Source organism: Gracilimonas sp. BCB1 (assembly GCF_040117685.2).
In the GTDB taxonomy this organism is placed as follows: domain Bacteria; phylum Bacteroidota; class Rhodothermia; order Balneolales; family Balneolaceae; genus Gracilimonas.
Window position 1 is genome coordinate 1 of record NZ_JBEDYP020000008.1, and the last position, 57,671, is coordinate 57,671.

General features: G+C 44.2%; 50 protein-coding genes and 2 tRNA genes (1 of these 52 running past the window's edge). 25 read left to right on the forward strand and 27 right to left on the reverse strand.

The genetic code is table 11. The features are described 5' to 3' along the window. The first annotated feature begins 77 nt into the window (after nucleotides 1-77). From ABFW99_RS03050 to ABFW99_RS03105, 12 genes are all read left to right on the forward strand, one after another. A tRNA-Trp gene (locus ABFW99_RS03050) sits at nucleotides 78-150 on the forward strand. Nucleotides 151-167: 17 nt separating this feature from the next. Further along, nucleotides 168-353, forward strand: a complete 186-nt coding sequence (secE, locus tag ABFW99_RS03055; protein WP_255134580.1) for a preprotein translocase subunit SecE — start codon at nucleotides 168-170, stop codon at nucleotides 351-353. Beyond that, the gene (gene nusG / locus ABFW99_RS03060) at nucleotides 353-910 is read left to right on the forward strand and encodes a transcription termination/antitermination protein NusG (RefSeq protein ID WP_349354472.1); all 558 of its coding nucleotides are present in this window, start codon (nucleotides 353-355) and stop codon (nucleotides 908-910) included. Before secE ends, nusG begins: the two co-directional genes overlap by 1 nt. A gap of 73 nt (nucleotides 911-983) precedes the next feature. Continuing rightward, nucleotides 984-1,415, forward strand: a complete 432-nt coding sequence (gene rplK / locus ABFW99_RS03065) for a 50S ribosomal protein L11 (protein WP_349354473.1) — start codon at nucleotides 984-986, stop codon at nucleotides 1,413-1,415. A 13-nt stretch (nucleotides 1,416-1,428) separates the two neighbouring features. Then, nucleotides 1,429-2,127 (forward strand): 50S ribosomal protein L1, encoded by a 699-nt coding sequence (gene rplA / locus ABFW99_RS03070; protein ID WP_349354474.1) that lies wholly within the window; start codon nucleotides 1,429-1,431, stop codon nucleotides 2,125-2,127. A gap of 17 nt (nucleotides 2,128-2,144) precedes the next feature. Beyond that, a complete protein-coding gene (gene rplJ, locus ABFW99_RS03075) occupies nucleotides 2,145-2,666 on the forward strand; it encodes a 50S ribosomal protein L10 (RefSeq protein WP_349354475.1) in 522 nt (173 codons plus the stop codon). 53 nt (nucleotides 2,667-2,719) lie between these two features. Beyond that, nucleotides 2,720-3,097: a 50S ribosomal protein L7/L12 gene (gene rplL / locus ABFW99_RS03080; RefSeq protein ID WP_255134585.1), complete on the forward strand. Its 378-nt coding sequence runs from the start codon at nucleotides 2,720-2,722 to the stop codon at nucleotides 3,095-3,097. A gap of 145 nt (nucleotides 3,098-3,242) precedes the next feature. Continuing rightward, nucleotides 3,243-7,058, forward strand: coding sequence for a DNA-directed RNA polymerase subunit beta (gene rpoB / locus ABFW99_RS03085; protein WP_349354678.1), 3,816 nt, complete (start codon nucleotides 3,243-3,245; stop codon nucleotides 7,056-7,058). Between the two features lie 30 nt (nucleotides 7,059-7,088). Beyond that, nucleotides 7,089-11,405, forward strand: a complete 4,317-nt coding sequence (gene rpoC / locus ABFW99_RS03090) for a DNA-directed RNA polymerase subunit beta' (RefSeq protein ID WP_349354476.1) — start codon at nucleotides 7,089-7,091, stop codon at nucleotides 11,403-11,405. Nucleotides 11,406-11,717: 312 nt separating this feature from the next. After that, the gene (locus ABFW99_RS03095) at nucleotides 11,718-12,275 is read left to right on the forward strand and encodes a hypothetical protein (RefSeq protein ID WP_349354477.1); all 558 of its coding nucleotides are present in this window, start codon (nucleotides 11,718-11,720) and stop codon (nucleotides 12,273-12,275) included. A gap of 224 nt (nucleotides 12,276-12,499) precedes the next feature. Next, entirely contained in the window at nucleotides 12,500-12,889 is a 390-nt protein-coding gene (locus tag ABFW99_RS03100; protein WP_349354478.1) for a DUF1801 domain-containing protein, read from the forward strand. Between the two features lie 6 nt (nucleotides 12,890-12,895). Beyond that, entirely contained in the window at nucleotides 12,896-13,321 is a 426-nt protein-coding gene (locus ABFW99_RS03105) for a GNAT family N-acetyltransferase (RefSeq protein WP_349354479.1), read from the forward strand. A 92-nt stretch (nucleotides 13,322-13,413) separates the two neighbouring features. Here the strand turns inward: ABFW99_RS03105 and ABFW99_RS03110 are convergent, their stop codons facing one another. Beyond that, the gene (locus tag ABFW99_RS03110; RefSeq protein WP_349354480.1) at nucleotides 13,414-13,803 is read right to left on the reverse strand and encodes a DoxX family protein; all 390 of its coding nucleotides are present in this window, start codon (nucleotides 13,801-13,803) and stop codon (nucleotides 13,414-13,416) included. 84 nt (nucleotides 13,804-13,887) lie between these two features. On the opposite strand from ABFW99_RS03110, the gene ABFW99_RS03115 reads away from it, so the two are divergent. Beyond that, nucleotides 13,888-14,421: a class I SAM-dependent methyltransferase gene (locus ABFW99_RS03115; RefSeq protein ID WP_349354481.1), complete on the forward strand. Its 534-nt coding sequence runs from the start codon at nucleotides 13,888-13,890 to the stop codon at nucleotides 14,419-14,421. A 44-nt stretch (nucleotides 14,422-14,465) separates the two neighbouring features. Here ABFW99_RS03115 and ABFW99_RS03120 read toward each other — a convergent pair whose 3' ends face one another. The 9 genes from ABFW99_RS03120 to ABFW99_RS03160 form a co-directional block, all read right to left on the reverse strand. Then, entirely contained in the window at nucleotides 14,466-16,016 is a 1,551-nt protein-coding gene (locus ABFW99_RS03120) for a M20/M25/M40 family metallo-hydrolase (protein WP_349354482.1), read from the reverse strand. Between the two features lie 146 nt (nucleotides 16,017-16,162). After that, nucleotides 16,163-16,510, reverse strand: a complete 348-nt coding sequence (locus tag ABFW99_RS03125) for a rhodanese-like domain-containing protein (RefSeq protein ID WP_349354483.1) — start codon at nucleotides 16,508-16,510, stop codon at nucleotides 16,163-16,165. Between the two features lie 63 nt (nucleotides 16,511-16,573). After that, nucleotides 16,574-17,710, reverse strand: coding sequence for an amidohydrolase (locus ABFW99_RS03130; RefSeq protein WP_349354484.1), 1,137 nt, complete (start codon nucleotides 17,708-17,710; stop codon nucleotides 16,574-16,576). Nucleotides 17,711-17,713: 3 nt separating this feature from the next. After that, entirely contained in the window at nucleotides 17,714-18,193 is a 480-nt protein-coding gene (locus ABFW99_RS03135) for a RidA family protein (protein ID WP_440707419.1), read from the reverse strand. A 231-nt stretch (nucleotides 18,194-18,424) separates the two neighbouring features. Beyond that, complete coding sequence (locus tag ABFW99_RS03140) at nucleotides 18,425-19,714, reverse strand: aminotransferase class V-fold PLP-dependent enzyme (RefSeq protein ID WP_349354485.1); 1,290 nt, start codon at nucleotides 19,712-19,714, stop codon at nucleotides 18,425-18,427. A gap of 199 nt (nucleotides 19,715-19,913) precedes the next feature. Further along, the gene (locus ABFW99_RS03145) at nucleotides 19,914-20,222 is read right to left on the reverse strand and encodes a YtxH domain-containing protein (protein ID WP_349354486.1); all 309 of its coding nucleotides are present in this window, start codon (nucleotides 20,220-20,222) and stop codon (nucleotides 19,914-19,916) included. A 155-nt stretch (nucleotides 20,223-20,377) separates the two neighbouring features. Continuing rightward, entirely contained in the window at nucleotides 20,378-23,500 is a 3,123-nt protein-coding gene (locus ABFW99_RS03150; RefSeq protein ID WP_349354487.1) for an efflux RND transporter permease subunit, read from the reverse strand. Beyond that, nucleotides 23,497-26,625: an efflux RND transporter permease subunit gene (locus ABFW99_RS03155; RefSeq protein WP_349354488.1), complete on the reverse strand. Its 3,129-nt coding sequence runs from the start codon at nucleotides 26,623-26,625 to the stop codon at nucleotides 23,497-23,499. Before ABFW99_RS03155 ends, ABFW99_RS03150 begins: the two co-directional genes overlap by 4 nt. A gap of 2 nt (nucleotides 26,626-26,627) precedes the next feature. Further along, nucleotides 26,628-27,974: an efflux RND transporter periplasmic adaptor subunit gene (locus tag ABFW99_RS03160; protein WP_349354489.1), complete on the reverse strand. Its 1,347-nt coding sequence runs from the start codon at nucleotides 27,972-27,974 to the stop codon at nucleotides 26,628-26,630. A gap of 187 nt (nucleotides 27,975-28,161) precedes the next feature. On the opposite strand from ABFW99_RS03160, the gene fsa reads away from it, so the two are divergent. After that, nucleotides 28,162-28,821, forward strand: coding sequence for a fructose-6-phosphate aldolase (gene fsa / locus ABFW99_RS03165; RefSeq protein WP_349354490.1), 660 nt, complete (start codon nucleotides 28,162-28,164; stop codon nucleotides 28,819-28,821). 288 nt (nucleotides 28,822-29,109) lie between these two features. Here fsa and ABFW99_RS03170 read toward each other — a convergent pair whose 3' ends face one another. From ABFW99_RS03170 to ABFW99_RS03195, 6 genes are all read right to left on the reverse strand, one after another. Then, the gene (locus ABFW99_RS03170; RefSeq protein WP_349354491.1) at nucleotides 29,110-30,660 is read right to left on the reverse strand and encodes an amidase; all 1,551 of its coding nucleotides are present in this window, start codon (nucleotides 30,658-30,660) and stop codon (nucleotides 29,110-29,112) included. 77 nt (nucleotides 30,661-30,737) lie between these two features. Next, complete coding sequence (locus ABFW99_RS03175; RefSeq protein ID WP_349354492.1) at nucleotides 30,738-31,058, reverse strand: hypothetical protein; 321 nt, start codon at nucleotides 31,056-31,058, stop codon at nucleotides 30,738-30,740. Nucleotides 31,059-31,131: 73 nt separating this feature from the next. Then, entirely contained in the window at nucleotides 31,132-33,510 is a 2,379-nt protein-coding gene (locus ABFW99_RS03180; RefSeq protein WP_349354493.1) for a T9SS type A sorting domain-containing protein, read from the reverse strand. 91 nt (nucleotides 33,511-33,601) lie between these two features. After that, nucleotides 33,602-35,080 carry a phytoene desaturase gene (locus ABFW99_RS03185; protein ID WP_349354494.1) on the reverse strand — a complete coding sequence of 493 codons (1,479 nt, stop codon included), beginning with the start codon at nucleotides 35,078-35,080 and terminating at the stop codon, nucleotides 33,602-33,604. Nucleotides 35,081-35,143: 63 nt separating this feature from the next. Continuing rightward, nucleotides 35,144-35,812, reverse strand: coding sequence for a septal ring lytic transglycosylase RlpA family protein (locus ABFW99_RS03190; protein ID WP_349354495.1), 669 nt, complete (start codon nucleotides 35,810-35,812; stop codon nucleotides 35,144-35,146). 55 nt (nucleotides 35,813-35,867) lie between these two features. Continuing rightward, a complete protein-coding gene (locus ABFW99_RS03195; RefSeq protein ID WP_349354496.1) occupies nucleotides 35,868-36,782 on the reverse strand; it encodes a sensor histidine kinase in 915 nt (304 codons plus the stop codon). A gap of 330 nt (nucleotides 36,783-37,112) precedes the next feature. On the opposite strand from ABFW99_RS03195, the gene ABFW99_RS03200 reads away from it, so the two are divergent. From ABFW99_RS03200 to ABFW99_RS03220, 5 genes are all read left to right on the forward strand, one after another. Further along, nucleotides 37,113-37,622 carry a T9SS type A sorting domain-containing protein gene (locus ABFW99_RS03200; RefSeq protein ID WP_349354497.1) on the forward strand — a complete coding sequence of 170 codons (510 nt, stop codon included), beginning with the start codon at nucleotides 37,113-37,115 and terminating at the stop codon, nucleotides 37,620-37,622. A 17-nt stretch (nucleotides 37,623-37,639) separates the two neighbouring features. After that, nucleotides 37,640-39,355, forward strand: a complete 1,716-nt coding sequence (locus ABFW99_RS03205) for a tail fiber domain-containing protein (RefSeq protein ID WP_349354498.1) — start codon at nucleotides 37,640-37,642, stop codon at nucleotides 39,353-39,355. 195 nt (nucleotides 39,356-39,550) lie between these two features. After that, nucleotides 39,551-40,066, forward strand: coding sequence for a T9SS type A sorting domain-containing protein (locus tag ABFW99_RS03210; protein WP_349354499.1), 516 nt, complete (start codon nucleotides 39,551-39,553; stop codon nucleotides 40,064-40,066). Between the two features lie 9 nt (nucleotides 40,067-40,075). Further along, the gene (locus ABFW99_RS03215) at nucleotides 40,076-42,382 is read left to right on the forward strand and encodes a tail fiber domain-containing protein (protein WP_349354500.1); all 2,307 of its coding nucleotides are present in this window, start codon (nucleotides 40,076-40,078) and stop codon (nucleotides 42,380-42,382) included. A gap of 114 nt (nucleotides 42,383-42,496) precedes the next feature. Then, the gene (locus tag ABFW99_RS03220) at nucleotides 42,497-43,090 is read left to right on the forward strand and encodes a rhomboid family intramembrane serine protease (RefSeq protein ID WP_349354501.1); all 594 of its coding nucleotides are present in this window, start codon (nucleotides 42,497-42,499) and stop codon (nucleotides 43,088-43,090) included. A 1-nt stretch (nucleotide 43,091) separates the two neighbouring features. Here the strand turns inward: ABFW99_RS03220 and serC are convergent, their stop codons facing one another. Both serC and ABFW99_RS03230 read right to left on the reverse strand, forming a co-directional pair. Next, entirely contained in the window at nucleotides 43,092-44,171 is a 1,080-nt protein-coding gene (gene serC / locus ABFW99_RS03225) for a 3-phosphoserine/phosphohydroxythreonine transaminase (protein WP_349354502.1), read from the reverse strand. Between the two features lie 24 nt (nucleotides 44,172-44,195). After that, the gene (locus ABFW99_RS03230) at nucleotides 44,196-45,407 is read right to left on the reverse strand and encodes a DUF1015 domain-containing protein (protein ID WP_349354503.1); all 1,212 of its coding nucleotides are present in this window, start codon (nucleotides 45,405-45,407) and stop codon (nucleotides 44,196-44,198) included. Nucleotides 45,408-45,528: 121 nt separating this feature from the next. Here ABFW99_RS03230 and ABFW99_RS03235 point away from each other — a divergent pair, with 121 nt between their 5' ends. Both ABFW99_RS03235 and ABFW99_RS03240 read left to right on the forward strand, forming a co-directional pair. Continuing rightward, entirely contained in the window at nucleotides 45,529-45,858 is a 330-nt protein-coding gene (locus ABFW99_RS03235) for a DUF1844 domain-containing protein (protein ID WP_349354504.1), read from the forward strand. Beyond that, the gene (locus tag ABFW99_RS03240) at nucleotides 45,851-46,273 is read left to right on the forward strand and encodes an NUDIX hydrolase (protein WP_349354505.1); all 423 of its coding nucleotides are present in this window, start codon (nucleotides 45,851-45,853) and stop codon (nucleotides 46,271-46,273) included. Before ABFW99_RS03235 ends, ABFW99_RS03240 begins: the two co-directional genes overlap by 8 nt. A gap of 58 nt (nucleotides 46,274-46,331) precedes the next feature. Here ABFW99_RS03240 and ABFW99_RS03245 read toward each other — a convergent pair whose 3' ends face one another. The 7 genes from ABFW99_RS03245 to proS form a co-directional block, all read right to left on the reverse strand. Further along, on the reverse strand, nucleotides 46,332-46,985 hold the full coding sequence (locus ABFW99_RS03245) for an energy transducer TonB (protein ID WP_349354506.1): 654 nt from the start codon (nucleotides 46,983-46,985) through the stop codon (nucleotides 46,332-46,334). A gap of 105 nt (nucleotides 46,986-47,090) precedes the next feature. Then, nucleotides 47,091-47,858: an energy transducer TonB gene (locus tag ABFW99_RS03250; protein WP_440707420.1), complete on the reverse strand. Its 768-nt coding sequence runs from the start codon at nucleotides 47,856-47,858 to the stop codon at nucleotides 47,091-47,093. A 124-nt stretch (nucleotides 47,859-47,982) separates the two neighbouring features. Further along, nucleotides 47,983-48,639 (reverse strand): energy transducer TonB, encoded by a 657-nt coding sequence (locus tag ABFW99_RS03255; protein ID WP_349354508.1) that lies wholly within the window; start codon nucleotides 48,637-48,639, stop codon nucleotides 47,983-47,985. 92 nt (nucleotides 48,640-48,731) lie between these two features. Beyond that, nucleotides 48,732-49,373 (reverse strand): energy transducer TonB, encoded by a 642-nt coding sequence (locus tag ABFW99_RS03260; protein WP_349354509.1) that lies wholly within the window; start codon nucleotides 49,371-49,373, stop codon nucleotides 48,732-48,734. A 64-nt stretch (nucleotides 49,374-49,437) separates the two neighbouring features. Beyond that, complete coding sequence (locus ABFW99_RS03265) at nucleotides 49,438-49,845, reverse strand: VanZ family protein (RefSeq protein WP_349354510.1); 408 nt, start codon at nucleotides 49,843-49,845, stop codon at nucleotides 49,438-49,440. A gap of 3 nt (nucleotides 49,846-49,848) precedes the next feature. Then, nucleotides 49,849-51,348 carry an NAD(P)H-hydrate epimerase gene (locus tag ABFW99_RS03270; protein WP_349354511.1) on the reverse strand — a complete coding sequence of 500 codons (1,500 nt, stop codon included), beginning with the start codon at nucleotides 51,346-51,348 and terminating at the stop codon, nucleotides 49,849-49,851. Between the two features lie 106 nt (nucleotides 51,349-51,454). Beyond that, nucleotides 51,455-52,921 (reverse strand): proline--tRNA ligase, encoded by a 1,467-nt coding sequence (proS, locus tag ABFW99_RS03275; protein ID WP_349354512.1) that lies wholly within the window; start codon nucleotides 52,919-52,921, stop codon nucleotides 51,455-51,457. 204 nt (nucleotides 52,922-53,125) lie between these two features. Here proS and ABFW99_RS03280 point away from each other — a divergent pair. Both ABFW99_RS03280 and ABFW99_RS03285 read left to right on the forward strand, forming a co-directional pair. Further along, nucleotides 53,126-53,199 (forward strand) — tRNA-Met (locus ABFW99_RS03280). A 108-nt stretch (nucleotides 53,200-53,307) separates the two neighbouring features. Further along, nucleotides 53,308-53,934, forward strand: a complete 627-nt coding sequence (locus ABFW99_RS03285; protein ID WP_349354513.1) for a TM2 domain-containing protein — start codon at nucleotides 53,308-53,310, stop codon at nucleotides 53,932-53,934. Between the two features lie 302 nt (nucleotides 53,935-54,236). On the opposite strand, the gene ABFW99_RS03290 is transcribed toward ABFW99_RS03285, so the two are convergent. Then, nucleotides 54,237-54,893, reverse strand: a complete 657-nt coding sequence (locus ABFW99_RS03290) for a response regulator transcription factor (protein WP_349354514.1) — start codon at nucleotides 54,891-54,893, stop codon at nucleotides 54,237-54,239. Nucleotides 54,894-55,276: 383 nt separating this feature from the next. Next, entirely contained in the window at nucleotides 55,277-55,708 is a 432-nt protein-coding gene (locus ABFW99_RS03295) for a hypothetical protein (protein ID WP_349354515.1), read from the reverse strand. 82 nt (nucleotides 55,709-55,790) lie between these two features. Between ABFW99_RS03295 and aspS the strand changes: the two genes are divergently transcribed. Both aspS and ABFW99_RS03305 read left to right on the forward strand, forming a co-directional pair. After that, nucleotides 55,791-57,575, forward strand: a complete 1,785-nt coding sequence (aspS, locus tag ABFW99_RS03300) for an aspartate--tRNA ligase (protein WP_349354516.1) — start codon at nucleotides 55,791-55,793, stop codon at nucleotides 57,573-57,575. Beyond that, on the forward strand, nucleotides 57,572-57,671 hold the start of the coding sequence (locus ABFW99_RS03305) for a DUF429 domain-containing protein (protein ID WP_349354517.1). The gene runs 608 nt beyond the window's last position; only the first 100 of its 708 coding nucleotides appear in the window; its start codon is at nucleotides 57,572-57,574; the stop codon falls past the right edge of the window. Before aspS ends, ABFW99_RS03305 begins: the two co-directional genes overlap by 4 nt.

Consider the following 57,671-nt stretch of genomic DNA (forward strand, 5'->3'; position numbering starts at 1 on the left):
TATTGGATTAAGGAAGTACCTTAAATAAGGCCAGTGCATAGAGCAGTCGGTTTGCCGCCTGCTCTTGTGCGCTTTATACGGGTGTAGCTCAGTTGGCAGAGCACTGGTCTCCAAAACCAGGTGTCGGGAGTTCGAGTCTCTCCACCCGTGCAGACAAAACAAATGATATGAGCAAGATTAATGATTTTTTTGATGGTGTTGTAAAGGAATTCAAAAAGGTTTCCTGGCCAACTCAAAAAGAGCTGATCGATAATACTATTATCGTGGTGGTTTTTTCAATCATAATATCGGTATTCATTTTTGGTGTTGACCAAATGTACAGCACCATCTTAGAAGCTATTTACAATCAATAATGAGTAAAGAATTAACGCATGACTGGTATGTGGTTCGCTGCTTTTCCAGCCATGAAAAAAAAGTTAAAGAATTTCTCGAGCGCGAAATTGAAGATGAAGGTTTAGAGGATAAAATCAAGGAGATCTTGATTCCCACTGAAACGGTAGTTGAGATTCGTTCAGGAAAAAAGCGTACCCGCGAGAAAAACTTCTTTCCCGGTTATATTCTTTTGAATACTCATTATGATGAAGAAGTAAACAATTTGATACAAAGTGCACCATCCTGTCTTGGTTTTTTGAAGGTAGGTAAAAATGAGACGGTGCCAACCCCACTGAAAGATCACGAAGTCAAACGCATCATTGGACGAGTGAAAGACGGTGGCGATGAACCGCGGAATATTGAAATTCCGTACAGCGAGGGAGACCTGGTTAAAGTGATATCCGGTCCGTTCAAAGATTTTGACGGAACTGTTCAGGAAGTGAATCCTGAAAAACTAAAGCTGCGAGTTATGGTTAGTATTTTTGGCCGTAAAACTCCTGTTGAAGTGGATGTCAGCCAAGTTGAATCCGCTACATAAAGAACCTAGTTGATGCACACTAGCTATTACGCAAATTAAACTGAAGTTATTAATTATAGGATCCTGAGAATCCATGGCTAAAAAAGTTGATAAAATCCTGAAGCTCCAGATTGTTGGGGGGCAGGCAAACCCTGCGCCACCTGTTGGGCCGGCTCTCGGTCAGGCGGGAATCAATATAATGGAGTTTTGTAAAGCCTTTAATGCTAAGACTCAGGACAAGGCCGGAACTGTTGTTCCTGTTGAGATTACAGTTTATGCTGATAAGTCTTTTACATTCAAAACAAAGACTCCTCCAGCACCTGTACTTCTTAAGAAAGCAGCGAAAATCAAGTCCGGATCAGGTGAACCTAACCGAAATAAAGTAGGTACAGTAACCTGGAGCCAATGCAAAGAAATCGCAGAAGAAAAGATGGAAGACTTAAATGCGTTTGACATCGAAGCTGGTGCGGAAATGGTTGCAGGAACGGCTCGCAGTATGGGTCTTAGAGTAAATCGCGAAAAGTAAGGAAATTGTGATCATGGCAAAAAGAGGAAAAAAATACCAACAGGCCGTGGCACTCGTGAATCCCGAGGTAGAGTATACTTTGGAAGAAGCGTGCGATCTGGTTAAAAAAACATCTACCGCTAACTTTGATGCATCCGTTGACGTTGACGTTCGGTTGGGAGTTGATCCCCGCCACGCCGACCAAATGGTGCGTGGTACAGTGAGCTTACCTCATGGTACCGGTAAAGAAGTTAAGGTTTTGGCTCTCGTTAATGAGGCCAAGCAAGATGAAGCCAGAGAAGCTGGTGCCGACCATGTTGGTCTTGATGATTACATCACGAAAATAGAAGAAGGGTGGGCTGATATTGACGTTATTATAGCTACACCCGACGTAATGGGTAAACTCGGTAAGCTTGGGCGCTTTTTAGGGCCCCGCGGACTGATGCCTAACCCTAAGAGTGGAACCGTAACAATGGATGTGGCCGATGCTGTTAAGCAAGTAAAAGCCGGTCAGATTGATTTCCGTGTTGATAAAACCGGAATTCTTCATACATCGATTGGAAAAGTTAGTTTTGATGCCAGTGACCTGAAAGAGAATGCTGAGTCATTCCTTCGTACGGTTATGGGCTTGAGACCGGCTTCCGCAAAAGGGCTGTATGTGAAAAGTGTTTTCATGAGCAGCACAATGGGACCAAGCATCCCGATAAGCAGAACCGCAGTTACATCCCTATAATAGGAGGAAATTAAATTATGCCTACTGCAGAAAAGCGTGCAATTCTTGATGAACTAACCGAAAAACTGAAAAGTTCGAGTGCTTTATACATTGCGAAGTATTCAGGAATGTCGGTACCGGAAGTCAATGAATTGCGTGGTGCATTTCGTAAGGGAGATATTCGATTCAAAGTTTACAAGAACAAACTTGTAAAGCTCGCAATGGAAGAAGTTGGTGGATACGATGATATTATCCCCTCATTGGTTGAGCAGAATGCTTTTGCATTCGTTGATGAAGAATTATCAGCACCCGCCAAGGTATTGAAAGATTTTATCAAGGATAACAATAAGCCAGAATTTAAAGCAGCTATCGTAGACGGAGATTTTTACGGTGCGGATAAGCTGGACGTTCTCGCAGCTATGAAGTCGAAGAACGAGATTGTTGGCGATATCCTTGGTCTGTTGATGGCCCCACTATCTAATGTAGTTGGTGCGCTTGAATCACAAGGATCTAACCTTGTTGGTGCCGTTAATACCATCGCTGAAAAAGGCGAAGAGTAACCCTTATTTATTACAACTAGAATTTTTTATATCAAAACAACTGGAGATAACAAATGGCTGACGTTAAAGATTTAGCTGAACAGCTTGTCAACCTAACAATTAAAGAAGCAAACGAACTTGCTAAAGTTCTTGAAGAAGAATACGATATCAAACCTGCTCAAGCTGCTGTTGCAGTAGCTGGACCTGCTGGCGGCGGAGAAGCCGGTGGTGGAGAAGAGCAAACTGAGTTTGACGTAGTTCTGAAGAGCGCTGGTGCTAAGAAAATCGCGGTAATCAAAGAAGTACGCGGTATCACCGGTCTTGGGCTGAAAGAAGCCAAAGAATTGGTTGACGGAGCCCCCGGCACTGTAAAAGAAGCAGTTTCTAAAGATGAAGCTGAGCAAATCAAAGGCAAGCTTGAAGAAGCTGGTGCCGAAGTAGAGCTTAAGTAACTCATACTTACACATTCGTTGGTAGCCAATGCCGTGAAAACGGTATTGGCTATTGGCGTCTATATAAATTGACCCCATTAGCCCTGGGGTTTGCCCGTATCATTTACCTTCAATCTAAGAGGAGAGGTTCCTTTTGAGCAAGAAGATGCAAACTATTCCGAACACGGAACGCTTATCGTTTGGTAAAACCAAGCACGTGCTGGATTATCCGGATTTTCTGGATATTCAGTTAGAGTCATTCGAAAAATTTGTACAACTTGATATTGCTCCCAATGAGCGAGAAAATCAAGGACTACAACGAATTTTTAATGAAAATTTTCCGATTCAAGACAGTCGTGAGACTCACATTCTTGAATTCCTTTACTATAACGTGGATGTGCCACGTTACACGATTGCTGAATGCCAGGATCGTGGCCTCACATATTCCGTTCCGTTAAAAGCAAAATTGCGATTATCATCGGTTGATGATAGCGACGAAGCCAGCGAAACTATTGAGCAGGAAGTATTTTTAGGAGACCTGCCCTGGATGTCGAATCGCGGAACATTCATCATTAACGGTGCTGAGCGTGTTATTGTAAGTCAGCTCCACCGTTCACCCGGTGTATTCTTCGGGCAAAACGTTCACCCGAACGGCACACAACTCTATTCAGCCCGGGTTATTCCATTCAAAGGATCATGGATTGAATTCACAACAGATATCCGTGACGTTCTTTGGGCTTATATCGATCGTAAGAAGAAAGTTCCTGCCACCACTTTATTACGTGCGCTTGGATATTCTTCCGATATCGAATTGTTAAGTCTGTTTGAGCTTTCTGAAGAAATTAAATTCGGTAAGAAAGATCACTACAACAAAAACCTGGTAGGCAAGCGGCTTGCTGAGAATATTGTTGTGGAGAGCATGGAAGAAGTAGTCGATGATGAGACCGGTGAAGTAACCGAGGCGCTGAATCGCCAAATTATCTTCGAACGGGATCACGAACTTACTGAAGATGATTACGGCTCATTAAAGGATGCAGAAGTAGAGAAAGTTCTGGTACAGAAAATCTCGGCTGAAGAGTCAGAGCGTTCTGTAATGATGAACACGCTTCGTAAAGACCCTACTTATGATGAGAGTACGGCACTTGGAGAAATTTATCAGCAGATTCGATCCGGTGAAATGCCAGATCCTGAAACTGCCCGATCAATTCTTGAACGACTGTTCTTCAGCGACAAGAAATATGATCTTGGTGAAGTAGGTAGATACCGACTGAATAAACGCCTGAAATTAGATCAGGATAACACGGTACAATATCTGACTAAAGAAGATATTGTGGCAATTGTAAAAGAGGTTATCCGCCTGAAGAACATGAAGTCTCAGGTAGATGATATTGACCATTTAAGTAACCGACGGGTACGAACCGTTGGCGAGCAGTTAGGTCAACAGTTTGCAATCGGTCTTGCCCGAATGGCACGCACCATCCGCGAGCGTATGAACTCTCGTGATGCCGAGCAGCTAACCCCGCAAGATCTTGTGAACGCACGTACCATCTCAAGTGTGATTAACACCTTCTTTGGTACCAACCAGCTTTCACAGTTTATGGATCAAACCAACCCGCTTGCAGAGTTGACGCACAAGCGTCGTATGTCTGCCTTGGGTCCTGGAGGTTTGACTCGTGAACGAGCCGGTTTTGAGGTGCGTGACGTTCACTATACCCACTATGGTCGTCTCTGCCCTATTGAAACACCTGAGGGTCCAAACATTGGTTTGATTTCCTCTCTGTGTGTGCATGCGAAAGTTAATGACTTTGGATTTATTGAAACTCCATATCGTAAAGTGAAAGACGGTAAGGTTTCCAAAGATGTTGAATATCTCGCTGCCGAGCAGGAAGACGAAACGGTAATCGCCCAGGCAAATGCCGAGATTGATGACAAAGGTACTTTCGAGAGTGAAGCTATTTTCTCTCGTACACGAGAAGGTAACTACCTGCGTGTAAAACCAGATGAAATTGAATACATGGATGTCGCCACTAACCAGATTACTTCTCTGGCGGCTGCAATGATTCCGTTTATTGAACATGATGATGCGAACCGTGCATTGATGGGTTCAAACATGCAGCGTCAGGCTGTTCCGCTTCTTCGTCCCGAAGCCCCTGTTGTGGGTACCGGACTGGAGCAGAGAGCGGCTCGCGACTCACGTGCAATTATTACTGCTGATGCCAATGGCGAAGTAGTATATGTAAGCGCGACTGAAATTCGGGTTAAGTATAACCGATCCGAAGATGAGCAGCATTGCTACTTTGATGGCGGTGTGAAAACGTACAAGCTCGATAAGTTCATCCGTACCAACCAGGATACTACAATAAACCAGCGTCCGGTTGTTAAAATTGGTGACAAAGTGAAAGCCGGTCAGGCTTTAGCTGATGGTTGCTCTACCGACAAAGGTGAGTTGGCTCTTGGCCGTAACCTGCTGGTGGCCTTTATGCCATGGCGCGGTTATAACTTTGAGGATGCCATTGTAGTAAGTGAGCGCATCGTTCAAGATGATATTTATACTTCCATCCACGTAACAGAATTCGAACAACAGGTTCGTGATACCAAGCGTGGTGAAGAAGAACTGACACGTGAAATTCCTAACGTAAGTGAGGAAGCGACACGCAACCTTGATGAACGTGGAATTATTCGCGTGGGTGCCAAGATTGAGCATGGCGACATTCTGGTAGGTAAAATTACTCCGAAAGGAGAAACCGATCCTACTCCGGAAGAAAAACTGCTCCGCGCTATCTTTGGTGATAAAGCAGGTGATGTGAAAGATGCATCTCTGAAAGTACCTCCGGGTGTTCAGGGAACCGTAATCGACACCAAGCTTTTCAGCCGCAAGCGCGATGAGTTGGTATCTCGTAAAGAAGAGAAGAAACGCGTTGAGCAGGAAGAAGAACGTCACTCCCAGAAAGTTGCTGAATTAAATCAACAATGGGCCGATAAGATGTATTCTCTGCTTCGAGATAAAACTTCTCCGGGTGTTTATAACTACAGTAATGTAGAGTTGATCCCGAAAGGCGAGAAATACAAGAAATCTGTATTTGAAGAATTAGATCCGGTAAACATTAACGAAAACATCGACTGGGCCACAGATGGTGAGCTTGTTAAGATGGTTCGAAGATTGTTTGCCAACTACCGCGAGCTTCGTCGTGAAATTGACACCGAAGCTAAGCGTCGTAAATTTGCGATCCAGGTAGGAGACGAACTCCCGCCGGGAATCATCCAGAAAGCAAAAGTTTATGTTGCTAAGAAACGTAAGCTGCACGTGGGTGATAAGATGGCCGGTCGTCACGGTAACAAAGGTGTGGTTGCTAAAATCGTACCTCAGGAAGACATGCCGTTTATGGAAGACGGAACCCCGGTTGACATCTGTCTAAACCCGCTGGGTGTACCTTCCCGTATGAACCTTGGCCAGATTTACGAAACCATTCTTGGATGGGCTGCTAAGAAAATGGGTGTGACGTTTGCGTCGCCTATCTTCGACGGTGCTTCCATGGATGAAGTTAGAGAGAAATTAAAAGAAGCCGGATTGCCTGAAGACGGCCGCGTAAACCTATACGACGGACGAACAGGTGAGCCATTCGCACAGAAAACAACAGTAGGTTATATCTACATGTTGAAACTGAACCACCTGATTCAGGACAAGATGCACTCTCGTTCTATCGGGCCATATTCACTCATTACGCAGCAGCCATTGGGCGGTAAAGCTCAGTTTGGTGGCCAGCGACTTGGTGAGATGGAGGTTTGGGCACTGTACGCATATGGTGCATCCAGCATCTTGAAAGAAATGCTCACTGTGAAAAGTGATGACGTAAAAGGGCGCTCTAAAGTGTATGAAGCTATCGTGAAAGGTGAGAACCTGCCTGATGGTGACGTGCCCGAATCATTCAAGGTATTGTTACGAGAGCTTATGGGTCTCGGCCTTGAAATGCATATTGAATAATTTCACTGTTAATAATTTGGAGGAACATCCTTGCCAGTAACTAAGACATTAACAGTCACGAAAGATTTCGACAGCATTGGGGTATCCCTTGCTTCCGCGGAAACGATTTTATCTCGTTCCCACGGCGAAGTCTTGACTCCTGAGACAATAAACTATCGAACCTTTAAACCGGAAATGGATGGTCTTTTCTGTGAAAAGATCTTCGGCCCGGTTAAAGACTATGAATGCCATTGTGGTAAATACAAGCGTATCCGCTATAAGGGAATTATCTGCGACCGTTGCGGTGTGGAAGTTACCCGAAAAGCTGTACGTCGTGAACGAATGGGACATATTACCCTGACCGTTCCTGTTGTACACATTTGGTACTTTAAATCTCTTCCTAACAAGATTGCTTACCTGCTTGGAATGAGTTCCAAGAACCTGGATAAGATCGTTTATTACGAGACTTTCGTAGTAATCAATCCGGGTGTGGCGCGTGACCTCGGTTATGCCCAGGGCGACATGATCTCTGAAGAAGAGAAATGGGATATTTTAGAACAACTGCCGGAAGACAACCAGGAACTGGATGACGACGATGATGACAAATTCATCGTGAAAGAAGGAGCAGATGCTCTTGAAGCACTCCTTGGCGATCTGGATCTGGATGATCTGGCTTATAATCTGCGTTATGAAGTGAAGCATGAGACTTCACAGATGCGTAAGAAGAAAAAGCTGAAGCGTCTTCAGGTAATTGAGTCGTTCCGTGCGGCTAACCAGCACACAGAAAACCGTCCCGAGTGGATGGTGCAAAGTGTAATCCCGGTAATTCCACCGGAGCTGCGACCGCTGGTACCTCTTGAAGGTGGACGTTTTGCAACGTCTGACCTGAACGACCTGTATCGTCGTGTGATTATCCGTAACAATCGCCTGAAGCGATTGATTGATATTAAAGCTCCTGATGTGATTCTCCGAAACGAGAAGCGCATGCTGCAGGAAGCGGTTGATTCACTGTACGACAACTCAAGAAAATCGAACGCAGTACGAAATAACAACCGACCGCTTAAGTCTCTTTCAGATATGCTGAAGGGCAAGAGTGGCCGTTTCCGTCAAAACCTTCTTGGTAAGCGTGTTGACTATTCCGGCCGTTCTGTAATTGTGGTAGGACCCGAGCTGAAAATGCACGAATGTGGTCTGCCCAAAGAGATGGCGGTTGAGCTCTATAAACCATTCATTATCCGACGACTTATTGAGCGTGGATTTGTGAAGACGGTTAAGAGTGCCAAGAAAGTAGTTGACCGACGCGATGCCGTTGTTTGGGAAGTTCTTGAAAATGTAATTGACGGACACCCCGTACTGCTTAACCGTGCACCAACATTGCACAGGTTGGGTATTCAGGCATTCCAGCCGGTACTTATTGAAGAAAAAGCCATCCGACTGCACCCGCTCGCATGTACAGCCTTTAATGCTGACTTTGACGGTGACCAGATGGCCGTTCACCTTCCATTGAGCCATGATGCTGTACTTGAAGCATCAGTGCTGATGTTAGGTTCTCACAATATTTTATCTCCTGCGAATGGTGGACCAATTGCGGTTCCTTCTCAGGATATGATCTTGGGTCTGTATTATCTCACCAAGCCTAATGATGGTCAAAAAGGAGAAGGCAAGACTTTTGCTTCTCCTGCAGAAGTATTGGTTGCCTTCGATCAGGATAAGATTGATACACATGCCAAAATCAACGTTCGAATTCCAACGGTTAATGAGGAAGGAGAAGTTGTTCATGAAGTGATCAAAACTTCAACCGGACGTGTACTCTTCAACCAGATTACACCGAAAGAAATCCCATTCATCAACAAGACTCTTGGTAAAAAAGAACTGAGAAACCTTATTGGTGATATTCATGCTATAGTAGGAACGGCGAAAACGTCGAGATTCCTCGATGACATGAAGAAAGTTGGGTACGAAGAAGCTACCATTGGTGGTCTCTCTTTCAGCCTTGATGATATCATTATTCCTGACGCTAAAGGTGAATTGATTACTAAAGCGAAGGATGAAGTGACTGATATTCAGGGACGTTACGAAATGGGTTTCATTACCGATAACGAACGTTACAACCAGGTTATTGATAAATGGACCAGCACCACAAACCGTGTGTCTGAAACTCTGTTCTCAGCTCTTGCAGGTGACAGAAATGGTTTCAATCCGGTATATATGATGGCAGATTCCGGAGCTCGTGGTTCTAAGGAGCAGATCCGTCAGTTAGGTGGTATGCGTGGTCTGATGGCGAAACCTCAGAAGAGCTCCATGCAGCAGGGTAATGAGGTAATCGAGAACCCGATTCTTTCTTCTTTCAAAGAGGGACTGACGGTACTTGAGTACTTTATTTCTACTCACGGTGCGCGTAAAGGTCTTGCCGATACCGCTCTTAAAACTGCCGATGCGGGTTATCTTACCCGTCGTCTGGTTGATGTTTCACAGGATGTGATCATCAATGAGAAAGACTGTGGTACCCTTCGAGGTATTAAGATGTCGGCACTGAAAGACAACGAAGATATTATCGAAAGTCTCGAAGATCGTATTATCGGGCGTGTTTCACTCCACGAAATCTATGATCCGATTTCTGATGAATTGATCTGCGAAGCTAACCAGATGATTGATGAATCTGTAGCTTCCAAGATTGCTGAGACTTCCATCGAAGAAGTAGAAATTCGATCAGTACTTACCTGTGAAACCGGACGTGGTGTATGTGCCAAATGTTATGGCCGTGACCTCGCACGGGGAACCGTAGTTGAGAAAGGGGAAGCCGTAGGGGTTATCGCCGCTCAGTCTATTGGTGAGCCGGGTACGCAGCTTACTCTTCGAACCTTCCACGTAGGTGGTACGGCTTCTCGTCTGGAGGCTGAATCTCAGCACAAAACGAAATTCGAAGGTAAAGTAGAATTTGAAAACGTTCGCGTTGTGGTTTACGACGACGGTGAAGAAGAGCACAATGTAGTTCTCTCCCGTGCCGGTGAAATCAAGATCGTGAACGATGAAGGTAAAGTTCTCATCAACTACAATGTGCCTTACGGCTCAGAGATGTTGGTTGAGGAAGGCGATGTGGTACCTAAAGGAGCTGTGCTCTGTAAGTGGGACCCATATAACGCCCTTATCTTCTCTGAAATTGACGGTACCGTTGAGTACAAGGATATCATTGACGGAGTTACTTCTTCTGATGATACCGATGCCCAAACCGGTCACCGCGAAAAAGTTATCACCGATTCCAAAGATCGCTCGCTGGTACCTACCCTTGTGATCAAAGGAAGCAAAGACCGAATCCGCGAAAATACATTACCTGTTGATACGCACATCGTTATTGATGACGGTGAGAAAGTTGAAGCAGGTCAGGTTATCGCTAAGATTCCGCGCGCTACATCTAAGTCTAAGGATATTACCGCCGGTCTGCCGCGTGTAACTGAACTATTTGAAGCACGTTCTCCAAGTGAACCTGCCGTTGTTTCTGAAATTGACGGTATTGTTGAAATGGGTGGACGTAAGCGTGGTTCACAAGAGGTATTTGTGAAATCCAAAGACGGTACGGATGAGAAGAAATATCTGATCTCGCTAAGCAAGCATATCTTGGTTCAATCCAATGACTTTGTGAAAGCAGGACAGCCTCTCTCAGATGGTACAATTCCGGCTCAGGATATTCTGAATATTCTCGGACCTTATGCTGTGCAGTCGTATCTCGTGAATGAAATTCAGGAGGTTTACCGACTACAGGGTGTGAAAATCAATGACAAGCACATTGAGGTTATTGTGCGCACCATGATGCAGAAGGTGGAAATCACCGATCCGGGCGATACCATGTTCCTTGAAGGGGACAAAGTGGATCGCTTTGAAGTGAACATCAAAAACGATGAGCTGATTGGTAAGTTTGTAGTAACCAATCCGGGTGGTTCTGAACTGAAAAAAGGAGCCATCCTCGACCGTCGTGAAGTAAGAGATGTAAACAACGAGCTGATTAAAGAAGGCGTAGAAGAACTCGAAACCCGTGAAGCAGAACCGGCTATTTCTAAGCCAATTCTGTTGGGTATTACACGAGCCGCTCTTTCTACTGACAGCTGGTTGTCGGCTGCTTCCTTCCAGGAAACTACCAAGGTACTTACTCAGGCTTCCATCGAAGCCAAGAAAGACTTCCTCCGCGGACTCAAAGAGAATGTGGTGGTTGGACATAAAGTGCCTGCCGGTACCGGTCTTCGCGACTACAACGACATCGTTGTTGGGTCTAAGAAAGACATGGAAGAAGGAGACGAAGAAATCGCCAAGGTATTTGAAGAACTTGGCGGAAGTGAAAACGGTGAAAGCGAAACCGCAGAAGCCGAAGACTAATCACTTCAGCATTACTTCGTTAGCCGAAGTAGCATAAATAGATAAAATTAAAGCCCCGTTCATTCAGTTGAGCGGGGCTTTTTTTGTTGAAATGATTAGTTAAGGATAATATCAAAGACCTTTCTCAGTTTTCGATATGTTGAACTTGATTAAACAACAGATTTTGTTCTCTACGTTAATAATTACTTTCTAGAAAAGTAAAACTCGTTAGAAAAGTAAGCAGTATTAAGGTTGTCGAATCTTGATTTACTTGCTTCTAAAGAATTAATTTTGCTATTTCTAATAGAATAGTCATCATCCAACAGCGGAAAAATGAATAATAATCGATTAGGGAATAAGGAAGAGAAGTTCGACAACGATACTATAAATAGCAGTTCTTTTAGCAATGAACCTTATTTCTTTAGTGTCTCAAACTTTAAGTTGGTATTAATGTCAATTTGCACTTTCGGGATTTATGAATTGTATTGGTTTTATAAAAATTGGGAGCTAATTAAAAAACGGTGGGCTCAAAACATAATGCCTTTTTGGAGAGCTTTTTTTGCACCGATTTGGGCTTACAGTTGTTTTGAGGAAATTAAAAATTCTGCGATTCAAAATAGGTTGTCTTATTCACTGCCAACTGTGTTTTTGGCGATAGGTTATTTCATAATTCAGGCACTATGGAGATTGCCAGATCCTTATTGGTTGCTTTCATTTTTAAGTTTTGTATTTATTATTCCAGCTAATAATGTTGCGCTTAGAGTTAATGAAGGTGTCAATCCAAGCTTTGAAAATAATTCTTCTTTCTCAGGAACAAATATAACTGCTATTGTTATAGGTGGGCTATTGTTTGTACTAGGTCTGTTGGAAACGCTTATGCCATCCGTATAATACAAATAACCCATTTTGGAGTGTTAAAGAATGAATGTCATTCTCATTATTCTAACAGTGGGTTGAATAGCCGAGGTGATAAAATCTGCTGAAGAATTCAGAAGAAAGAGTGAAGGAAGGAAAGAGTTGAAAAGAAATTTAGGAGATGACCATGATGAATATTGAAATGCGAAAAAAGAAACCTTACTAGAAGCATAAGTATTTCAACAATGCTTTTTTGATCTATGGACAAAACCACTGAAACCTATAACGAAAGACTTGATGAAGCCAATAAGGAAATCTGCGACAAGCTGGCCGGGTTAATTAACAGGTACTTGCCGGAGGCCGAGAATACAATATGGCATGCACATCCGGTATGGTTTTTGGATGGAAATCCGGTTGCAGGCTATAGCAAACTGAAACATTGTGTGCGGCTATTTTTTTGGAGCGGACAGTCTTTTGGTGAGCCGGGATTAACGAAATCGGGTTCTTTTAAAGCAGCGGAAAAAAGATATACTGCTGCAGATCAAATCAACAAAGAAGAAGTTCAACGGTGGATAGAAAAATCAAGAGATATACAATGGGATTACAAAAACATCGTGAAAAGAAAAGGGAAACTGGAACGGTTGAAGTGAGTATATATGAAACCTGCTAAACTAATTTTGTTTAAAAATGATCCGGGTGAAGAATTAGAGTTTGCCGTCGATCAACTCAAGAAATACAACCGGTCTTTTACCGGGCCTTTTGAAAGTGAGCGGTTCGGCTTTATAGCAAAGAATGATTCCGGAGAGGTAATAGGCGCTGTGCATGGGAATACCGAATGGGAGTGGGTTTTTATCAAGCACCTGTGGGTCAGGGAAGACTACAGAGGAATGGGACTTGGCTCGGAACTAATGGAAGCAATCATACAGGAAGCCAATAAACAAGGACGTTATAAGTATTATCTGTCTACATTTGAATTTCAGGCTCCTGAGTTTTATAAAAAACTTGGGTTTAAGATCTTCGGCACTTGGCCACAGGTGTCCGGAAATTATGATTCATTCTATCTTAAAAGAGAAGACAGATAATGAGTCCAAAAAAGAAGCCATCCTTAAGAAGGATGGCTTTTAAGAATGATCATTAATACCGTAAAATTAAATAGTGCAGAGCTGTTTTCGTCTCAGCCGGATTTACCAAGCATGGCATCCAGAGAGTATTTGCCGGTCCCCATCATTGACAAAGCAAGACTGGTTAGCAGCAACATGATTTCCAGACGCATTCCGCTGAAACCACCATCACCCCCCATCTTAACGGTCAGTATGGCTACGAGCATCGTAATTGCCAGCAATATGCCCGGAATTTCAACTTTGTATCCGGTGAGCATCATGATTCCACCAACAAATTCAACAAGGGCAACAACCCATGCCATTACACCGGGAAGAGGAATGCCAATATTTCCAAAAAATCCCTGTACTCCTTCTATACCTGAAAGTTTACTCCAGCCTGCGATAATGAAAATTACGCCAACACCAATACGTAACAATAACTTTGCTAAATCTTTATTCTTCATCAGTACTCCTGTTTGGGTTAAGGGTCTTAGTAATCTATTTTAAATGAGCTAAAGTTCAAAAGAAAAAGTTTAATGTTTAACTAAATGACCCAACCGGAAGCAAAAAAACTGATTGAAGAGGCTGGTTTTAAGAATAATGAACCGGAGAAATGGTTAGACCTGGGTTGTGGAAGCGGACTGTTCAGCGATGCATTGGCAGAATTACTTCCAGAAGCAAGCGAAGTATTGATGATAGATAAGGTAAACCAGGCGCCTATTAAATCAGCAGTAGCCGGTGTACATTTTGAGTTTTTGCAAATTGATTTCAATAAGCAAGCCCTGCCGAACACAGGCTTTGATGGTATTATGATGGCGAATTCGCTTCATTACGTGAGAAACAAAAAGCCCTTTGTTCAAAAATTGAAGAAAAACCTGTCGGATAATGGTCGGTTGATTTTAGTAGAGTATAATACCGAAGTATCCAATCCGTGGATTCCCCATCCTATACCTCTAAACCGATTAGAGGAATTGTTTTTAGATTCGGGATTTGAGGCGGTGCGGAAAATAGGCGAGCGCCCATCCAGATATGGACAAAAGAATATGTACGCTGTTGAAGTGCTTTTGACCAATGACCAATGACCAAAATTGAGTTTGGCCATTGGTTCAGGTCAATGTAGTGTAATTTAATTACCGCCGTCTCTGTTGGCAGTACGTGGAGTTGGCCATTCCATTTGCTCACCGGTCCAGCGGCTCACAGGGAGTACGGCTTTATCCCGTGGGAAAGTCTCGGGATCTTCACTGGCCATATACGTTAGAACTGCAGTCAGGATGGCATTGTTACGTACATCATCGAAAACGATTTTGTCGTAAGTATCGCGATTGGTGTGCCAGGTATAATTCCAGTAGCTCCAGCTTAGCGAGCTAAGAGAAAATCCGGGAGCACCTGCAGAAACAAAGGAAGCGTAATCGGAACCTCCGCCACCGGGAGTGCCGGGGAAAGTGGTTTCAATATGACGGGTGATATCACGTGGCACAGCTTCCAGCCATCGTCCTAAAAACTCATAGGCATGAAGAAAGCCCTGGCCCGAAATTCGAACAACCCGTCCGGTTCCGTTATCCTGATTGAATAATGCCTGCATATTATCAACGATTTCGGGGTTGTCTTCCACAAATGCCGTTGATCCGTTCAGTCCTTGTTCTTCACTTCCCCAAAGTCCTACAATAATAGTTCGTTTTGGGTTTGGATATACCTCTTTTAAGATTCGTGCGGCTTCCATCATGGTAATGGATCCGGTAGCATTATCGGTAGCTCCGGTTCCGCCATCCCAGGAATCATAATGAGCAGAGAGGATAATATATTCGTCTGCTTTTTCTGAGCCGGGAATGGTAGCAATCGTATTAAAAGTTGGGACTTTGCCCAATTTCTTAGATTGAGCGTTCACTTTTATTTTTGGATCGTCACCATATTCCACCATCCGATAGAGCATTCCATAATCTTCTAACGCGAGATCAATTACAGGTACATTTTTGGTACCTGCACTAAAGATTTTACTTACACCAAATCCACTGGACCATCGGGATTGTATAATGCCAGCTGCTCCGGCTTCTTCCAATACAGGAAGTACTTCACGGGAGTTGTACCCAATTTTACCGAAACGGGCTCTCCAGGCATCTTCCATAGCATCGCGTTCTTCTTTCATTTTTTCGAAGGATTCTTCGGTAGCGAATTCTTCCCAGTTATAATCGGGGCGGCCTGTAGGCTGCATCATAGAAACGAGAATGAATTTTCCCTTGATGGTTTTAAGCCATTCTTCAAAAGCGGCTTTATCTTCCACATCAGGAATGATATCTAACCTTCCTTCAACACCGCCTTTTTTGGTGGCAGGACTCCAGGCCAGCTGCATCCCTTCCAAAGAAACAACCCGGGGTGAAATCAGATCCACATGTGTGATGCCCCGTTCCCATCCTTGCCATTGGCCAAACTGTTGATTTTCTGCTGAGATGCCCCACTCTTCAAATTGTTCAACAGCCCATTCATGAGCATGCTGCATTTGAGGGGTACCCACCAGCCGAGGCCCAATCACGTCGGTAAGTTGATGAGCCAGGTATTCCAGTTGTGAATTTTCTGTAGCCTCTTTTACGATGGCATCTACCATGTCGTCGGTGGTTTGAGCTTCAACCAGTCCGAGTGGTAACGACATCACTATACATACAATAAGCGCGATTCTTTTCATGAACCCTTTCTCCGATTCTGTCAGTTAAAATTAATCGGAGAATATATTCTATAAACAGATAAAAGGGGGAAACTGTAATTTCTTTTTACGAATAAAAAACCGCCTCAAAAGAGACGGTTTTTAAACAATGATAAGGGAAAGATAAATCAGACGTCAGTTCCGGTTAATTCATATCCGGCTTGTCTCCAACCGGCAAGTCCTTCTTCAAAATCACTGACGTTTGTATATCCCATTTCTTCCAATTTCTGAGCCAGACTTGGAGATGCATCACAGTCTGCGTTGGCACAATACACCACAATTTCAGCATCCATGTAAGGGATAACTTCCTTAGCCATTTCTGCATTCTCTGTAGGTATATTTATGGAACCCGGGATATGCTTAGCCAGAAAGGCATCTTGTGGTAATGCATTAATAATAATCGGTGAATGCTCACCGGTCATCTTGCGATGTAAGGTTTCTGCGTCTGTTCGTTGAAGTGTTGCTGTAGCCGTCATAATCTTATGATTTAAATTCGGCTTCTTACTTCATTATTACAACAAATCAAAGCCTGCTCACATTCAGAGGAGTTTATTGGAATAAATGGAAAAGAAAGTTCGGGCAGCGGGGTCTATAATATCATCGGGGAAATCATAGGCCGGGTTGTGGAGTGGGGGCAATTCTTCACCGGCTCCAAACCCAAACTGTGCACCTCTGTTAGTAGCGGTGAAATAAGCAAAATCTTCTGACCAGTTATTCGGGTGATCCATTTGCTGAATGGTTAGTTTGTTGGCTTCAGCTGAATCTGAAATCATGTTAACACAATCTTCGTCATTAAGGGTAGCGGGGTAGATTTCAGAATAACTCCATTCGAAATCCAGTCCATTCGCTTTGGCCAATTTTGCCACAATGGCTTCTGATTTAGAACAAAGCCGGTCAAGATCATCATTCTCATACGCCCGCAACGTGATACCCATTTCCAGGCTACCCGGTGAAACACCAAAGGCAACTTCCCCTAACCGAATATAAATTAAGGTTGCTATGGTATGATCTGAAAAATCAGAATGATTGCCATTTGCTAACTCCAGGATTTGATCTATGATATCCGTTGCGGTATGGTAAGGATTCAATCCATTCTGAGGCTCAGCTGCATGCGAGGTTCGCCCGTCCAGTTTTACTGTGAAGCCACAGGAAGCGGCCGTGAAACTACCTTTTTTGAGTAACACGGTTTCCTTTTTAACGCCGGGAATATTATGTAGGGCAAAGATATAATCAGGTGATAGCGCATGAAATTCTTTGGATTCAACCACATCTTTAGCTCCCAAGTAATTTTCTTCAGCAGGCTGAAAAAGTAATACGGCTTTCCCTTTTTTGGGTCTGTTCTGAGATATCAACTGTCCCAGTCGTGCAATAATAGCCATGTGGCCATCGTGCCCGCAAAGGTGAGCTACACCTTTGATGGACGAGCGGTACGCACAGTTCGATTTTTCCTGTATGGGAAGAGCATCCAGTTCGCACCTGTAAATCAGCGTTTCTCCGGGTTTTTCTCCTTCAAACACAAACGCTTTCCCGGTTTTTGAAATGGATATTTCTTCATCGGGATTGAGAGCATTTATGAAAGCCGAGATTCGTTTTGAAGTCTCAAATTCCAGGTTCGATAATTCCGGGTAGCGATGAAGGGTGCGTCTCAGGTTAATGACATCTTGTAAGTCGGACATAAACTAATTTTTTACTGCGGTAACCATAATTTCTACTTTAGCATCCAGGGGAATTCGGCTTACTTCAACCACCGCACGTGCGGGAGGATTCTCCGGAAAGTACTGAATGTAAATATCATTGAATGCCTGGTAGTAATCCATATCATCCAAAAAAACCTGCGCCTTCACAACGTCTGATAGGGTAAAGTCAGCCGCTTCAAGCACCGCTTTAATATTACTGAGGGTTTGGTGCGTCTGGGATTCGAGATCATCTCCGGCAAGTTCCCGGCTTTCCGGAATCAGGCCTATTTGCCCCGACAGGTAAAGTGTATTGCCTACTTGAATGGCTTGTGAATATACACCCACAGCAGCCGGAGCATTTTCGGTATTAATGATTTTCTTTTGCTGAGCCAAATCATGTTTGGACTCAATTTCGATACAAGAGGTGAAAAGCCCTGTCAGAAGCAGAGTGTTAATAATCCATTTATTGAGTGATGTATGCATGGCTTTCAATGTTAGTAGCTTAAATAACGTTAATCGATATAAAAGTAGTCAGTTTTGCGTGTCTATGTAGTCATTTCGCGGCGTATGCCCGATATCTAATGGGTTCATATTGATTCAACTCTTGAATTAATGGCACTTACCAGATTCCCGTCTGCACGGAATGACCAAAGTAGTACTTATGGCCTTATTTTCGCATTCTTTTAATCGGACTCATGTTAAATAGTTTACAGGTTAAACCTTTTCGATCTGATCTTTCATAGCACTCATAAACCGGTCAATTTCTTCCAGGGTCGTATATACATTCGGCGTAACACGAATGCCCCGAAATTGATTATGATTGATGGGGGTGGTGATGATCCGGTAATCACGCCAGAGAGAACTGTTCAACTCATTTGGCTCCATTCCTTTTATTTCGACGGTAGCAATTCCGCAGGCATATTTGGGGTTGCGGCTGGTATGCAGCACAACCTTGTTTCCGTCAACCAATTCATCAATCCAGAGATCATTCAGGTATTTAAGCCGTGCTTCTTTTCGGGCTGAACCGATTCCTTCGTGGAAAGTCAATGCTTCTCCGATGGCTAAAAAATTTGCTGCAGGGTGTGTTCCGATTTCTTCGAACTTCCGGATGTCTTCATCCTGAGATTCAGCCGCTGCCATTAATGGCCATAGATCTTTAATCTTATTTTTTCGGACATAGAGCATCCCGGTGCCATGGGGAGCAAAAAGCCATTTGTGAAGACTGGTTGTATAATAATCACAATCCAAATCAGCATGATCAAATTCGAAGTGAGCGAAGGCATGGGCACCATCTACGATAACAGGAATTCCTTTTTTCCGCGCCATCTGCACCACTTTTTTAACCGGCAGAATCTGCCCTGTCAGGTTGATGATGTGACACATCAAAATCAGTTTGGTATTGGGGGTGATGGCTTGCTCGAACCGGCGGACTATTTCCGCATCATCTTCTGCGGGAACCGGGATGCTGATTTGGTTGAGCTTGATGCCTTCACGCCGCTCCCGTTGTTTGAAGGTATTGATCATTCTGGGGTAATCCTGGTTGGTCGTAAGCACTTCATCGCCTGCCTTAAGGTCAAAGCCAAACTGACAAATTTGAAGGCTTTCTGAGGCGTTTCTGGTAACGGCTATTTCTTCCGTTTCCGCGCCAAAGCTACGGGCCAGTCGTTGTCGAACGCCCTCTCTTCTGGGTTCCAGTATCCTCCACATGTTATATACCGGGGCCTGATTGGAAAAATCCAGGTGCTTTTTCATGGCTTGCTGAACAAAAGCAGGGGAAGGACTGACTCCTCCATTATTCAGATTGATCAGGCTGCGATCTACCGTGAAAGCTTGCTGTACATGTGCCCAGAAATCTTCATTTCGAGCTACTTCTTTTGCGGTTCCCGTGTAGGTGTTAAGTTTTTCGGTGAGCTGCTGTGTTTTCAGTGGGTTAAAAAAAGCACCGGCAGTAAAAGCCGCTGCTCCACCACCGATTTTCTTTAAGAATTGTTTCCGTGTTTCCATTGCATATCCCCAGTTAGTGTTGGTTGGGAATTACCCATAGATAGGCAAAAATGCAAGCCTGGAATCAAACGTTGTCATGCTGAAAAATTCTCGGCATTTGGTAAGAGCAGAATCAGCATCAAAGAAAAATTATTAACACAAAAAAAAGCCCTACACATAAATTATGTGCACGGCCTAAAGTTTAAAAATTGTTGTCCTATCAGGCCTTCTTCTTAGCCGTTTCGATAGATTCCAGTAAATCTTCGGCTTCTTTAATGAGTCCTTCTGCTTTTTCTTTCGCATCGAGAACAACTTTATCGCCTTTCTCTTTGGCTTCAGAAACTAAAATTTCTTTTTCTTCACGAAGCTGCTCAATTAAGTCATTGAGTTCATCGTAATAGTTGCTGAGTTTATATGAAAGTCGGTCTCTGGTATTTTTACCTGTGTCAGGTGCATAAAGTAGTGCAAATGCAGCGCCAACAAGGGCTCCTGAGATAATTCCTGATATATAATCTGATGATCTACTCATAATTCTTTCTCCTTTTTTTATACTAAACAAGTATAGCGCAAACAAGTTCCAAATTCCAAGTCTGCAGCAGATTTTTATGCAAAATTAAGTGAGAGTTAATTTCAAATAACTGTTAATTCCACATCGACATACGTCAATCCCGGTTTAAAAAATAATTACGCTTCAACCAGAGTTTTGTTACTTCTGAATAGCCCCTTAATCCACTCTAAGGTCATACTTAGAGAAACGGATAATACCGGCGTGATAAACAAGGTCAAAATTGATCCAAACATTAATCCGCCAATTACGGCTTTTGCCAGTGGGGACCATGTTTCGGCTCCGGAACCAATTTCCAGCGAAAGAGGAATCATAGAACAAATGGTTGTGATCGCAGTCAAAAGGATAGGTCTCATTCTGCGACGGCAGGCTTCCAGGATGTGCTTCAGTAACTCTGAATCCCGTTTTAGCAGATCATTCTCCATTCCTTTAGTGTACAGGTGCATGTAATCCACTAACACAATTCCATTGTTTACAATAATTCCCACCAGCATGAACACCCCAATATTGGCGGTGGTACTTAGTGGGTTGCCGATCATAAACAGAAAGGCAAGAGCTCCAAACATGGCAAGCGGAATACATAACCATATCACAAAAGGATCGCGAAAATTTTCAAAGAGAGAGGCCATGATCATAAACATAAGTATCAATGCAGCCATAAGGGCAAAGCCGAACTCGGATTGTCCCTGTTGCGTCTCTTGAGTACCTCCGGTAAACTCATAGCGATAGCCATCCGGGAGAACGATTTCGGATTCAATAAAATCACGGACTACCTGTTCATACTCCAGCGCATTACCCTGAATTTGAATATTCACATCCAGTACCGTCTCACGGTCGCGGCGCTCGAAGGAATCAACTCCACGAACGGGAATAAATTCACCGACCGCAGCAACGGGAATACGCTGATCCTCAAACTGAAAAACTTCCAGGTCGAATAATTCTTCCCGGCTTGTCAGGGCTTCTTTTTGGGTGCGAACTTCAATAGGAATTTCGCGGCCTTCATTAATAAAATACCCGGCATTGTTTCCAAGAGTCTGTGTTCGCATAGCCGATGCTACCGTATTCAAATTAGTGCCAAGTCGAGCCAGTCGTTCGCGGTCGGCTATAAAATGAAGCTCCGGTGTGGGATCTGTGCGGCCGTTGTCCACATCAATAACCGTTGGGTCCTGCATCATTCTGGCTTCAATTTTTTGGGAAATGGCCAGCAACTCCTCAATGTCGGAGCCAATTAAACTAAGACGGATCGAATTACCGCCCGAATCCCAGCCTCGTCCAAAGCTAAGTCCGCCGCCTTCAACCCGTACACGTACATCCACGCCCGGAGCAGTTAAATCCTGCCGGAGTTGAGCAGCAAATTGAGTGCTGCTTATCTCTCGCTCAGTCTCAGGCACCAAAGTCAGGCTGATTTCACCCCGGTTACTGGAATTAGTCCATCGGCTGCGGCCAATATTAGTAATAATGGTCTCAACCTCGGGCAAGTTATCAACCCGTTTGCTGAATTCATCCAAAACATCAGCTGTTTTTATAAGCTGACTTCCTTCCGGGAGGCTGATGTTTACATCGATTTGACCAGAGTCGGCTTCCGGAAACCCTTCCTTGGGTATATTGGTATACAGCAAGAAGGTGCCGACTGCTATTAAAACCATGCCTAAAAGTGGAACCCATTTATGCCGGAAAAACCAGCTTAGAATTTTAGTATATCCTTTCTCCAGTTTAGATATGCCTTTGAAAGCCCAGTTCTTTTGGCTGAATTGTTTGGTGTCGAGTGCCAAAAGAGAAATGACCGGTACCAGAATGATAGAGGACAGGAAAGAAAATCCGATGGAGAAACAGATGGCATAGGCAAATTCGCGGAAGAATGCGCCTTGAGTTCCCGAAATCATAATAATGGGAATAAAGACCCCAAGTGTAGTCAGAGTAGAGCCCAGCAGGGCCCCAATCACTTCATTCGTTCCTTTGAGTGCCGCATCAAACCGTGATAATCCATCTTCCAGTTTTCGGGCTATACTCTCGGTTACCACAATAGAGTTATCCACCAGAAGGCCTATGGCAAGTGCCAGGGCAGAAATGGTGAGGATATTTAAAGTAAGGTCTGCTGCGTACATAGCAGCAAAAGTAGCGGCAATAGAAACCGGGATGGTGGAAGCTACAACCAACGAAATACGCCAGCCGCCCATAAAGACGAGAATGACCAGGATAACCACGACAAGAGCGGCCACAGCTGACTGGGACAGATTATTGATGGAATCTTCAATGGTTTTACCTTCATCAGATAGAACACGCAATGTGACTCCCGGAGGAAGGACTTCATTTATCTCGGGAACTACTTCTTTTACCGCATTTACGACATCGAGTGTATTGGCATCCGAGTTCTTCTGGACTTCTACCGAAACACTGTTCTTACCATTTACTTTCACCAGGCTGGTGATATCTGTAAAGCCATCACTGACATCCGCGACATCTTTTACCCGTATAGGAATACCATTTTCTGACATCCGGATGATGGTATTTCGAATTTGGTCTACGGTCTCAAAGGTTGATTCTGCCCTGATGCTGTAATTGGTTCGGGTTGAAATAACATTCCCAATAGGAAGCTGCACATTGTTGGAGCGCAATGCATTTTCAATATCGGAAGGCACAAGGTTGTATTGGGCAAGCGACATCGGGGACACATCTACATAAATACGGCGCTCTAACCCTCCCTGAGTTTCGGCGGAAGCAAGGCCTTCAATCCGCTCGAGCCGGGTTTCAACCAATTCAAGACCAATATTACGGAGTTCATCCAGTCCACGATTCTCAGCATCAATACTGAGTCGCATAATGGGCCTGTTTTCAGGGTCGAACTGGAAAATAACGGGTTCCTGGGCCTGTTGAGGAAGTTCGCCCCTGATTTGGTCGATGGCTTTACGAACCTTCAATTCTGTTTTTCGGATGTCGGAGCCTTCACGCAACCGAAGAATAATAAATGCGCGCCCGCGGCTAACTCTGGCTTCAAGAGTTTCTATTCCTTCAATAGCCGAAAGGGCTCCTTCGATAGGGTTTACAATAATTCGGTTGATATCTTCGGGAGCCACGTTGTTGTATCCGGTTGAAACAGCAAGCACCGGAATATTAAGTGAAGGATAAAGCGTGACTTTAAGATTAGTCAGGGAAAAAACCCCAAAACCAATCACGATCAACGTAGTCATAATAACCGTGATAGGCCGTTTCAGGATAGTTCCGGCTACTGAAAATTTCTTCATGCCATAACCTCTTGTGTTTTAGCTAAAGGGTCTTCTTTATGAACGGCGTCGAAGCCGAATTTTTCAACCAGGCTGTTGATGATGTTGTAAAAACAAGGCACTACAAAAAGCATCAACAAGGTACTCATGGTCAGTCCGCCAATTACGGTTCTCGCCATTGGGCTCCAGGTTTCTGAGCCAGAACCCAATTCCAGCGCCAGTGGCACCATCGACAGGATGGTGGTAAACGCCGTCATCAAAATAGGGCGCAAACGACGGGTTGCTCCATCAACAATGGCTTTTTCCCTGTCGATTCCCCGTGCTTGTAAAATTTTGATGTAATCAATCATCACAATACCGTTGTTTACTACAATCCCGGTTAACAAAATAAGCCCCACCATCGAAGTTACACTAACAGAGGTTCCGGTTATCCAAAGCATAAGCAGTACACCTGTTAACGCAAGTGGTATGGTTAATATGATGATAAATGGTTCAACCAAACTCTCGAACTGAGAAGCCATAACCATATATGTTAGAATCCCGGCAATCATAAATGCAATCATCAGGAATCCAAAAGACTCTGCCTGCTCTTCGGCTGTACCTGAAATCTCATAGCGATATTCATCCGGCCAGTTAACCTGGTCAAGGGAGGCGCGGGCTCGTTCGGAAGCCGTGGCAAGGTCAATGTCTTCCAGCTCGGCCGTTACTTCAGTCACCCGTTCCTGATCGATGCGCAACACATTGGTTGGACCGGTGTAACGCTCTATTCGAGCCAGATTCTTAAGAGGCATCCATTCTCCGGCCGGGGTTTGAATTTGGATGTTTGCCAGATCTACAGATTGAGCTTTATCGCTGGGGTCAAGTTCAACCACTACTTCAAATTCCACACCCTGATCTACAAAAGCGGTAGCTACATTCCCTTTTACGGCATTACTAACTGTGCTTGCTACCTGGTTTGTATTCATGCCAACCCGGGAAATACGTTCACGATCCATAATAAGGCGCAACTCCGGCCGGCCCTGATCGCCTGAGCTGAATACGTTGTTTATTCCATCGATATCGAGAAGCCTTGCTTTTACGCCATCGGCTAACTCTTTCTTTGTTTCGGGATTATATCCAAAAATCTGCACAATCAACCCGGTTTCGCCATCCGGGCTAAGGGGATCAATCACTACTTCCTGTATCTGAACTCCGGGAACAATTTGCAACTCCCGAAGCAGGGAAGCAGTGATTTCGGCCTGGGATCGGCTGCGCTCACTTTGCGCTACCAATTCAACCCGAACCGTACCTGTGAAACCTCCCGGGTCGTCAGCACCTTCAATGCCTTCTTTATCCCCATAATCGGAGACCACAAGGCGGGCTTCAGGAACTTCCTGCTGAATAATAGACTCAACCTGAGCCATCGATCGCTCCAGTTCAAACAGGTTTATACCGGGTTCACGTTGTACTTCAAGTACAAAGGCATTCTCATCAACACGTGGAAAGAACTCTCCTCCGATTACATAAAAAAGAGGAACGCTGGCTACAAAAAGAAGGAAAGCAGCCAGTACAACTCTTCCGCTTTTGCCGATCACTGCTCCAAGCTGACGTTGATAGGCAGATTCAATTTTTTGAAGAAGGTTTCCAAAGAAACGAGCAACTTTATTATTGGCACTCATATCCAGCACCGAATCTTTATAAAACTGGGAGGCCATCAGAGGAATAAGTGTGAGAGCCACCAGGGTAGAGACGATTAATGAAAATGAAATAGTTAGGGCAAGGTCGCGGAATAAAAAACCGGCTATGCCGGGAACAAAAAGAATAGGGAGGAAAACTACCAATGTCGTTAAAGTAGAAACAATGATAGGTACGGCTACCTCTTTAGCTCCGCTTACCGAAGCTTCGTCGCGTGGGGAACCCTGTTCCCGAAACCGGAAAATATTCTCAAGAACAACAACGGCGTTATCTACCACCAGACCAACGGCAAGAGTTAATCCTGAAAGGGAAATGATGTTCAGGCTGAGGTCGGCCAAATCCATCACTAAAAAAGTGGTGACAATAGAAACCGGGATAGAAATCGCGATGATAGTTGCCGATCGCCCGCTTCTCAAGAACGCGAGCAGAATCAGGACAACCAAAATAATTGCCTGAATGCCGGTCCAAAGCAGGTTGCTGATGGATTGTTCAATAAAATCGGCTTTATTGGTAAGTACAGATACTTCTACATCAGATGGCAGGCTTACCCGAATATCAGCCAGCCCGTCCACTACGGCATTGGCTGCAGTAACCACATTGGCGTCACTTTGGCGGTATACATTTACAATGATTCCGTCCTCGCCATTAACCCGAACGTTACCAATGGGCTGAGCAATACCATCATCCACGTCAGCTATATCTTTAAGTAACAGAGGCTGTCCATCCCGAACTGTGATGATGGTGTTTCGAATTTGATCAACATCCTTGAATTCCCCGATGGTGCGCAGAGAGTAATTGGTATTTCCTTCAGTGAGCTGCCCGGCGGGTACCTGGATGTTCTCTTGTTGCAGCTTTTGAGCAATTTCCTGAATCGTGATGTTGTAAAGCCGCATCTGCTCATTATTGATACGCACATTGATCTGCCGTTCAAGGCCGCCGGAGGTTTCAGCAGATGCAATTCCGTTAATGCGTTCAATACGCTGCTCTAATACCTGTTTTGAATACGTACGTAACTCACGGGAACTCCGGGCATTTGAGGTCAGAGTGAGTACAACAATGGGTTCCTGGTTGGGGTCATAAGAAAATACAAGGGGTGTTTCGGCATCATCAGGAATCTGGCGTTCTACAAACCCAAGTTCTTTACGGACATCATTCTCAGCCTGATAAAGGTCCGTTCCCCATTCAAAGTTAAGCTTAACTACAGAGGCACCCTGGCTGGAGAGAGAACGCACTTTGCGAATACCACTTATACTGCCAACCGATTCTTCAATTGGGCGGGTTACCAGGGTTTCGATATCCTCCGGTGCTACACCTTCGTAACTGGTGTAAACAGTAATAGTAGGAAAAGAAACATCCGGGTAGAGGTTTAACCTCAGGTTCTGAAGTCCATACAACCCAAATCCCAACAGGATCAGCGTGGACATTAAAAATGTAATCGGACGATCAACGGCTAATTTGGAAAGAGAACCCATGCTTATTGCCCGTTTGAAGTTGAATCGGCTTGTTGTTGTCTAAGTTCGCGTAAAAAAGCCATACGTTCTTCGCGCGACATACCCTGCATTTTTTCCCGGGCTTCAGTGCGTTCTTCTTCACTCATGTTAGCCAGTGGGTTTTGTCCTCCCGCAGGTCTGTTAGACTGCTGCTGATTTCCAACCTGGCGCTCCTCTGAGGTCTGGAACCGATCTCCTGAAGCAACCTGAATACGTGAGCCATCATCAAGTCCGCTTTGGCCGGTTACAATAATATTGTCGCTGGGAAGAAGCCCGCTGAGCACTTCAATTCGGTCTCCCTGTTCGATACCCAGTTCCAGCTCACGGCGCTCAGCAACAGAATCTCCACGGGATACAAACACGGAATAAGTTCGGTCGAGATCTATGGTATTGGTTTCGGGATTGATGACCGTCTCAACCTGTTCCACCAAAGCACTACGGGGCACAACCATGGTCCGTTCTTTGGTTGTGATATTGATAATATTTTCAACCAAAACACCGGGATAAATATTATTGCCAATTTGAGTAAGTGTAATAACGATTTCGCCCAGCCCGGTGGTAGCATCCAGTTGAGGGCTTTTACGGGAAACCACCCCTTGGGCACTGACGCCGCTCTCATTGGATATGCGCAGGTTTACTTCATGCCCAACTTTCACTGCCCGCCAATCCTGAACAGGCAGGTATATCCGTGATTCATATCCATTAGTGCTGGCAACCTGAAACAATTCGGTTCCGGTAGTTGCTAAATCCCCAACCTCCAAAGCCCGAGAGTTAATTACTCCGGCAACGGGAGAACGAACAACGGTATTATTAAAATTCTCCTGAGCTTGTGTCAGGGATGACCGGGCAGATTCAAATTGTGCTCTTGAACTTTGATATGCGGCCTGGGCGATGTCCAATTCTGATTCGCTGGTTAAATCCCGGTCCATTAAGCTCAGCTGTCGCTGATAATCTGAACTGTCTCTACGGAGAGCAATTCGGCTCTGTTCCAATTGAGATTCGGCCTGACTTAGCTGATCCCGAAAGGTAGCGTCGTATATTTTAGCAAGAGCTTCACCCTGACGAACAGTGTCCCCAAGATCCACATATATTTCTGTGATTCGGTTGCTGACCTGAGGTAAAACCGATATGACGTTTTGAGCTTTTACATTGCCAAAAGAGCGTACCTGGTCGGCTATAGGCCCGATTTCAACTTCGCTGGTTTCCACACTGGTAGCCTGTCGTCCCCCAAATCCGGAAAAGCCGGATGGTCCGTTTTCATTGGAATTGTCATTGCTACAGCTAATTAAGAACAAGCTAAGAACAGCAATTTGTATATAAGATATTTTCACGTTGTCAGGATTGAATTTTTGTCTTTAAAGAGTCTTTTGATGAACACATTAAGTTCATTATAAAGTTTGGTTTTACAAGGTCTTGTTTTGTAAAAAAAAGAAATTAATAGTTACAGGATGTAACAAGATTGAGAGGAAATGAATGCTTATCTTAGATGATAATTAACAATCAAACTTTCGCTCATATATGAAATTTTTTATTGACACGGCTGATCTCGATGAAATTAAAGAGGCAAACGACCTTGGAGTTCTCGATGGAGTGACCACCAACCCAAGCCTCTGTGCTAAAATCGGAGTTCGGGATTTTGAAGGGCATATCGCTAAAATTTGTGAAATGGTGGCCGGAGATGTTTCAGCTGAAGTGGTTTCAACCGAGTATGATGAAATCGTAGAAGAGGGCCGAAACATTGCAAAAATTGCAGACAATGTTGTAGTTAAAGTTCCTTTGATTAAAGACGGTATTAAAGCGATTAAGACTTTTTCTGAAGAAGGCATCAAAACCAATTGCACGTTATGCTTTTCTCCAACCCAGGCTTTAATTGCAGCTAAAGCCGGAGCTACTTACATCTCTCCGTTCCTGGGAAGATTAGATGACATCTCTACTGAGGGCATGCAGCTTATCCGTGACATTGTGACTATTTACGATAATTATGGATATGAAACGGAAGTGCTGGCTGCCAGCATACGCCACCCGATGCACCTGCTGGAATGCGCCAAAGAAGGTGCTGATGTAGCTACCATGCCGCTGGGTGTGATTAAGAGCCTCCTCAAACATCCGTTGACTGATATCGGTTTGGATCGTTTCCTGGCTGACTGGGACAAGCTTCAAAAAAGCCTCGAAGAATAGTTTAGAATTCGAATAAAGTTACTTTGGTGTGATAAGGAAAAAGCGGAGAATCTCTCTCCGCTTTTTTTATGTGATTAACTCTCTATCTACTACTGTTCACGTACTCCGGTGTTTACTTTCCTGAGGTTTATGTATAGCATATTTTCTTTAACTGCAATTTAAATTCTAAGCATATGCTATATCGTATCTGTATTAAATAATTGGTTTCAGCGCTCGGAAACGAATGAACAAATAGTTTAACCAAATAGTTAAACTATTTAGTTGGTTAAAATGGTTGGATGTAATGGTTTACAACTCCGGAGCCTTTCTTACCTTCGTTGCTTGTTCAAATCCATAGGCTATTTCAATCAGTTCAGGTTCACTCCAGGCTCTTCCGAAGAATGAAATACCAACCGGAAGTCCGTCGATAAATCCCATGGGGACGGTGATGTTTGGGTAGCCGGCGCGGGCTGCAGGTGAACTGGAGGAAACGGCAAAATTATCCCCATTAGTGAGGTCGGTTTTCCAGGCAGGTCCGCCGGTAGGTCCAATGATGGCATCCAGGTTATTTTCATCCATTACTTTATCGATGCCTTCTTCCCGGGTGTACTTGTTCATACGAGCCAAAGCGTTGGTGTATTCCTCAGAATCAAGACCACCTTTATTCCTGGCAGTGATCAATAAATTATGATCGAAGTAATGCATCTCAGCAGAATCAGCGAGCGTTGAATCCACCAGCTCAGCCATATTCTTAACCGGAGCGTCATCACCCAGCGAAGCAAAGTATTTGTTCAGCCCGTCTTTAAATTCATAAAGCAATACCTGGAAAGAGTCACCCCCAACGTTTTCTGATGAAATCTGATCAATTTCTATGACGGTGGCTCCCTTACTTTCTAAAAAACGAACGGTTTCATGCATCAGCGTATCCACGCGGTGATGTCCTCCCAGCGAGCCGGTCCATAAGCCAATTCGTTTACCTTCCAAACCATCAGCATTCAAAAATTGGGTATAATCGGTTTGATAGTTTCCTTCGCTGGCAGCGGTTTTAGAGTCTGCTTCATCCATGCCAACCATAGTTCCGAGAGCAATGGCCGCATCTTCGACGGTTCGGGCCATAGGTCCGGGGGTATCCTGGGTGTGAGAAATAGGGATGATTCCGGAACGGCTTAATAACCCAACGGTAGGTTTAATTCCCACCAATCCATTTGCCGAAGAAGGACAGGTGATGGAACCATTGGTCTCTGTACCAATAGCGAAGACCGCCAGGTTTGCTGAGGCGGCTGCACCGGAACCGGCGCTGGATCCACAGGGGTTGCGAGTCAAATCATACGGGTTGTGAGTCTGACCGCCCAGCGCGCTCCACCCACTGGATGAAAAACTGCTGTGGAAGTTCGCCCACTCACTCAGGTTGGCTTTACCAATAATGATGGCACCTGCATCCCGAAGTTTTTGGGTGATGAAAGCATCCTGATCGGGAACAGAGCCCTTCATGATATTTGCCCCGGCTGTGGTTGGCATGTCATAAGTATCAATATTGTCTTTTAAAACAACGGGAATTCCATGCAAAGGCCCTCTTTTGTTACCCGCCTGCAGTTCTTCATCTAACTGTCGGGCTACATCCATGGCCTTTGGGTTGACGTAAATCATAGAATTAAGCTGGGGCCCGAATTGATCGATGGCTTCAATGCGTTTGAGGTAAGCATCGGTTACGTCTTGAATGGTAAATTCACCGTTTTCATAACCGTTCTGCAATTCAGAGATGGTTATTTCTTCCAGGTCAAGCCGGTGATAGTCAGACTGTGGCTGGCAGGCTGCAAGTAAAAACATGATGGAGATGAGGGGAAGTAATAATCTTTTCATAGGTAGTTAGTAAATTTAATCCGGTTTTAGCAGATGGAATATACAAGGGTAAGGGAGTATTTCCAGTGCTGGATTACTTATTGAAAGGAGAGCAGAAGTAAAATGCCAAAGAGTATGTTTGGGATGGTACCATATTTAGCATCCTCCCATGTTCCTGTAATCAGAATCTGAGAAATTAAAATAGCGGTAAACCCAAACCCGATATAATAGGAGTTTCCGGCTAAATACAGGTTTACAGCCGAAATGACCAGAATAGAACTTATCATCCAAAACACACCGGCTTGTTTAGAGATGGGCTGTTTAAAATCTTTTATATCGACAAGCTGAAAGGCTTTTAGAAAGCCAAGAAGATGGATAAGGCCGTGCATGGTCATGAAAATGGCAAAGGCGGTTTTCATATAGACTCCTTTTCTGGTTTGAAAGTGCCTTAGGTTAGTAACCGTTAATTAAGATTTGATGAATTAAGCGCCTTTATTTAACCAGGGATAACTTTCTGGAAGTGGTAAAACCTTTGGTTTTGATTCGGTAAATGTAGAATCCGCTGGACAACTTTGAGGCATCAAAAGTGACGGTATGCCAGCCGGCTGATTTATAATCATCCACCAGTGTTGCCACTTGTTGTCCAAGCATGTTGAGCACTTCAATCTCAACTCTTGTTGCTTCAGGAATGCTATACTGAATGTAAGTAACCGGGTTAAACGGGTTTGGGTAATTTTGCTCCAGCTTGTATTCAAAGTTGGTAAAGTCTGCCTTTTTTGAGCTTTTACGAACCGCAGAAAAGCTTCTTATTTCAGACCAATCTGAATCTCCTCCGATATTTGAAGCTTGCATTCGCCAGAACAAAGCTTTCTCGGAGGGTAAGTCATCTTCGAAGCTAAGGGAGGAGTCACGGGCACTGAAACTGGAATCAAAGAGTACCGTTTCAAATTCTTCGTCGGTTGCTATCTGTAACGTATAATTCTCTGCCCGATCCGTTTCTGCCCAGGAAAAGAAAGGCTGAGTAGAGACTTCGTTGTCTTCATCTACAGGTGTTTTCAATGTAACCATTTCCGGCCGTTCGATGATCGTGATGAACTCTGAACTTTTACTCCAGGTGCCAATCTCATCATCATTAATTCCCCGAACCCTCAAGTGATAATAGTGGAGATAGTCTAAGGATTCTTTGAGGGTATAAGTAGTGGTATCAATATCTGTAATATTGAATGTGACCGGACTGAAGTTTTCGTTTTCAGCTATTTGAAGCTGATACCGATCGGCGAGATAAGCTTTTTCCCAGCGGAAGGCAGGGGTGAGGCTTATATGCTCTTCCAACCCAAAAGGCCGAATCAATTCCGGAATATCGGGTGTTCTGAAAATTGTAAGCGGTACGGATTTTCGATAGAATTGACTTTCGAACCGGAGGTTAAATTCACCCTTATCGTCCACAGTTGTCTGCCATCTCATAATAAAAGTGGAATCTTCCCCGGGAGACAAGGCTACGTCAGTAATACGGTCAAGCTCATGGTCATTCCCATCATTCAAAACTACGCTATGGGTGTCGGGTTTACTTCCTTTGTTTATTAAAGTCACTTCAAGTTCAATTAAATCACCACTGATAACAGAAGAAGGGCCTTTAACATCTGAAATAACAAAGTAGGGCATGGTCCAGAGCAGCTGCGGAGTTTTGTCTGTTACATAACCCCAGATTTCATTAAAAGAAAAGCCCTTCATATGTTTTGTGCTCTCAGGTCCTGTAGTTTGATCCAAAGACAACCTTGAAATGCCATCGGTTGTACCTTTGCTAACAAGGCTTTGTTTGGAGTCACTATCAACAATCCAGAATCCGGCTTTAACAGGATCCCTGTTTACCCCTATAAACCCTCCGGCGTCGATGGTACCTGTCGTTTTACCGGTGGTATATGATTGTTCTATAATTCCCTGATTGCGGTTCACCCCGGCAAATCCTCCCACCAGGTTAAATCCACTTACATTTCCCGTGGAATAGGACCAACGAATTTCGCCGGAATGATTATTTCCTACAAGTCCTCCTGCATAAGACCGGCCGTTTACATCAGCTGTTGAAAAAGAGCGGACAATGATGCCACCATTACTACCTGAAAGACCTCCCACTGAAGAGGCTTCGTCGCCATTAACCGAACCGGAAGAATGGGACTCCGAGATCACCCCATCGTAATTGTTACCAACTAAGGCGCCCAGGTTATGACCGGTACCGGATACAGCAGCTTCGGCAGAAGAGTTTAAAATACGGCCCCGGTTTATGCCCGTAATTCCTCCAACATAGGATTTACCGGAAACGGTAACACGAGTGCGTACATGCTCAATTCTGCCTTTGTTAAAACCGGTGATTCCGCCTGTGTACGTCCGGCCGGAGACTTTACCTGTTACTAATGAATTTAAAACTCTGCTGTTTGAGATCTGTCCGGTCAGCCCTCCCGTAGCATTTGCTCCAAATATGTTAACGCTGTCCAGATGCACATTTCGCACTTCTGCATCTCTTAACAAACCAAACAACCCAACATATTCGGAAGAGGGACGGTTAATAGTGAGATCGCTGATCTTAAATTCACCACCGTCAAAACTACCGGAAAATCCCTTTTCGTCTGAACCAATAGGAATGAATCCTTTTCCATTATTCCAAGATTTGGTTTCCCCGGCATCTATATCATTGATGAGTATGAAATGCATTTCAGGGTAAGTTCTGACTTCCTGAAGCTGCTGCAGCGTAGAAATTTGATAAGGATCGGTTATTGTACCTGAGCCACCAGAAAATTGAGCAAAGAGATTTGCCGGGCAAATAAAGCTTGCCAGAACAGCAATATAAATGGCCCTGAGAATTCCGGTGAAGAACAAAGCTAATCAGTTAATTCGTGAATATCCTTTCAGCTCTAAAAATATGGCATTTAGAAAGAATTGAACAACATTGAATTGAACCGGAGCTAAATCATGCCTTACCGATCAGGTCTTGTGCTATGATGGATGATGAAAGCACACCCGGAAGTCCTGCCCCTGGATGTGTTCCCGCCCCAACAAAATAGAGGTTATCTACATCCTCCGACTTATTATGCGGGCGAAACCAGGCCGACTGAGTTAGTATAGGTTCAACGGAAAATGCAGATCCTTTATAACTATTCAGTACATCCTGAAAATGCAGCGGATCGATATAATGTTCAGCAATAATATTTTCCTGAAGATCGGGTAGATAGTTTTCTTCCAGGAAGTCCATGATCGCATCCCGATATTTTGGAGCCATTTCATTCCAGTCGGTTCCGCTGTCTAAATGAGGAACGGGTGATAACACGTAAAAACCCTCGCAGCCTTCCGGCGCCATCGAAGGGTCGGTAATGGTTGGCATGTGCAGGTAAAGAGAAAAATCCTCTGCCAGATGTTTCTTATGGAAAATGTCTTCCAGTAATCCCTGATAGCGATCTCCTAAGATGATATTATGATGTGCCAAACCTGAATCCAGGTATCTCTTTTTGGTTCCAAAATAAATCACAAAAAGAGACATGCTGTACTTTGTCCGCTCGATCTTACGGTCGGTATATTTCTTACGGTGTTTGGGGTTGATCAGGTTTTTATAGGTGAAGGCAACATCTGCGTTAGAAACGATTTCATCGGCTTGAAGCTGTTCTCCGTTTTTTAGTCGTACACCGGTCGCCTTTCCATTTGATATCTGAATTTCATCAACTTCAGCTTCGGTATGAATTTTCCCTCCCTGCTCCAGAATCAACTTTTCGAGGGCATTAACAATGGCTCCGGTTCCTCCCATGGCATAGTGCACACCCCATTCGCGTTCGAGGTAGTGGATCATTGCATAAATGGAGGTGGTATCAAATGGGTTACCACCTACCAGCAGCGGGTGAAATGAAAAGCAGCGTTTCAGGAATTCATCATCGATAAACTGCTCTACGTATTTGTAAACGGTTTTATAAGACTGAAGTTTGATCAGGTCAGGAGCCACCTTCAGCATGTCGGTGAACTTAAGGAAGGGTTTGTCGGCGAGTTCTACAAAACCTTTGTCAAAGATAGCTTTCGTTGTTTTGATGAACTTTTCATAGCCTTCAACATCACCGGGATTTCGTTTTTTGATTTCTTCCAGCGTAAACTCATGATCATTGTTGTAATCGAAGTGCTTGCCTTCTGCATCAAAAATTCGATAAAACGGATCGCAGGGAACGAACTTTACATAATCTTCCCGTTTTTTACCCGCAGCTTCAAAAATATCATCAAACATAAACGGAGCCGTGATTACGGTTGGTCCGCCATCAAATTTAAAGCCGTTTTTTTCATAAACATAGGCACGGCCACCCAGCTTATCTCTTTTTTCGAGGATGGTTACGTCATGTCCGGCAGTAAGTAATCTGGAAGCTGCGCCCAGGCCGCCGAATCCGCTTCCTATTACAATGATCTTCTTTTTCATTGATTAAACTAATTTAGGTTCTGTGCGGAAAACGGAAAATCGGGAATAATCAATCCCGGGAATTCAATTATTTTCGATTTGTTTAACAAAACAGGCATAGCCCATGCGGTTCAGGCGCTCCATCTCTTTTCGGGCTTTATCGGGATCCGTGTAGGTTCCAAAATAAACCCGGTAAAAAGTCTCCCGGTTTACCTGGATGTTTTCAATGCGACTGCCTTTAATTTTAGAAGAGGTTTCTTCAGCCTGGGACCTTTTTTTATATGAACCCAGCTGAACGGTATACGTGGGAACTTTGATATCAGTGATTCTTGAATTCTCGAGATCTCCTTTTATCAGGTAGAGGCGGACTCTGGCAGTTCCGGGGCCAATCATGTCAATTTGCTCCGCTGCTCCTTTCGATAAATCGATGATTCGGTTTTTTGCATATGGGCCACGGTCGTTTACACGAACCTGTACCGTTTTGCCATTATCCAGGTTTTCGACCAATAATATGGTTCCAAAGGGGAGAGTACGGTGTGCAGCAGTCACCCCATCCATATCATAAACTTCACCGTTTGCTGTAAGTTTGCCATGGAAATTTGGGCCATACCAGCTTGAAACACCGGTTTCAATTGCACGGGCATTTTCTGAGGAAATGGGGGCGGTGAAATCAGCTCCTCTTTTTGTAACACCGCAAGCCGAAATCAAAACTACCGCAAATACAAATAGAGCTAAGACTTTTAACGAGTGCATGTAGATGATTTAAATTAGACTCCCAAAATATATCCCGCTTTACGGTGAAATGCTATCAGGCAGATTTCAGGTAAATCGAAAATACAGAACCTCTTCCGGGTTCAGTATCCAGCTCAATTCGGCCTCCCATGCGATGAACTAATTTCTGTACAATGTAAAGACCCAAGCCGGTAGATTTTTCGCCAGCGGTGGGGGCGGCAGATAATCTGGAAAATTTATTATACATATTCTCCCTGTCCTCTTTAGTAAACCCGGGCCCTTCATCCCCAATACTTATTTTAACCCTTTCTTTATCGGGCAAGTATTCTGCTTTAATAGTTACCTCCGAGTCAGGTTCGGAAAATTTATAGGCATTATTAATCAGGTTTTCCAATACCCGCGTAAGAGCATCCTGGTCGGCTATTACAAGGGGGAGGTTATCGTTTGCTTGCAATGTAGTTTGAATGGCTTTTTTGTCTCCTAAAATCTTTAAAGAGTTAAAGACACCGGTAACCGTTTCAAGTACAGATATTGGTTCAGGATTAATCTTTACTTCACCAAGTTCAATTTTATTAGCATCCATCATGTTGCTAACAAGATTATTTATGCGCATGGTTAAATCATGAATGTTTCCGGCGTACTCTTCTATTTCTTTGGGTGGAAGCTGATCTGCATCCATAGCCAGAAGTTCTGAGATAGCAGTAATGGAGTTTAGCGGGCTTCGTAAATCGTGAGATACTACACCGATAAAACGATGGATGTCATCATTGAGATAGGAAAGGTTGCGTGCCCCGTCACTGAGGGATTTGTTAATATCTTTCTGGCGTTCCCGCTGTTTTTTATAGAGAAAAAGTATAATACTGAGTATGAGAAGGCCTAACAGGGAAAGCAAAAATAAAATGAGAAGAGTATCACGGGTTAGCCATTCTAAACTTCCTGCTATAAGTAATAACCCAAGTGTAAAAGATTCGAACAGATAGTTTAATTCCACCCCACCCATTGAAATAGTACACCAACTATCCCAAGATTCTGGTGAGACGATTAACATACCTGTTTGGTATGTGCCGCCAGTCATATGTTACCCTTATAAAGCTGTATATCCTAAAGTATGGGGGAATATAGTCGAATGGTTTGATAAAGTCATTTTTGCCAAATCTTTTCTGTTCCCCATTCTAAAACAGTCTCCATTGGTTATAAAAAGCTATAAAAAACCACCTGATCGGGTGGTTTTTTATCAGCTAAAAAAGAGTACAATTGTTGTGAATACGTTGCTAAATGCCTTAAAAAGGGATGCTGCAACTCAAAATTAAACAACAGGACTATGCGGTTATACAAAACTCTGCTTGTGTTAATCGGGCTGTTGATCAGCACATCTGCACAAGCTCAAAGTGTGATTTCTTTTATGGGTGGCACGCTCGAAAGTACTTCCATGACGTTAACCTTTACAGCCGGGGAAGCGTTAGCAGGAAACTTCAGTAGTGCATCTGTAAGTGTAAGCGGAGGATTTAGTAATGGCAGTGATTTGGTTTTTACGTCCAATGAAACCCCGGTTACCGACCTTCCGGATTCATTCCGGTTAATGCAGAACTATCCGAATCCTTTCAACCCTTCAACAAATATTTCATTCGAGTTACCAAAATCGGCAGATGTCAGGCTTGAGGTTTTCAACTCCATTGGGGCAAAAGTTGCCGTGCTTGCAGAGGGTAGAAAGCCGGCTGGCAGTTACACTCTTCGTTTCAATGCTTCACGCCTTGCCAGCGGTATGTATTTCTATCGCTTTATGGCTGACGGAAATGTGATTGCTACCCAAAAAATGCTTTTGATCAAATAATCTAACAGGACAAAACGATGAATAAACTATTCTACAGACTATTTTTTTCGATACTTGCTGTATTGTTTACAGCAGAAGTAATGGCACAGGTACCACAGGGATTTAATTTTCAGGCTGTGGCCCGGAATGCTGACGGAGACCTGATTGCGAATTCAGAACTCGGGGTTCGTGTAAGTGTTTTACAAGGTAGTGAAACCGGTACCGCTGTTTATACCGAAACTCAAACGCCAACAACAAGTGCAGTAGGTTCTTTCCAGATCGTGATTGGAGAAGGTACTTCAGAAGAAGATTTCGCTTCTATCGATTGGTCGTCGGATAACTTCTATGTGAAGCTGGAAATAGATCCGGCCGGTGGAACAGAATACGAAGAACTGGGAACCACCCGACTGCTTTCGGTTCCTTATGCGTTAATGGCCCAGAATGTTGTGAATGGAGGGGAATCCATGGAGTCGGAATTCACTTTGGATCTCAGTGCAGGTGATACTTCCTATGTTATCAATCAATTCGGAGATAATGGAGATAAATTTACTCCTGCCCTTGTTATAAACTCCGAGCTGAGCGGTATCAATCAGGCCATTGATGCAAATACGATTTCACAGTCAGGAAGTGCAGAAACGCAATACGGGCTTTCCGGAAGTGCAATCGGGGAGGGAACCGGGACCCACATTGGTGTTTTAGGTTCTGCTTTGCATGACGAAGGAGAAGGTACCGGCGGAAGACGCTATGGTCTTTACGGTCAGGCGAGATCAAACGGACGTGAAAATATCGGTGGTTTTGGTTTAGGTCTTGGAAACGGGGATGGCGAAATCGTGGCTTTAGGTGATGAGTTTGCCGGAGGTTCTTTCAACGTAGGAGGCTTCAATATTGGATTGCTCGGATTTGCCCGTCAAAACCTGAATGGCAATATTGGCATTCGTGGATATGTATATGGTGCTGAAGGAGCCAGGGAAAACAGAGCCGTATCTGCGGAAGCTGTAACAACTGCCGCCGGAAGAAACATTGGTGTTCAGGCCATTGTGCATAGTTCTGAAACAGATAATATGGGTTTTCAGGCGTTGATGTTTGATGATGGCTCCGGAAATGCTTCTGCCAATAATATCGGTGTTGAGCTGGATGTAAGTAATGGAGCGACTGAAAATAATTATGGTATCAGAGGATATGTGAATGGCTCATCCACGAATAGTACAGGAATGTTCCTTGAAGTAAGCGGAGGCAGTAATTCGAATGTAGGGCTAAATATCACAGCTGCCACAGCTGCGGAACTAAATGGAGATGTAAATATAAGTGGAAACTTAACAGTATCAGGCTCTATAACTGAAACCTCTGACCGCAACCTGAAGGAAAATATTCAGCCACTCCAAAATGGAATCAAAACCATCATGAAACTCAATCCAACTACCTATAATTTCCGTGGCAATGGAGAGTACAAAGGGTTGAAGCTTTCTTCAGGCCTGCATTACGGTCTGATTGCCCAGGAAGTGGAAGAAGTATTGCCGTCACTGGTTCAGAATAACATCCACACATATTCCGAAATAGTGAGTAATGCTCAGGGACCGGATGCCACTTCCGAAACCGAAATGAAAAAGACGATGGAATACAAAACCATGAACTACACCGAGCTGATTCCGGTGTTGATAAAAGGGATGCAGGAGCAACAGGCGTTGATCGAGAAACAACAACAGAAAATAGATCAACTTTTGAAAGAAGTTGAGGCCTTGAAAAAAGATAAGTAAGGCACCACCCAACGTATTTGTTTGAAACCGGTCAGGTGACACCTGACCGGTTTTTTTGTTTCAGCCAATTTATGGATATCCATTCCGGGTGAGAACCTAAATCCCGCATGTTTGGGTAGTTCGTTTGGCAACCGTGTTTATTAGGTTTTAGAAGAATAGCACACCTAAGTTGTGCGTAAACCAATACATACAATTATGCATAGAATATTACTATCTGTTTTTCTATGGCTGTTTTGTATATGTGGAATTCCAAAGGTACAGGGGCAAGGTTCAATAACATTTGCCGGGGGTACAATACAAAGCGATTCTCTTTCGGTTAGTTTTTCAGCCGGGGAAGTTGTTTCGGGAACCTTCAGTAATTCATCGATACAGCTAACAACTGGATTTTCTAACGGAGGCGATAATGTCTTTGTTTCTAATGAACGTTTGGCTGATGATATACCTTCCACTTTTCGGTTAAAACAAAATTACCCGAATCCTTTTAATCCATCTACAAATATTGCCTACGACCTTCCTGAAAAAGCCGACGTACGGCTGGAGGTATTTAATATCATCGGGGCAAAAGTGGCCACTCTCGTACAAAAACAAAAGCCGGCGGGCTCACATGTTGCCCGCTTTGATGCAGCTTCGCTAGCAAGCGGGATGTATCTGTATCGCTTAACAGCTGATGGAAATCTAATCTCTACAAAGAAAATGTTACTTATAAAATAAGGGGACAAAATGATGTATAAAGCAACAACAAAAATAATATTTACGGTTTTAGCTGTTCTATTTACAGCAGAATTAATGGCACAGGTGCCGCAGGGGTTTAATTTTCAGGCGGTAGCCAGGGATGCAGACGGGGAATTAATCGCTAACTCAGACCTTGGGGTTCGGGTGAGCGTACTTCAGGGGAGTGAAACTGGTACGGCAATCTATACCGAAACCCAAACTCCGGAAACGAATGGAGCCGGACTTTTTGAATTGGTAATCGGTGAAGGAGAGTCAGAAGATAGTTTTTCTGCCATTGACTGGTCTTCTGATAACTACTACGTGAAATTAGAAATTGATGCGGCCGGAGGAACGGAATACGAGGAACTGGGAACAACCCGGTTGCTATCAGTCCCCTATGCTTTGCTTGCTCAAAATGTGGTGAATGGTTCGGGTACAGCAGGAGATGTGAGTTTGCCGTTAACACTCACAGGTTCTAACGGAAACATAAGTATCACCCTTAGCGGCAACGAAGGGGATAATAACTATGGTTCTCTTGGACTTGGAAATGCCGATGGAGATACACTCGCACAAGTTTATGTTGAAAATAGGGGAGATACAGCTTCCAGAGGTCAACTTATGCTAAAAGATACTTTTGGGCGATACAGTAATATAATTCCCGGAGAGTTTAGCACCGGTAATAAAGATGGAGGATTTCGAAGTCATTTAACTTCTCGTAATTTATATTTTTTCAACTCTGAATTTGATACACCTGCCCCACCGGCATGGTTTGGTACTCTCCAGGGAAAGGGGTTTTATCAAATTCTGGACTATTCCGAAACCGGGGTTTATGAAGGTGGAATACTTAGCGGTTACTGGCCGGGACATCCGGCACTACTTATGGAGAATGGGGATGAACAACCCGGTGTGTGGCTTGCCAATGATGACGGAGGTGGTAAACTGGTACTATATAGTCCTGATGGGGGCGGTGAAAATATACAAATGGGAGGTAAGAGCTGGGAAGATCCTAACTTTCCCTTTATGGTATTCAGGGGAACCAAAAACGAAGAAGGGCAGCAACCGGATATGCTCTGGATGGAAGTTCAAAAATGGGATGACGGAACCGAGCTTGGGGCAATCACACTTCGGGGTACAGATGGTTCTGAGTTCAGTATCAATTCTCATGGATTACAAGAAAACGGGGGCTCTGGATCAACTACACAAGTGCTTGTAGAAAATGATGGAGGCGATGTTGTGGCGGCTATGGATTCCCGAGGGGCCGGAAGTAAACAAGGGATGCTTCATTTATATGGTGAGACAGCACCTGATACCGATGACCTGAGAGCAGGCTTGGAAGTCTCAGATAATGGAGAGGGAGATACATGGGGACGTTTATTCCTGAATGGCCCTGTCGAAAATCAACATTTTGTGGATATCTCAGTTTCTAATGACCCTGACGGTACTGATCCAGACGGATGGTCAAGCACCATGAGTTTGTGGGGTAATAATAGTCCGAACATTCAAATGTCGGGTAAAAGTTGGGATGATAGTAATTTGCCAATGATTCAGCTGTATGGAAATAAACCGGATGCAAACGGATGGTTCCATAATCATGCGTCCCTTCAAGTAAATAAAGACGGAGATCAAGAATGGGCCAGTTTAAGCTTAATGGCTAATGAGAGTGTTTCAAATATTGAGTTGGGAGCTAAAAATTGGGAAAGTGTGGATCTTCCCTACATGGTTTTCAAAGGAACAGCTCAGGATCAGGACCTGATCTGGATGGAGGTTATTGATGATGGCAGCAACCAATTTGGAGGTGTTAACTTCAGAAGTACAGACGGTACGGAATTGGCTATCAATGCACACGGTATTAATGGGAATACCAACGTGAACGGTAATTTACATGTGGACGGAGATATTACGTACACAGGTTCTTCAAGCCAAACCTCCGACCGAAACCTGAAAGAAAACATTCAACCGTTACAAAACGGGTTGAATACCATTATGAAGCTAAACCCAACCACCTATAATTTTAGGGGAAATGGAGAGTATAGGGGGATGAAGCTTTCCACCGGTTTACACTATGGACTCATTGCACAGGAGGTAGAAGACGTACTGCCGTCTTTGGTTAAAAACAACCTCCATACCTACAAAGAGATAGAAAGTGAAGGGTCCGGTCCGGATGCCACTTCTGAAACCGAAATCAAAAAGACCATGGAATACAAAACCATGAACTACACCGAGCTGATTCCGGTACTGATTAAAGGGATGCAGGAGCAGCAAGCGGAGATCGAACGACTCAAAAAAGAAATCGAAGAACTCAGAAAAGATAATTAACAACCCTTCTTTTTTCTTCAAACACCTAACCCTTCATGCAGAAATGTGTGAAGGGTTTTTTAATTCTTATGCATCAGTATTGTTTTCCTCTTACCTTGAAAAGAAAAACAACAAATGTCGGTAACTCTTATTCTGATCGCAGCCAATGTGGTGGTTTCATTAGTTGCTCTTTATGCACTTCCCCAGGTTTTTGAAAAAGGAATGATGATGCCGTATCGGGTGGTTCGCGAAAACACCTGGTACGAGTTAATCAGCTCGGGGTTCATACATGCCGGAATTGGCCATCTTTTCCTTAATATGTTCGTCTTATTTTTCTTTGGACCGGTTTTGGAACAATCTATAGGGAGAGAGCATTTTATAGCTTTGTACCTTTCAGCACTGGTTGTTTCCAGTTTACCCTCGTTGTTTCAGCATAAAGATAATCCTGATTTTGCAACGGTAGGAGCTTCCGGCGCTGTGGAAAGTGTCTTGTTTGGGTTCATTCTACTTTTTCCACTCAGCCCGATTTATATCATGTTTATTCCATTCGGGATTCCGGCGATCATTTTCGGTGCTTTGTTCCTGGTTTACAGTGTGTTTGCAAGTAAACGGGAGGGAAAGATAAATCATGAGGCGCACATAGCCGGAGCAGTTTGGGGATTCCTGTACCTGATCATTTTTGTGCCCAACACCATTGATCACTTCCTGAGTGTGTTTGGCCTGCTCTGACTTATGCCCTTTTCGCCCGGAATTCTTTCATGAAATCAGTTAACGCTTCCACCGATTCCATTTCACAAGCATTGTAGATGCTAGCCCGAATTCCGCCAACAGTACGGTGGCCCTTCAAGGCAACCAGGCCATGTTCTTCCGCTTCAGAAATGAACCGTTGTTCCAATTCTTCGGTGGGTAATCGAAAGGTGATATTCATTTTAGAACGGGAATCAACCTGGGCGGTACCGTTGTAAAAATCATCCTCATCAATGGTATCATAAAGTAGTTCTGCTTTTTGATTATTGAGTTTTTGGAAGTACGGAATTCCGCCCTTGTCTTCCACCCACTGTAATACCAGATTTACCATATAAACAGCAAAGCTCGGCGGGGTATTAAAAATACGGTTGCTATGCGAATGATAATTCAAAAAGGTGGGAATGTTCTTCTTGGTGTTGGTTTGAAGAAAGTCCTTTCGTACAATTACCACAGTAACTCCGGAGGGACCAAGGTTTTTCTGAGCCCCGGCATAAATTAAGCTATAGCGATCCACATCAATAGGGCGGGAAATAAAGTCAGAAGAAGCATCACAAACCAGTGGGGCTCCGTTCGAATCCGGCTCGCTCTTAAATTGAGTCCCGTAAATGGTATTGTTCGATGTATAATGAACATACCGTGGGTTTTCTGAGAGCTTCAATTCCTCATTAGTTGGAACGCGGCTGAAATCTTCACCTTCACTGCTGAATGGGATATGGACATTCCCAAAAAGTTTAGCTTCCTTAATAGCTTTTTCGGACCAAACTCCAGTATTGATATAGTCGGCTGTCTGACCTTCTTCCAAAAAATTGAAGGGTATCTGCATGAACTGAGCAGTGGCTCCTCCTTGCAAAAACATAATGTGGAAGTCATCTCCCAGTCCTAAAATTCGGGTTAGCCGTTCCTTGGCCTCCGCATCCACTTTGGTGTATTCTTTCCCCCGGTGACTTTTCTCCATAATGGAAGTGCCGGTTCCATGGTAATCAAGCAGCTCATCCTGTACAATCTCCAAAACCTCCAGCGGGAGGGCAGCAGGACCTGCACTAAAATTGTGAACGCGTTTCATATCGGCTTTTGAAGTTGAATGAAATTAAAAAGTATGAACCAACAATCCTGACCTCAGTTTAGGCTCAAACCAGGTAGACTTTGGTGGCATGAGTTGTCCCGCATCTGAAACATCCAGAAGTTCTTCGATGCTGGTTGGGTACAGACTAATGCCAAGCGAAGCCTCTCCGTTATCCACTAAGTTCTCCAGCTCGTCAGTGCCTCGAATTCCTCCCACAAAATCAATATTGGGATCGGTTCTTTGATCCTTAACGTCAAGAATGGGGGTGAGAATCTGGTTTTGGAGCAATGATATATCAAGGTTGGAAGCGGGATCGGTTTTCTCAGAAGGCTTCAGAGTTATCCCATACCAGTTGTCATTTACATAAAAAGAAACCATCCCCTTTTTTGAAGGAACCGGTTTAGCTTTTTTCTGAACGGTAAACTTCTCCTCCAGTTGATTTAGGAAATTATCAGGAATGGAAAATACGATGCGGTTATAGGCCAGTATTTCCATTTGATCCATAGGGAATAACACAGCCGGGAAGAAATTATACTCTTCCGTTCCATCATGCTCCGGATTTTGCGACGCCTGCTCTTTGGCGGCTCTTGCTGCACTTGCACAGCGGTGGTGCCCATCAGCTACATATAATTTTGGGATTTTATGGAATTCAGATACAAGCGAGTCAGAAGCTTCCACTTTCCAGATGGTATGTTGAATGCCGTCTTCGGTGGTCAGGTCATAAACAGGATCATTCCGATCCATATGATTATTCATGAAATTGGTCACAGAGCCGGTATCACGGAATGTGAGCATGACGGGCTCAGCATGGGCTTGTTGAGTAAGAATGTGTTTGGTGCGGTCATCTTCCTTATCCGGTCGGGTGAGCTCATGCTTTAAGATGACATCGTTGTTGTAATCTTCAACACTCACACAGCCAAATATTCCGGTCTGAGAACGCTCGTTCATAATAAGCCGGTAAATGTAGAGGGCGTCACTATCTTCCTGGATAAAAGCATCAGATTGTAACAAAGAGTGAAGGTTTTCCTGCCCTTTTTCATACACCTTGGCATCATAAACCGAGGTGTTGGCCGGAAGGTCAATTTCAGGCCGAATCACATTCAGGAAACTATTTGGCTTTCCCATGGCAAGCTGCTTTGCTTCGCCGGTATTGATTACATCATAAGGAACACATGCTACTTCTTCTGCGAACTCCGGGTGGGGTCTCCATGCCTTAAAAGGCTTAATAACGGCCATAAAAAAGTTTTTGATTTTGGTTATCCTTAGGAGCGCTTAATGTACAGAAAATTGAACTTTATTTAACTGGAAAGCCCTTTAATTTAGGGAAACAAACAACGAATATTAAAAGAGAAGGAATATGAGCGAGAACGGTAATAAACTAAATGAAGAACAGCAGGAACAACTATTGTTTATGATGCTGGTTCAGCAACATCAGCAAATTGCAATGATGGGGCTGGGTAAGATTCAACATCCTGAGACAGGTCAAGCGGAGAAAGACTTATCATCCGCCAAATACGCTATCGATACTCTGGGCATGCTGAAGAAATTCACGGAAGGAAATCTTTCTAAGGAGTCGGCAAATTATCTGGATCAGGCTCTTACAAATCTGCGTCTGAACTACGCGGAAGAAAAGAAAAAAGAGAGCAACACCCCGTCCGGAGAAGCTTCTGAAAAAGAAGATGAGTAACCCGAAGACTAAACCGGTAAAAGCAGCCGGTGGTATTGTTTTCAGGTATGTGGGTGGGACGGCTGCACCCGAAGTTTTGATGATTTACAGAAACGGATACTGGGACCTTCCCAAAGGGAAACTGGAAAAAGGCGAGTCGCTGGAAATGTGTGCTGTCCGTGAAGTATCCGAGGAAGTGGGTAGCAGCTTACCTGCTATGGTTGCCGAAATAGGTACTACTTATCATGAGTATCCTGAAAAAGGAAAAATAATGGGTAAAACCACCTGGTGGTATTCCATGATTTTTACCCGGAAAGAGCAATTCACCCCTCAGAAAAAAGAAGGTATTGAAATAGTAGAGTGGGTGCCTTTGCCTGAGGCGATTGAAAAAGCCGGTTTTCAAAATCTTAAAGATATACTTCAAAGGATTTTGTAAATAAAAAAAGGTGTGACTGAAAAATCACACCTTTGTATATCTTAAAATGATATGCCCATCAATTATCCAGACGGAAGTTAATGGAAAGAGCGTACTGAACACGTACCGGACGCCCACGCTGCATGCCCGGACTAAATTCTGCTTTTTGGACGGCTTTCAGTGCTTCTTCATCACAACCACCGCCTATGCCACGCACAACCTGAGCATTTTCGACGTTGCCTTGTTCATTTACGATAAACTGAACAGTAACCCGACCTTCAATACCGGCCCGACGTGCCATCTCAGGATACTTAACGCTTCCCTGAAGTTTAGCCATACCGCCTTTAAGCTCAGGCATCTGCTCTACAACCACGAAGAACTCCTCTTCTTCCTCTTCATCAGGGGGAGGTGGGGGTAGGTCCATGGGCGCATCCATATCCAATTCGGCGTCCATGTCAATCATCTCATCCTCAATAATTTCGTCATTAGGAACTTCAACCGGAACCGGTGGGCGGGGTGGGGGAGGCGGAGTTTCGACTTGTTTGGTTTGAATGACTTCCTCCATCTCAACCACTTCCTGCTCATCCAAAGCAATCTCTTTCGGTGGTTCCGCTTCGATGTTTATTTTAACGACGGCAATCATGAAAAGCAGGGCAAAGATGGTTCCCACTTCTAAAATGATGGTATAGGATTTTCTAAGATTTACTTTAGGTGACTTTCTCTCATTTCTCATGATTCCTCCCTGTAATTAATAATTCGGAACTTGAAGCTCCTTCAATATCTTTAGTATCAACAAAACAATAACTTATATCGTTTTGTTAACTAACTAATAAAGATTTTATTGGATTGCAAGTTTTACACCTTTAGCTGATTGGATATAGAAAAAAATTACAGGCATAAAAAAAGGTGTGACCGAAAGCCACACCTTAAAATAACTCAACAAATGTATTTGAATTAGTTTTCCAATCGGAAATTGATGGACAAGGCATACTGTACACGTACAGGTCGTCCTCGCTGCATTCCGAGTAAAACTCGCTTTTTGTACGGCTTTCAGTGCTTCTTCATCACAGCCACCGCCAATTCCACGAACAACCTGGGCGTTTTCAACCTTACCCTGCTCGTTTACAATAAACTGAACGGTAACACGGCCTTCAATTCCGGCTCGACGTGCCATCTCGGGATACTTAACGCTTCCCTGAAGTTTAGCCATACCGCCTTTCAATTCCGGCATCTGTTCTACAACCACGAAGAAATCCTCTTCTTCCTCTTCTTCAGGAGGAGGTGGGGGTAGATCCATCGGAGCGTCCATATCAAGCTCGGCGTCAAGGTCGATCATTTCGTCCTCAATAATTTCGTCATTGGGAACTTCAACCGGGACCGGTGGACGGGGTGGAGGAGGAGGGGTTTCAATTTGTTTGGTCTGGATTACTTCCTCCATTTCTACAACTTCCTGCTCATCGAGAGCAATAACTTGTGGAGGCTCTGTTTCGATCGTAACCTTAACGGCTGTGATCATGAAAAGCAGAGCGATAATCAAACCTGCCTCCAGATAGACAGTGTAAGACCTTTTCAGATCTGCTTTAGGTGATTTTCTTTCATTTCTCATAATTCAAATACAATGTTTATCTGTTGTAACGATAAGTTGAAAAGAACGTGATTTTATACATACTCTGCAAGTCGCAGAACACTAATTTAACTCTTTAAACATATTTTTAGTATGGATGTTTTTGTCAGACATCAAGCAGTATAAACTGAACGGTTTCTTTGATGCGGAATGAGGCAATCTTTCCGGCTTTCTTTCCGGGTTTGTAGCGTTGGATTTTAATGGCTTTAAGCACGGCTTTGTCACACCCTCCTCCAATTCCCCGAATGATAACCGGATTGTGTACCCGGCCATGTTCATCAACATCAAATTCCACTTCTACAATACCCTGAATCCTCATGCGCCGTGCTATTTCGGGGTAATCGATACTTCTCCTAAAAGCATCCTCCCCGCCAATCATCACGGGAAGTTGTTCAATGTCTTTGAGCAGGTCGTTATTGACGTCCACAAATATTTGTCCCGGTAAGGGAGGTACCATAAGTCTGTCGGTGGTATTGAACTCGATGATCTCAATGGCCGGTGGATCTATGGGCTCATCATTCGGGATGTTAACAGGTACCGTTGGAACCGGAGGTGGTTTTATGGTTTGCCTGGTTTCTGAAACAGAAGGAGGAAGAATCAGTGCGGTTTCTTCACTTTTCACATAAGAGAGTTGGCTTGTCCCTTTTTCCGGAAGCTGAATCTTGGTTGCCACAATCATGATCACAAGTGCAATAATAATCCCACCCTCTATCACCAAAGGGTAACACAACTTTAAATCTGCTGATGGAACTTTTCGAAGCATAAGCACCGGTTCTGAATGCTATAGTAGAATCAATACACCTTTTAAAATAGCAAAATTGACGAAAAAAGCACCCGATAATGGCTTAATAGCTATTAATTCAGTCTGAAATGAACCAGTTGTTTCATGCGTACCTTTACCAGTTTGCCATTTTGAATACCGGGAGTGTAACTTTGCAGCTTGATGGCTTCCAGAACCTCTTCATCGCAACCGGCCCCGATGCCCCGGATAATTTCGGGATCTTCAACTTCTCCCTTCTCATTCACAATAAACCGGACTTCAACGGTTCCCTCAACCCCGTTTCTTTTTGCGAGTTCGGGGTAGGTGATGTCGCTGTACAATGCCTTAACCCCGCCCTTCATTTTTGGCATAAACTGGACCTGCTCAAGAATCTCGGGCTTCTCATCTTTGGGTTCTTCCGGAGGGAGGGAAAGCGCTGCTTCGTTATCGCCGAACTCAGGAAATTCAATATCAGGAACTTCGATGGGTTCATCATTGGGAACTTCAACAGGTATACGAGCCAATGGCGGAGCTGCCGGTGGTTTTTCTTGTTTTGTGATGGGAGAAAGAACGATGGGAGGTTCATCAGTTATGATAAAACCAGGATTGTCGGTTTCGGAAACAGGTAAGTGAAATTTAAAGGCACCTATGAAAATCAGAAGCGCTGCGATTAAGCCCAACTCACAAAGCAGGGTATAGTTTTTGCGAAGATCGAAAGTTGTTTTTGAAGAGCGCATATCTATAAGGATTAGTTTAAAAGTTACATCAAGTAACTAATCCGAACAGGCACTTGTAATCACATTATGATGCGGGGTCAGCTTTAAACTCGGGGATTTTCCTGGCAAGAAAATATAGAACAAAAATGGCAAGACCGGTTCCGGATATGTCTGCTATAAAATCCATAAACTCAGGACTTCTTCCGGTAGGCAACAGATGTTGAAGTATTTCTACAATCAACCCGAACAGGGTGCCCACTACAAAAACAGGAACCAGTTTGTACTTTCCTTTTAGAAAGCGAACCAGGCCAAAAAAGAAGGTCCAGGCTCCAAACATAATGAGATGGACCAATTTATCCATTCCCAAAAGTGACTGGGGCACATCGTAGCTTACCGGAAAAAGGGTTCCGTATAGGATGGCGCCTGTAGAAATAACCAAAAGCGTAAGATAAAGTTTGACCGATCGGGTCAGGATTTTGGTCGGTTTTGTCATTCGTTATATAATATCAATAGGTGCTAAAGAACCGGAGTTCTCCACAAAATATTGTTGTGCTTTCTGGAAGCCGTCCAACAATCCGTAAAAACATGCCAGCTCAGATGATGAATATTTCAGCCAATAAGCCCCTACTTTTCCGGCCAGCACGTCTCCGAATCCGGCCCGGGAAAAGATACGGGTTTCGTATCCTGTTAAATACGCATCTCCGGTTTCTGTTCCAACAATAGTTGGCATTCCTTTACTTAAGATGGTGATTTTTTCCTCTCTTGCTTTTTCTTTGGTGAGGTTGAGTCGATCAAAATCATCTTGTACCTCCTGGTTAAACAATGTTTTTAACTCCCCGGGGTGAGGGGTAAATATCCACTTTGAACCCTCGGGTTTTTTTCGATCCTCCATATTGGAGAGGGCAAACAAAGCGTCGGCATCAATAATCACATCGCCCTCAAAATGTTGGAGTATGTGTTGGGTGAACCGGATGGTTTCCTGATGCCTTCCCAGTCCCGGGCCGATTAATACTTTTCCGGGCTTTTCGGCGATGATGTTCAGAACATGTTCGCCATGCTCTTCCTTGAAATAACCATCATCAGGTCCTCCAACCGGCTTTTTGATAATCTGCACCAGCTGCTTCTCATAAATTTCAAGCAGTCCCTTTGGGGTGATCAGGATGACGGCTCCGAGTCCGGCCGACCAGGCGCTTTTTGCAGCAAGGATTCCGGCTCCGGTCAATCCCTCCGATCCGGCTATGATGTAAAGTACGCCGCCTTCGTATTTGTGCTTTTGTTTTTTGGGAGATGGGGAAGCGGCTTCAACCCAGCTCCTGTCAATTAACGCAGCTGTTGGTTTCTTAAACTTGTTGGGAAAAGAAAGTTCACACAAAATAACTTCACCGGCCGTATCAAAACCCTGATTTAAATAAAACCCGGTTTTTAAGGTGCCGAAGCTAAGCGTGAAATCAGTCTGTACCGCTGTTCCCAAAATCCGACCGGAATCGGCATGTAATCCGGTAGGGACATCCAAAGCAAACACCGGGATTTTCTGTTTATTGATCCATGAAATGGCATCGGAGTAGGGGGCACGGACTTCAGAGCTCAACCCTGTTCCCAGCATTCCATCAACGATGAAATCATATGTGTCCGGTTCAAAATCTTCCCAGTTCAGGAGGTCAATCTTTTCATCCAGCTTTTGAAGCAGATCGAGATTTTTTTGAGTGTCCGGGCTAAGGTCATCGGTTCCCGACAAGAAACAAATCGTAATCTTAAAACCCTGCTGGGAAAGTAGCCGTGCAATGACCAATGCATCACCGGCATTATTCCCTTTCCCGCAAAAGAATACACCATGAGAGGCTGAGGAAAACCGGAATTGAATAAAATCGGCGGCCCGGGTACCGGCAATTTCCATCAGGGTGAAGCCGTCGATGCCGAATTCAGAGATGGTCTGCTCATCCATATAACGGGATTGCCCGGCCGAGCATAGATAATATGAATGAGGAATTTGGTTCATTATTAGGATCCATTATTAAACGCAGAGGCGCAGAGTAGTCGCAAAGATCGCAGAGTAATAATCTTTGCGTTCTTTGCGATATCTCAGCGACCTTCGCGATAACATATTAGTAAGACCGGGCAAAAAGCACTTTCTGCTTTGAAGGCTTGCCGGTTACCATGCACTCTCCTTCTTCCCCGTCTTCAAGAGGAATCAGGCGGATGGTTGCCTTGGTATCTTCTTTAATTTTTTCTTCCGTCTCCGGCGTTCCATCCCAATGTGCCCACACAAAGCCACCTTTGTTTTCAATTACTTTTTGGAACTCATCGTACGACTCAACATGAGTGGTCATCTCTTCCCGTCGTTCTTTTGCTTTGGCAAACAGTTCTTCCTGAATGTCAGCCAGCAGCTTTTGAATGCGCTCACTTAATCCTCCACGGGATTCAATGTTCTTCTCTTTGGTGTCCCGGCGGGCCAGTTCCACGTTGTTATTTTCCAGATCGCGTGGACCCACGGCTATTCTCAGCGGAATACCGGCTGCTTCATGCTCGGCAAATTTATAGCCGGGGTTTTGGTTATCACGGTCATCTACTTTGATGCGTACACCCAGGTCTTTCAGTTCATCATAGATGCCATCGGCGTATTCAAGAACGGCTTCCCGCTGCTCATCACTTCTATAAATGGGTACAATAACTACCTGGGTAGGTGCCAGTTTAGGAGGGAGAACCAGTCCCTGATCATCCGAATGAGTCATAATCAAACCGCCAATCAATCGGGTTGACACGCCCCAGCTGGTTGCCCATACCAGTTTGTGCTCACCGTCTTTGTCCTGAAACTTCACGTCAAAAGCCTTGGCAAAATTCTGACCCAGGAAGTGGGAGGTTCCGGCTTGAAGGGCTTTACCATCCTGCATCAGTGCTTCTATGCAATAGGTTTCAACGGCCCCGGCAAAACGTTCGCTGGCCGTTTTCACGCCTTTGATGACCGGCATAGCCATAAATTCTTCAGCAAATGTGGCATATACATCCAGCATCTGTCGTGTTTCCGCTTCGGCTTCCTCTTTTGTGGCATGAGCCGTGTGCCCTTCCTGCCACAGAAATTCCATGGTTCGGAGGAACAGACGGGTACGCATTTCCCAGCGCACTACATTCGCCCACTGATTTACCAGGATGGGAAGGTCGCGGTACGATTGAATCCACCCGCGATAGGTATCCCAGATAATGGTCTCAGAAGTAGGGCGGACGATCAGTTCCTCCTCCAGGCGGGATTCAGGATCTACTTCCACTCCGCCATCAACGCTTTTAAGCCGGCTGTGTGTAACCACCGCACATTCTTTGGCAAAACCTTCTACGTGCTGCGCTTCCTTAGACAGGAACGACTTTGGGATAAACAGAGGGAAGTAGGCGTTTTCATGGCCGGTATCTTTGAACATTCGGTCCAAGCCTTCACGCATGTTTTCCCAGAGAGCCATCCCGTTGGGGCGAATCACCATGCTTCCTCGCACGGGAGAATGCTCGGCCAGTTTAGCCTCCCGGACTACATCCAGATACCATTGTGAATAATCTTTTTCCTGTGAAGTTATTTTTTGTGCCATGAACCTGTTTAATGTGATTTTTACTTAAAGAGAGAAGTTAAGAAATGTAGCGTAGAGAATAAGGCTGAATGAGCAAAAAATGTTTTACCCTTTGTTTGAGAATGCCGTATATTTGGTGCCCTTATTGAAAAGGGCCACGAAAGCTCTAAAGCACAAAATATTATTTAGCTTAGTGTTTTTGAGATTTTGTGGCGATCTAAAAATGCCGTGGTAGCTCAGATGGTTAGAGCGCACGACTCATAATCGTGAGGTCGACGGTTCAATTCCGTCCCACGGTACATAAAATTATTTAGAGCCTGATTCTTCACTGAGTCAGGCTTTTTTGTTTTCTTTAAAGAATTCGATTCTTCATATTAGCTTCTAGAGCGTGTAATTAAATTTCCGGGATGAAAAAATCTGAACAATACGAAATGGCCCTGCTGGCTGAAAAGGCGTTGGGGAAAGCCAAGGCGAAGTATGCCGAGCTGATGGATGAGCTGAAGCAGGAAGAGGATTACAAAGAAAGTAACCTGGCTGTTTCCGTTCATGATTCCATCCGAAACCTGTCCCGAAAAGTAGAAGCTTACCTGAAAGACCAAATTTCCATCGATAAGCTGATTGATGAATTCGTGTTTGAGTATGATATCATCGACGGAGAGATGGAGATCGAAAAAGAAGCTTCTCCCAAAATAAAGCGACTTGCCAAACGACTACTTTCCAGCTACCAGGATTTTATCATTAAGGTGGGTGGAAAAAGAAAGCTAAAGAAACTTGAGAATACAGAAGTACTGACTTACCCTATAAAGTCTAAAGGGAAAGCGTACCTTTTTTGGCTGGTTGGGCTTTTCGGCATTCTTGGCTTTCACCGTTTTTACCTGGGGCGAACCGGAACCGGCATCGGGTGGCTGCTTACCGGAGGACTTTTGGGCATTGGTGCCATTTACGATCTGTTTGCTTTGTCAAAAATGGTGGAGGAGCAGAATATGTACAATGAACTTCGAGCCGCCAAACTGAAGCAGCTTTCCGGAGATTGATGGATTTTCAGCAAAGCTCAGACATAAAAAAAGCTGACGCCAAATCAATGGTCGTCAGCTAATATCATCTACAGACGGCTATTACCCCATTTGCACTATAAACATACATTTAAGCGGGAAATCCGTCAATGGTGAGATTTACGTAATTTTTCTACGTGAAAACACGTAGTGTTAAATCCCAGGCTCCAAATTCCAATGACCAATCTTAAAACAATATTTCCTGCATGGTCATCCTTGTAGATGTAAGGTAATTCGATTACAGCAGTATAAATTTAGTCATTGGGATTTGGAGCTTGGTATTTCTAAAGCAGTGCCTGTTCGTTCTCCATGGCAAAGCGAACCAAAGCGGCGGTATTTTTGAGCTTTAATTTCTTCAGTAAGTTTGTCCGGTGTTTCTCCACGGTTCGCGGGCTGATGTACAACTTGGAGGCAATTTCGGTGCTGGTAAGTCCTTCGGTGAGAAGTCCCAGTATTTCGCGCTCACGATTTGTAATGGATTTGATGGGATCGCCGGGACGTTTCTTTTTCTTGGCCAGGCGGATGTACTCTTCGGTCATCATTCGGGAGAATTGTTTGCCGAGAAATCGCTCGCCTTCCGAGACTTTTTCGGCAGCATCAATCAGTTCCAGGTGATGGGCCGATTTATGGATCAGGCCAAAAGCGCCGGAATCCAAAAATTCGTTGAGTGTTTTTTGATTGGTGTCATCAGCAAGCAGCAAGATGTTGGCATCGGGATTTTTGGAGATAATTTTCCTGGCAATGATAATACCTTCCATCTCCGGCATCGAAAAAGAAAGGATGCAAAGCTGAGGCTTCACGCTTTCAAAAGCGGTAAGCACGAGGGCGCCGTTGTCAATCTCGCTGCAAATATTAAATGCACCGTGATCTCGCAAAATGGAGCTTAGTCCATACCTGAAAATTTCGTTGCCGTCCGCAACAATTGTATCAATTTTCGACATTTTACCTCCCCAGGCAGAATGGTTTTTCCTCCGACCCACGCGGAGAAAGGACAGATAATGTAGCTAAAAAAGCGGGAAGTATGCCAATTTAAATTTTCAGGAGGTTTTTTTGGTCTATTTATTCGTCATTACCAAGCTCGGTTGCCTGATTGAGCATGCCCTACGCAACGCTTTCAGCACCTGCGGACGCTGAAAGGTTGCTTAACCTACTCATTCATTTCCACGTCATTGCAAGGAGCCAAAATGAAGAACCCGGGTTTGGGATGTGTAACGACGAAGCAATCTCCTGTTTATAACACCATAAATAATTCATGGAGATCGCCGCGTCGTAATGCAGCTGGGGTTGGGTTTTGGCAATAATACTCCTCGCGATGACCGGCTCTTTATGTAACCAAACTCCATAAGATCCAGGCACTGATTCCCGACTTGGAAGTCCACAACACAGTGCGAATCCAATTGGTGGAAACCAGCTTTTTAATGGCCTCTTTGTCTTTAGTTTTCTCCAGCTTGGAATGAGCCGGAACGGAAAAAAGTCCGGTTGCTGCCCAGATCAGAATTACGATATAAAAACCGGCCGCATTCAGCGAAAACCAGCCACTTATCCAGGCCAATCCAAAAGATGAAGTAATTTCAGCAACCATGACAGGGATCACAATCTTATCGATACTGTGTACATGATGGTGTTGAAAGGCGGAAAAATTATCGGTTCCCACAAAATGAAAGGAAGGATAGTGAACCCGCTGCACGGTCCAGATAAGCCCGGTCATAAAAAAGGACGAAAAGGTGTTGATCAAAAAAATCAGTTCATATGACATTGGAGTAAGCGATTCGTTTACATTATGTGTATTTTCAGCGCCTTATAAACCAAAAGTTTTCACTTACGATTCATCGAAACGAATGACCCTTAAAAGAACACATACCTGCGGAGAACTTACCGCAAAAAATATTGGCGACGAAGTAATTTTAAACGGATGGGTTGGTCCCCGCCGTGATTTAGGCGGTGTAATTTTTATTGATTTGAGAGACCGCTACGGTGTAACCCAGGTTGTTTTTACTGAAGAAGACGATCAGCTGCATGAAAAAGCGGAGCAGCTCCGGTCCGAATATGTGATTGGGATTAAAGGGAAAGTGATTACGAGGGGTGAGGGGAACATCAACCCGAAACTCCCAACCGGGGAAATTGAGATTGAAGCTACCGATCTGGTGATTTATTCGGAAGCAGAAACGACCCCGTTTGAGATCAAAGACGACATCAAAACCAATGAAGATACCCGTCTCAAATATCGGTATCTGGATTTACGTCGCCCTGAAGTTCAGCAAAAGCTGATGCTGCGCTCTAAATTCTATCAATCGGTGCGTTCTTTCTATCACGAGCGTGATTTTGCAGAAGTGGAAACACCGGTACTGATGCGAAGCACTCCTGAAGGTGCCCGGGACTATTTGGTACCCAGCCGGGTAAATGCCGGGAAGTTTTTTGCGCTTCCTCAAAGCCCTCAGACTTATAAGCAGCTGCTGATGGTTTCCGGTTATGACCGGTATTTCCAGATTGTGAAATGTTTTCGGGATGAGGATTTACGGGCCGATCGCCAGCCTGAGTTTACTCAGATTGATGTGGAGATGAGCTTTGTGGATGAAGAGGATATCTACAGCCACCACGAGCAGTTGATGAAAAAGGTATTCACAGAAACCATTGGCGCAGAAATTGAGGCACCCTTTCCACGAATGACCTACAATGAAGCCATGAATACCTACGGCAGCGATAAGCCGGATACCCGCTTTGGTCTGGAGTTTGCCGATTTTTCTGAGATTGTGAAAGATGCTGAGTTCAAAGTGTTTTCCGGAACTGTGAAAAATGGCGGTGGCGTGGTAGGCATAACCGTACCCGGACAAGGGGATATGGGCCGTGGAGCTATTGACCGGCTCACCGATCGCGTGAAAGAGGAAACCGGAGCAGGAGGGCTGATCTACATCAAAATGCAGGAAGACGGCCCGCTTTGTAGTGTAGCTAAGTTTCTGACGGATGAAATTGTGGAGCAGATGGTGGAAAAAGCAGAAGCTAAGCAAGGAGATCTAGTTCTGATTCTTGCCGGACCTAAACCGGATGTGTTAAAGCAACTCGGTCAGCTTCGCCTGATGATGGGTAAAGAGTTTAACCTGATTGATGAATCAAAATACAACTTCCTGTGGGTAACGGAATTTCCACTACTGGAGTGGGATGAAGAAACACGTCGGTACCATGCCATGCACCATCCGTTCACTTCTCCAAAGGCGGAAGATGTGGAGTTGATGGAATCTGATCCGGCTAAAGTACGTGCCCGGGCTTACGATTTAGTATTAAACGGGAATGAAATTGGTGGCGGATCGATTAGGATTCATGACCAAAAAATGCAGAGCAGAATGTTTGAACTGCTGGGAATTGGCGACAAGGAAGCACGTGAGAAGTTCGGCTTCCTGCTGGATGCGTTTAAATATGGTGCCCCTCCACATGGCGGAATTGCTTTTGGGGTAGATCGTATTGTAATGTTGCTGACCGGTGCAAAGAGCCTCCGTGATGTAATTGCATTCCCTAAGAACCAGAAAGCGCAAAGCATGATGGACAATTCACCGGATGTAGTGGATAAAGATCAGCTTGATGAACTGCATATTTCCATTAAGAAAAATATTAAGGATCAACTATCGTGAAAACAGCAGGAATAGACGGCTGCCTGGCAGGCTGGCTCCTCATCACTTTTGATGAAGGCGAAGAAAAATACGAAGTGCTTCGTGACCGGGAAGCAC

What these genes read in the sequence shown, in the direction of transcription:
- secE (WP_255134580.1), top strand. Translation starts at nt 168, where the DNA reads ATGAGCAAGATTAATGATTTTTTTGATGGTGTTGTAAAGGAATTCAAA.
- nusG (WP_349354472.1), top strand. Translation starts at nt 353, where the DNA reads ATGAGTAAAGAATTAACGCATGACTGGTATGTGGTTCGCTGCTTTTCC.
- rplK (WP_349354473.1), top strand. Translation starts at nt 984, where the DNA reads ATGGCTAAAAAAGTTGATAAAATCCTGAAGCTCCAGATTGTTGGGGGG.
- rplA (WP_349354474.1), top strand. Translation starts at nt 1,429, where the DNA reads ATGGCAAAAAGAGGAAAAAAATACCAACAGGCCGTGGCACTCGTGAAT.
- rplJ (WP_349354475.1), top strand. Translation starts at nt 2,145, where the DNA reads ATGCCTACTGCAGAAAAGCGTGCAATTCTTGATGAACTAACCGAAAAA.
- rplL (WP_255134585.1), top strand. Translation starts at nt 2,720, where the DNA reads ATGGCTGACGTTAAAGATTTAGCTGAACAGCTTGTCAACCTAACAATT.
- rpoB (WP_349354678.1), top strand. Translation starts at nt 3,243, where the DNA reads ATGCAAACTATTCCGAACACGGAACGCTTATCGTTTGGTAAAACCAAG.
- ABFW99_RS03095 (WP_349354477.1), top strand. Translation starts at nt 11,718, where the DNA reads ATGAATAATAATCGATTAGGGAATAAGGAAGAGAAGTTCGACAACGAT.
- ABFW99_RS03100 (WP_349354478.1), top strand. Translation starts at nt 12,500, where the DNA reads ATGGACAAAACCACTGAAACCTATAACGAAAGACTTGATGAAGCCAAT.
- ABFW99_RS03105 (WP_349354479.1), top strand. Translation starts at nt 12,896, where the DNA reads ATGAAACCTGCTAAACTAATTTTGTTTAAAAATGATCCGGGTGAAGAA.
- ABFW99_RS03110 (WP_349354480.1), bottom strand. Translation starts at nt 13,803, where the DNA reads ATGAAGAATAAAGATTTAGCAAAGTTATTGTTACGTATTGGTGTTGGC.
- ABFW99_RS03115 (WP_349354481.1), top strand. Translation starts at nt 13,888, where the DNA reads ATGACCCAACCGGAAGCAAAAAAACTGATTGAAGAGGCTGGTTTTAAG.
- ABFW99_RS03120 (WP_349354482.1), bottom strand. Translation starts at nt 16,016, where the DNA reads ATGAAAAGAATCGCGCTTATTGTATGTATAGTGATGTCGTTACCACTC.
- ABFW99_RS03125 (WP_349354483.1), bottom strand. Translation starts at nt 16,510, where the DNA reads ATGACGGCTACAGCAACACTTCAACGAACAGACGCAGAAACCTTACAT.
- ABFW99_RS03130 (WP_349354484.1), bottom strand. Translation starts at nt 17,710, where the DNA reads ATGTCCGACTTACAAGATGTCATTAACCTGAGACGCACCCTTCATCGC.
- ABFW99_RS03135 (WP_440707419.1), bottom strand. Translation starts at nt 18,193, where the DNA reads ATGCATACATCACTCAATAAATGGATTATTAACACTCTGCTTCTGACA.
- ABFW99_RS03140 (WP_349354485.1), bottom strand. Translation starts at nt 19,714, where the DNA reads ATGGAAACACGGAAACAATTCTTAAAGAAAATCGGTGGTGGAGCAGCG.
- ABFW99_RS03145 (WP_349354486.1), bottom strand. Translation starts at nt 20,222, where the DNA reads ATGAGTAGATCATCAGATTATATATCAGGAATTATCTCAGGAGCCCTT.
- ABFW99_RS03150 (WP_349354487.1), bottom strand. Translation starts at nt 23,500, where the DNA reads ATGAAGAAATTTTCAGTAGCCGGAACTATCCTGAAACGGCCTATCACG.
- ABFW99_RS03155 (WP_349354488.1), bottom strand. Translation starts at nt 26,625, where the DNA reads ATGGGTTCTCTTTCCAAATTAGCCGTTGATCGTCCGATTACATTTTTA.
- fsa (WP_349354490.1), top strand. Translation starts at nt 28,162, where the DNA reads ATGAAATTTTTTATTGACACGGCTGATCTCGATGAAATTAAAGAGGCA.
- ABFW99_RS03170 (WP_349354491.1), bottom strand. Translation starts at nt 30,660, where the DNA reads ATGAAAAGATTATTACTTCCCCTCATCTCCATCATGTTTTTACTTGCA.
- ABFW99_RS03175 (WP_349354492.1), bottom strand. Translation starts at nt 31,058, where the DNA reads ATGAAAACCGCCTTTGCCATTTTCATGACCATGCACGGCCTTATCCAT.
- ABFW99_RS03185 (WP_349354494.1), bottom strand. Translation starts at nt 35,080, where the DNA reads ATGAAAAAGAAGATCATTGTAATAGGAAGCGGATTCGGCGGCCTGGGC.
- ABFW99_RS03190 (WP_349354495.1), bottom strand. Translation starts at nt 35,812, where the DNA reads ATGCACTCGTTAAAAGTCTTAGCTCTATTTGTATTTGCGGTAGTTTTG.
- ABFW99_RS03200 (WP_349354497.1), top strand. Translation starts at nt 37,113, where the DNA reads ATGCGGTTATACAAAACTCTGCTTGTGTTAATCGGGCTGTTGATCAGC.
- ABFW99_RS03205 (WP_349354498.1), top strand. Translation starts at nt 37,640, where the DNA reads ATGAATAAACTATTCTACAGACTATTTTTTTCGATACTTGCTGTATTG.
- ABFW99_RS03210 (WP_349354499.1), top strand. Translation starts at nt 39,551, where the DNA reads ATGCATAGAATATTACTATCTGTTTTTCTATGGCTGTTTTGTATATGT.
- ABFW99_RS03215 (WP_349354500.1), top strand. Translation starts at nt 40,076, where the DNA reads ATGATGTATAAAGCAACAACAAAAATAATATTTACGGTTTTAGCTGTT.
- ABFW99_RS03220 (WP_349354501.1), top strand. Translation starts at nt 42,497, where the DNA reads ATGTCGGTAACTCTTATTCTGATCGCAGCCAATGTGGTGGTTTCATTA.
- serC (WP_349354502.1), bottom strand. Translation starts at nt 44,171, where the DNA reads ATGAAACGCGTTCACAATTTTAGTGCAGGTCCTGCTGCCCTCCCGCTG.
- ABFW99_RS03230 (WP_349354503.1), bottom strand. Translation starts at nt 45,407, where the DNA reads ATGGCCGTTATTAAGCCTTTTAAGGCATGGAGACCCCACCCGGAGTTC.
- ABFW99_RS03235 (WP_349354504.1), top strand. Translation starts at nt 45,529, where the DNA reads ATGAGCGAGAACGGTAATAAACTAAATGAAGAACAGCAGGAACAACTA.
- ABFW99_RS03240 (WP_349354505.1), top strand. Translation starts at nt 45,851, where the DNA reads ATGAGTAACCCGAAGACTAAACCGGTAAAAGCAGCCGGTGGTATTGTT.
- ABFW99_RS03245 (WP_349354506.1), bottom strand. Translation starts at nt 46,985, where the DNA reads ATGAGAAATGAGAGAAAGTCACCTAAAGTAAATCTTAGAAAATCCTAT.
- ABFW99_RS03250 (WP_440707420.1), bottom strand. Translation starts at nt 47,858, where the DNA reads ATGAGAAATGAAAGAAAATCACCTAAAGCAGATCTGAAAAGGTCTTAC.
- ABFW99_RS03255 (WP_349354508.1), bottom strand. Translation starts at nt 48,639, where the DNA reads ATGCTTCGAAAAGTTCCATCAGCAGATTTAAAGTTGTGTTACCCTTTG.
- ABFW99_RS03260 (WP_349354509.1), bottom strand. Translation starts at nt 49,373, where the DNA reads ATGCGCTCTTCAAAAACAACTTTCGATCTTCGCAAAAACTATACCCTG.
- ABFW99_RS03265 (WP_349354510.1), bottom strand. Translation starts at nt 49,845, where the DNA reads ATGACAAAACCGACCAAAATCCTGACCCGATCGGTCAAACTTTATCTT.
- ABFW99_RS03270 (WP_349354511.1), bottom strand. Translation starts at nt 51,348, where the DNA reads ATGAACCAAATTCCTCATTCATATTATCTATGCTCGGCCGGGCAATCC.
- proS (WP_349354512.1), bottom strand. Translation starts at nt 52,921, where the DNA reads ATGGCACAAAAAATAACTTCACAGGAAAAAGATTATTCACAATGGTAT.
- ABFW99_RS03285 (WP_349354513.1), top strand. Translation starts at nt 53,308, where the DNA reads ATGAAAAAATCTGAACAATACGAAATGGCCCTGCTGGCTGAAAAGGCG.
- ABFW99_RS03290 (WP_349354514.1), bottom strand. Translation starts at nt 54,893, where the DNA reads ATGTCGAAAATTGATACAATTGTTGCGGACGGCAACGAAATTTTCAGG.
- ABFW99_RS03295 (WP_349354515.1), bottom strand. Translation starts at nt 55,708, where the DNA reads ATGTCATATGAACTGATTTTTTTGATCAACACCTTTTCGTCCTTTTTT.
- aspS (WP_349354516.1), top strand. Translation starts at nt 55,791, where the DNA reads ATGACCCTTAAAAGAACACATACCTGCGGAGAACTTACCGCAAAAAAT.